Raw genomic sequence first — 56553 nt, forward strand, 5'->3', positions numbered from 1 at the left:
CCGCCGCCAGCGCGGTCAGGGCGGAACCCTGCCCGCCGTGGTGGATCAGCAACCGGCAGGTCGCCACCAGCTCCGACAACGGAATCCGGCCGGCGTGGCGGACCGCCGACGGCAGCGGCGGCAGCTCCCGGGCGGCCTCGTCGTCGATGGCGAGGACCAGTTCGGCGTCGAGGACGGCCAACTCCTCGACCAGCCCGCCGAGCAGGCCACCCATCCCGCCGCCGGTCAGCTGCGGCAGGACGGTGCCCATGGTCAGCCCGATCCGGGGCCGCGACGACGGGTCGAGCAGCCACTCCGGCACCCGGGCGGCGCCGTTGTACGGCACCGGCCGCAGCCCGAGGTGCGCCCGCGCGTGCGGCAGCCGCAGGCTGGGCGGCCACGGATCGAGCACCAGGTCGGCCCGGGGCAGCCGGGTCAACCCGAGCCGGTGCAGGTCACCCCGGAGCACCGTCTCGGCGGCGGCCCGGTACTCGACGAGTTCCGCGACCCCCCAGTGCAGCTCGACGTACGGGACGCCCTCGGCGCGGGCGGCCACCGGGCCGGCGTACTCGGAACGCTCGGCGAGCACCAGGTCCGGTCGCCAGGAGCGGACGGTGGCCAGGGTGCCGGCGAGGTTCCGCGACGCCATTGTCGCGAAGACCTCGCCGTGTCCGTAGGGGTCGTCCTCGATGCCGTGCGGCGCGTCCGGCCGCATCAGGTCACGGATGTCCATCCCCGGCCCGCTGGAGACCGCCGGCAGACCCGCCTGGGTCACCGTCGGCACGAAGTGCTCGGTGCAGGCGACCAGCACCTCGTGCCCCGCCGCCCGCAGCGCCCAGGCGAGCGGCACGAGCGGGAAGAGATGACCGTGCATCGGTGCGCTGGTGATCAGCACGCGCATCTGCGGCTCCGACGGCTATGGGCGCCGCCGGACTGCGCGGCGACGGATACCGGTACTGACTGTTACCAATAGCGGTACTGCCTATTACCAATAGATCGTGGCAGAGGCGGGGGAGGTAGACACCTCCGTGCGTGCCGTCTGGCCGTCCCGCCCGTCAGGTGGCGGGGCGGACCGTCACCACGCTCGGCAGGCCGTTGTCGGCCGCCGCCTCCAGCGGGGCGACCCGGGAGCCGGTCACCGCGATGCCGTCCATCCGGACCACCGGGGCGAACCAGGCCAGGTCGGTCAGCCGGGCCACCGCCTGCTGGAACAGCCCCGCCTGGGTGGCCGGGTCCGGCTCGGCGATCGCCCGGTCCAGCGCCTGCCGCAGCTGCGCGTCGTCCGTGGCGTACGGGTTGAACGGGTTGGCGACCGGCCGCATGAAGTCCAGTGAGGACAGGTACGTCGGCAGGTTGCCGTAGCCGAACGCGGTGACCGGGAACTTGCGGGACATCACGTGCTCCAGCCACTGCGGCACCTGGGTGTCGGTGGTCAGCTCCACGGTCACCCCGATCTTCTTCCACTGCCCGGCCACCACCTGCGCCACGGCGGCGATGCCCGGGGTGTGCGCCTCGGCCTTGACGGTGAAGCCGTTCGGGTAACCGGCCTCGGTGAGCAGCGCCTTCGCCCGGTCCGGGTCGTACGGGTAGCGGTCGTCCAGGGCCGCCTGGTAGCCGTCGAAGCCGGGGGCGGCGATCTGGCTGGTCGGGTGGGCGAACTCGCCGAAGATCGTCTTGGCGATGGTGGCCCGGTCGATGGCGTGGTTCAACGCCTGGCGTACCCGCACGTCGCGCAGCGGCGCGGCGACCGTGCCGTCGCGGTCGGCGAGCACCATGCCGAGCACCGCCACGCTGGCCGTGATGTGCTTGAGCCCGGCGGCGGCGACCGCCGGCCCGGCGTCGGCGTTGAGCGCGGCGTAGTCGATCTGGCCCGCCTGGATGGCCTGCACGGTGGCGTTCGCGTCCGGCAGCACCCGGACCACGACCTTCTTCCAGTGCTGCCCGTCCTTGTTCCAGTACCGGGGGTTGGGCAGGTAGGTGTAGTGGTCGCCGGCCACGGTGCCGGCCGGGTCGAGCTGGTAGGGGCCGGCGCCGAAGGTCCGCTGGGCGAGCTGGCCCGGGTCGGTCAGCCCGGCGGGGGAGACCACCGAACCGGAGAGGATCGCCTGGCTGAACAGCTGCCGCATCACCGGGTTCGGGCTGCTGTTGGTGACCACCACCGTGGCCGCGTCGGGCGCGGTGATGCTGGCGATGGTGGCCGCCCAGGTCTTCGCCTTCGGGCTGACCGTCCGCATGTACTCCAGCGACTTGACGACCGCCGGGGCGTCCAGCGGGGTGCCGTCGGCGAAGGTCAGCCCCGGCCGCAGCTTGAGCTGGAAGACCTTGTTTTGCCGGTCGACGTAGCCGAACGACTCGGCCAGCTCGCCGGTGAACGTCCGGTCGGCGTTCATCCGGATCAGCGGGGCGTACGCCAGCGCCACCGTCGGAATGTTGTTCAGGTCGATGTTGGCCTTGTACGGGTCGAGCGTCGGCGGGGCCGCCACCGCCATGGTCAGGACGGCGTCGTCGCCGCCGCCCCCCTCCTCGGCGGTGCCGGAACAGGCGGTCAGCGAGCCGACCGTGAGCAGCGCGGCGGCGACCAGGAGCCGTACCTGGTGGACGCTCCGGCGCGGACGATGCGCGAACATGGCCATCCTTTCCCGGCGGATGCCGGTGTCGAGGGGTTGCGGGTGCGGACGGTGCGGGATGCGGTCAGGGTGGCGGGGAGGCGCCCGCCGGGGTCGCCGGTGCGGTGCGCGCCGCCGACCCCAGGTCGGCGTGCCGCAGGCAGGCGCTCAGCACGCCGGTGGCCGTCGGCACCAGCGGCGGGCGCTGCCGGGTGCAGGCGTCGACCCGGTACGGGCAGCGGGCCGCGAACCGGCAGCCGGCGTCCCCGCCCGCTCCGGGGCCGGGCGTCGGGCCGTCCGGCTGCTGCCGGCCGACGGCGGCCAGCGCGGCGCGGGCCGGGCCGGGGTCCGGCACCGGCGCGGCGGCCAGCAGGGCCCGGGTGTACGGGTGCGCGGGCCGCCGGTACACCGTCTCGGCGGCACCGGACTCGACGACCTGCCCCCGGTAGAGCACCACGATCCGGTGCGACAGGTGCCGCACCACCGCCAGGTCGTGGGCGATGAACAGGTGCCCGAACCCGAGGTCGGCCTGGAGGTCGGCGAGCAGGTTGATGATCTGCGCCCGGACGGACAGGTCCAACGCGGACACCGGCTCGTCGGTGACCAGCAGCCGGGGGGTGCCGACCAGCGCCCGCGCCAGGGCGATGCGCTGCCGCTGCCCACCCGAGAACTGGCCCGGGTAGCGGTGCGCCGCGTCCGCCGGCAGGCCCACCCGGCGCAGCGCCTCGACGACCAGCGCCCGACGCCGGGCCGCGTCCAGACCCCGCCGGTTGAGCAGCGGCTCGACCAGGCAGTCGCCGATCCGGCGGGCCGGGTTCAGCGAGCTGTACGGGTCCTGGAACACCAACTGCACGTCGCCGCTGAGCGCCCGCCGCTGCCGCCGGCCGGCGTGCGTGACGTCCACCCCGTCGACACCGATCCGGCCGTCGGTCACCGGGGTCAGGCCCAGGATCGCGCGGGCGATCGTCGACTTGCCCGAGCCGGACTCGCCGACCAGGCCGACCGTCTCACCGGCGGCCACCGTCAGGCTCACCCCGTCCACCACCCGGGTCGCCGACCGTCGGCGTCCGAGGTCGACCACCAGGTCGTCCACCGCCAGCAACGACCGCCCGGTCATGCCGCCACCCGGCTCTCGTTCGGCCGGACGCAGCGCACGGCGTGTGCCGGGCCGGCCCGGTCCAGCGGCACCGGGGCCCGCCGGCAGGGCTCGACGGCCAGCGGGCAGCGCGGCGCGAACCGGCACCCCGTCGGCCAGTCCCCGGGCGCCGGCACCGTGCCGGCGATGGTGGGCAGCCGGCCCGACCCGGACACCCGGTGCGGATCGGCCGCCAGCAGCCCCCGGGTGTACGGGTGCCGGGGGCGGGCGAACAGCTCGGTCACCGGGCAGGACTCGACGACCTGACCGGCGTACATCACCACCGCCCGGTCGCAGAGCGCCGCCACCACCCCCAGGTCGTGGGTCACCAGCAGCACGGCGAGCCGTCGTTCCCGGCTGGTCCGGGCCAGCAGGGCCAGGATCTCGGCCTGCCGGGTGACGTCCAGCGCGGTGGTCGGTTCGTCGGCGATCAGCAGTTCCGGGTCGCCGGCCAGGGCGAAGGCGATCGCCACCCGCTGGGCCATCCCCCCGGACAACTGGTGCGGATACCGACGCGCGGTGCTATCCGGATCGGGCAGGCCGACGTCGCGCAGCAGCGCCACCACCCGCTCGCGGGCCGCCCGCCCGCCCACGCCGGTGTGCCGCCGGACCGCCTCGCCGAGTTGGGCCCCGACGCGCAGGGTCGGGTCCAGGCTGACCATCGGGTCCTGGGCGACGTACCCGATCCGCCGGCCCCGGACGGTGCGCCACTGCCGGTCGGTGGCCCGTACCAGGTCGAGGCCGGCGAAGTGGCAGCTGCCGGTGACCCGGCCGTCGCCCGGCGGCAGCCCGAGGATGCTCAGCGCGGTGACCGTCTTGCCGCAGCCCGACTCGCCGACCAGCCCGACGATCTCCCCGGGGGCGATGTCCAGGTCGACGTCGCTGACCACGGTGGTGGCGTCCGGGGTGGCCGCGCCGGGACGGCCCGGGAGCCGGACCGACAACCCGCGCACCGACAGCAGGGCGTCGGGGCGGGGCGCGCCGGGGTGGCCGTGGACGTGGCCGGCGCGGGGACCGCCCGGTGCCGGCCGGCCCACCCGGAGCGCCGTCGGCGGGCCAGCTTCGTCGTCGACCAGGCGGCGGTCGTGCCGTCGCGGGCGGCGTCGCCGAGCAGCACGAAGGAGAGCACGGTCAACGCGACCGCCAGCCCCGGCGGGACCAGGGCCCACGGGTGACGGACGATGACCATCCGCGCCTCGTCGATCATGCCGCCCCAGCTCGGCTCCGGCGGCGGCGGCCCGAACCCGAGGAACGCCAGGCTCGCCTGCATCACCAGGGCGACCGCCGCGACCAGGGACGCCTGCACGATGACCAGGCCGCGCAGCCGGGGCAGCACGTGCCGGCGCAGGATCTGCGGTGCGGAGAGCCCGGCCAGCCGGGCCGCCGCGATGAACAGCTCCTCCCGGGTGGACCGGGTGGCGGCCCGGACCACCCGGATCAGCCCGGAGGAGAGCAGCAGCCCGAAGGTCAGCATGGCGATCGTGACGTCGCCCGGGAAGACGGCCACCACCACCAGCAGGATCACGATGGCCGGCAACGAGAACAGCAGGTCGGCCAGCCGGCCCACCAGCGCGTCGACCAGCCCGCCGAGGTAGCCGGCGAGCAGGCCCAGGCCCACCCCGACCACGGTGGCCGTCAGCACCGCCACCAGCACCCCCCACAGGGTGCCCGCCGCGCCGTACGCGAGCCGGCTGAGCAGGTCCTGACCGAGCCGGTCGGTGCCCAGCGGATGCGCGGCCGACGGTCCGGTCAGGGCGGCCGGCAGGTCCTGGTCGACCGGGTCCCGACCGGTGACCAGCTCGGGGTGCAGGGCGCAGGCCAGCACCAGCAGCAGCCACAGCACGGCGAGCAGCACCAGCGGCCGACGCAGCAACCGCACCGCCACCGCCGCCGGCCGGCTCACCGGGCACCCACCCGGGGGTCCAGCCACGCCTGGGCCAGATCGGCGAGCAGCCCGATCACCACGACGATCAGGGTGTAGCAGACCACCGCCCCCTGGAGCACCGGAATGTCGTGCTGGGCGGCGGCGAGCGCGGCCCCGGAGCCCAGGCCGGGCAGTCCGAAGATGTTCTCGATCAGCACGGTCGCGCCGAGCAGGCTGGCGGAGATCACCCCGAGCAGCGCGACCACCGGCACCGCCGCGGTGCGTAACGCGTGCCGGTAGACGATCGACCGGGTGGACAGCCCGTTGGCCTGCATCACCCGGACGAAGTCGCGGCTCAGCACGTCCAGCATGGAGTCGCGGGTCTGTTTGGCCACCGCGGTGACCGCCGCCAGCGACGTCGCGGCCACCGGCAACGCCAGCGACCGCAGCCACTGCACCGGGGACTCCCCGAACGGGACGTAGCCGGTGGCCGGGAAGATCCGCCACCGCACCGCCAACCAGGTGATCAGCACCAGGGCCAACCAGAATCCGGGTACGGCGAGACCCACCACCGAGGCCACGTCGACCAGCCGCCCGAGCGGTCCACCCCGGACGGCGCTGAGCACGCCGAGGGCGGTGCCGACCACGCCGACGGTCAGCGTGGCCAGCAGGATGAGCGACAGCGTCGGGGCCAACCGGCTGGCGATCAACGGGCCGACGGCCGTGCCAGTGCTCACCGACCGGCCCAGGTCGCCGTGCACGGCGTCGGCCAGCCAGCTGAGGTACTGCACGGTCAGCGGCCGGTCCAGCCCCATCTGCCGGTGCAGGGCCTCGACCTGCTCGGGCGGGGCCAGCGGACCGAGCACCGTGCGGGCCGGGTCACCGGGCACCAACGAGATCAGCAGGAAGCACAGGACCGACACGACGAACAGCAGTGGCCCGGTCCAGGCCAGGCGGCGCAGGACTAGCCGGACCATGGCCACCGGTGGCCGTCCGCACCGACGCCCCGACGGGCGTCGATCCCCCCTGTGGTCGTACGGCCGGCCGGGTCGCCGGCGTCGTCGAGTCTGATGGCGTCACGCTCCAGCCGTCGGTGGTCAGGGACGACCCACCGACGTCCGTGATCAGCGGCGCGTCAGGGGCCGTGTCCACGCTGGCAGAGCGGAGGTACCGTTGTCTTCCGCAGACGTGCTCACCCGGTGGGTTTCCCGGCACCGCCACCGGTGTGCGATAGAACTTCCGCGACGAGCATGTCCCACGTGGCGCGGGGCGGCATCTGGTGCCCCACCCCCTGCAACGGCAACAGCCGGGCGACGGGCAGTTCGGCGGCCAACGCCTCCCCGTGCCCGTACGGGAAGAGCGGGTCCTCGGTGCCGTGCACCACCAGGGCCGGTGCGGTGATCCCGGGCAGCGCGTCGCGGTACTCCGGCCCGCCGTCGATCGACCAGTGGTTGGCCAGGCTGGCCCGGATGTCGACGGTCCGCGCCACCGCCCGCGCCACGAGTTCCCGCAGCTCCGCCCCGGCCAGCGGGACACTGCCCGTCAACGGTCGCTGGCCGGCGGCGATGTGCTCCACGATGGAGTCCGGGTCGTCCCAGTCCGGGTCGGGGCGGGACTCCCCGAAGCTCGCCATCAGCGCCCGCGACATCGGCGGCAGGTCGGGGTAGGGGCGCTTGCCGATCCGCAGGGCGGGGCTGGTCGAACTCAACGTCAGCGAGGCGACCCGGTGCGGGTGCTCCACGGCGAGCCGCTGGGCGATCGCGCCGCCCATCGAGATGCCCCAGACGTGCGCGGCCCCCAGGTCGAGCCGGTCGATCAGGGCGGCGGCATCGGTGACCAGGTCGTCGAAGTGGTAGTCGGGGGAGCCGGCCGGCCAGCCGGTGGAACGGCCGGTGTCCCGGTGGTCGTAGCGCACCACGTACCGGCCGCCGTCGGCGAGTCGCCGGCACAGCCCGTCGGCCCACCAGTCCATCGAGTTCGACGCCCCGCTGACCAGCAGCACGGCGGGGTGCCCCGGTGCGCCGAAGGTGTCGACGCAGAGCTGTACGCCGTTGGCGGGGACGTGTCGCTCCGTCCCCGCCATCAGCCCCTCGTCGCCAACGGTCCGATATGTGCTCAAGACGGTCTCCTCATGCCCTCGGACCACGCGCGGGAATTCCGCGACCACCGGCGGTCACCATGCGGGAGATTATCCGCCCCACCGTTCGAGCAAACCGCGTAAAACGCCGGCTATGCCACGAGATGTTCCAGCGAGTCGAGCAGGTCGTCGAGGTCGTCGGTGACCACCGCGCCGTCCCGCCACCGGGCCAACGGGTCCGTCCGCACCGCCGCCCGCAACCGCTCGACCCGCTGCGCCTGCGGCTGCGGGACCGTCCCGTCGTCGGCCCCCCGGGCCAGTGCCGCGTCGATCCGGTCCAGCCGCGCCCCGGCGGTCTCCCACACCGCCTCCGCCGCCGTCACCACCTCGGCGACCCCCGGAACAGCTCGTCCATCCGGGCCACCGCCCCCGCGACGGTCAACTCCACCCGGCCGTCGTCGGTGATCCGTCGCCGGGAGAGCGGCGGCGGCGGGCCGGTGACCACCACGGACGCCTGGTCGAGCAGCGCGCTGACCCGGGCCAGCTCCGCCGCCGACGGCTGCCCGGGACCGGCGAACGGCCGGACCGCCTCGTCGACCACGGCCGAGTAGGCGTGGTAGACCGTCCACAACTGGGCCAGGTCCGTCCGGGCCGCCGCCCACCGGCGGGCCGACTCCCCGGTCAGCTCGGCGGCGGCCAGCAGGTGCCGGTCCAGGTGCCGCTCCAGGTCCACCAGGTTGGCCTGGATGGCGTCCCGGTCGGTGACCGCCGCCGCCACCGCCGCCCCGGCCTGCGGGCCGGACAGCACCTCGACGGTGGCGGTGGCCAGCAGCGGGGCGCGCAGCAGCGCCGGGGGTCGCGGCGTCGGCCGTCGTCGCCGGGCCAGCAGGTCGTCCACCCGGGCGGCGAGCGGCTGCTCGACCAGCCGGTGGCTGAGCGTGGCCAGCAGCACCGCGCCGAGCAGCGTCACCGTCTCCAGCTCCCAGAACCCGGCCGTGCCGTACAGCTCGCGGATCGGGCGGACGGCGCCGCTGAACACCGCCCCCGGCTGGAGGTAGAAGTGCATCACCGCGAAGTGCCACAGGTAGACGCCGTAGGAGACCCGTCCCAGGTGGACCACCGGGCGGGCGGTCAGCACCGCGTCCACCACCCGGGTCCGGGCCGCGCCCGGGGACACCAGCGGCAGCGACGCGAACAACCCGAACAGGGCCACCATCAGGTACGTCATGAACAGCCCGCTGGTCGAGTAGATCGCGTCCATCCCGATCACGCTGAACGGGCGGGCGCAGTTGACCAGGTAGACCACGACCGCGGCGACCCAGAACAACCCCGGACGCAGCGCGGCGAACCGCAGCAGCCGGGGGGTGTCCCCGGGCGACACCTGCGCCAACGCCAGCAGCACGGCCAGCCCGAGACCGATGCCGATGGTCGGCGCGAACCCCTGCGGCCACCAGAACACCATCCGGTTGTCCCAGCCGTTGCCCTTGACGAAGAACAGCCAGCCGACACCGATGGCGATCAGCACCGGCACCGGCAGCAGCAGCCGGCGGGCCCGCGCCACCGGGGTCGCGCCCCGGGCGGCGAAGCGGTGACTCGCCCAGGCGATCAGCGGCAGCGCCAGGTACCACTGGACCATGCTCGGCACCGTCCAGCTGACCTCCATCCCGTTGATGAAGTGCGGCGCGAACGGGCTCGGCGAATAGATCTGCAACAGCAGCAACGGACGCAGCACGTACCAGGGGCCGTCGATGGCGTCCCGGTTCAACGCCACCAGCACCACCAGGTACATCAGGTAGTAGGCCGGCAGCAGCCGCATCAGCCGACGGACCATCGTCGCGCCCTGCGGCGGGCGCGGCCGGCCGGCGATGATCGCCCGGGCCAGCGGCAGGTAGAGGTAGAGCGCGGGCAGGACGAAGAACACCCCGATGAACGAGGGCAGCCCGCTGACGAAGAACCCGCCGAGGAAGTTGCTCGGCGGTCGGGGCGCACCCAGCGCCTTGGTGCCCAGCAGCCCGGAGAACATCGCCACGTGCACGGTCAGCAGCGCCAACGCCGCCAACCCGCGGATGCCGAAGATCGCCGGGTCCCGGTCACCGCCCGTGCGGCCCGTGGCGGCCGTGGCCCCGCCGCTGTCCCTGGTCGTCACGCTCACGTACTCGTCCTTTCGGTCCGGCCGGCGGTGCGCCGACCGGGAGCCGGCCGGGACCCACGGCACGCGGGATGGTGTCGCCCCTGTCCAGCGGGCCGGTGGTCAGCGCAGGACGGACCGCACGAAGCGCAGCGTCGTACGCACCTCCGGGCTCTCCGCCAGCTCCAGCGCCCGCTTCAACTCGGGCACCCGGTCGACGACCAGGTCCCGCAGCCGGCGCAGCTCGGCGGAGTTGATGCTGAAGGTCGTGGTCCCGTCCTCGTTCTCGGTCACCTGCGGCACGTGTCCGCCTCCTCGTCTCGGCCGTCCGTGCGGCGCCGGACACCGGCGTCCACACCGTCGGGGCCGCGACCGTGGCGGCACCCGTCGTACCCGGTTCGAGGATGGAACCGGCGAGGTGGGGGGTCATCTCCGAGCGTGCTCACCGCCCCGGCCGGCCCGCCCCGGCAGCTCGGGGCGACCGTCCGCATTGGGCACGTACGAGGACGTGCCGTCCCGCCGGTTCTGCTTCCATGGGCAGCACACCTGGCGAGCCGCACGCCCGGCGGTGTGCGCGGCGGGGCGCTTCCCGTCCCCGCCCCGCGTGGGCCGCCGACCGAGTTCAGGGAGGCACCGCAGATGGGCGACCACGTCGCAGCGAGCAGGACCGCGCGAAGCGGTGGGGTGACCGACCGGGTACGCGCCGCCTTCGGCGGCCGGCCGGAGGCCCCGGTGACGCCACGCATCCTGGGCGACCGGGCGGTGGTGGCCGGCGGCAGCATCGCCGGCACGCTGGCCGCCCGGGTGCTGTCCGACTGGTACCGCGAGGTCGTCGTCGTGGACCGCGACGAGGTGCTCGGGGTCACCGGCATGCGCAAGGGCGCGACGCACGCCGTGCACGCGCACGGGCTGCACGCCCGGGGCTACCTGATCCTGTCCGACCTCTTCCCCGGCCTGCTCGACGACGCCAAGGAGCTGGGCCTGCCGGTCCGCGACTTCGGGCTGATGCGCTGGTACTTCAACGCCCGCCCGATCGCCCGTACCGAGACCGGGCTGCTCTCCGTCGCCGGCAACCGGCCGGTGCTGGAGAACTACCTGCGGTCCCGGGTCGCCGGGCTGCCCAACGTGACCTACCGCCAGCACACCGACGTGCTGGGGCTGGTGGCCACCGGGGACCGGGGCCGGGTCACCGGGGTCCGCGTCCAGGAGCGCACGCCGGGCAGCCCCGAGGAGCGGCTCGACGCCGACCTGGTCGTCGACGCCACCGGCCGGGGGTCCCGGCTGCCGGTCTGGCTGGCCGAGCTGGGCTACGAACGGCCGGTCGAGGAACGGATGACGATCGGGCTGGCGTACACCACCCGCACCTACCGGCGGCGGCCCGGCACCTTCGACGGGCCGGTCGCGATCAACCCGGTGGCCTCGCCCGAGCACCCCCGGGGGGCGTTCTTCGGGCAGACCGCCACCGGCGACTTCCGGCTCAGCCTGACCGGCATCCTCGGCGACCACCCGCCGACCGACCCGGAGGGCTTCGAGGACTACGTCCGGACCCTGCCGGTGGCCGACATCCACCAGGCGGTCCGTGACGCGGACCCGACCGGCGAGGCGGTGTCGTTCACCTTCCCGGCCAGCGTCTGGCGGCACTACGAGCGGCTGTCCCGGTTCCCGGCCGGGCTGGCCGTGCTGGGCGACGCGGTGTGCAGCTTCAACCCGGTCTACGGCCAGGGCATGACCGCCGCGGCGATGCAGGTGACCGCGCTGCGCCGGTTCCTCGACCGGCAACCGGCCGCCGACGGCCGCTCCTACCTGCGGGACGTGGCCCGGCTGATGCGCCACCCGTGGCAGCTGTCCACCCGTACCGACCTGGACTTCCCCGGGGTGGGCCCGAAGTCGCTGCCGATCCGGCTGCACAACGCCTACCTGGTCCGCCTCCAGTACGCGATGACCAAGGACCCCGAGGTCACCCGGGCGTACATGCGGGTCGCCGGGCTGGTCGACCCGCCGCGCATGCTGTGGCGGCTGCCGCTGGTGCTCAGGGTGCTCCGGCTGGCCCGGGACATGCCGGCCACCTCGCCGGTCCCCGTGCCCGCCCCCATCCCCGCTCCCACCGCCGCTCCCGAGCCGGCCTCCGGGGCGGGAGACGAGCCGGCGGGCCCGGTGGACGCCGGGCAGCGCTCCGGGTCCTGATCTTCCGGGGCTGCACCCCCGCCGAACCGCTACCCCGGTCCTCGTCACCCGGCGTCGGCGGTGCCGGTGACGCGCGGCGACTGCCGCAGCCGCCGCCGACCTCGCCGGGCCGGCCCGGCGAGGTCGGCGTGCCGCTGGCGGGAGCGTCAGCGCGGAGGGTGTTATGCCCAGCAGGCATGGATATGCCTGCTGGGCATGTGGCTGCCGGAGAAACCGACCGGGTTCCGCACCGGTCCCCGTGGGGGTCAGCCGGTCGGCTCCATCGCGTCCGGGACGCCGGCCAGGGCGGGGCCGTAGCGGCGGGCCGCCGTCAGGGCCGCCCAGGCGGTGACCGTGACCAGGGCGTCGTCGTCGGGATGGTGCGCCCGGAAGTCCGCCACCACGGCGTCGGTCACCTGGTAGGAGGCGAACGCCGTGAGCAGGGCGAGCCGTCCCGCCGGCCGCTCCGCCGGAGGCAGCGCGGCGACCGCGTCGTCCACCCAGGGGCGGGCGCTGACGCCGGTCGGGCCGTCCTGCGGGTCGGCGCAGCGGGCGACGACCAGCTCCCGTACCCCGGCGGGCACCACCTGCCGGCCGGCGTCCCCGATCGCGGCGTAGCCGCGCGCCATCGCCTCGGCGAGCACCGTCGGGCCCGCCCAGGCCAGGTCGGCCGGCGGCGCGACCTCGGGCAGCAGCGCCAACGCCGCCCCCGGCGGGCGGGGTCGGCGGGCCAGCGCACCCATCACCCGGGCCGCCGTGCGGTGCACCATTCCCCGCGCCACCGGCGGGGCGGCGGGCAGCGGCGAGTCCTGGAGGAAGACGTTGACCATCCGGTTGAGGTAGTGGAAGACCACCGCCACCCCGACCAGTTCCGGCAGCTGGTCCGGCGGCGCCGGTGGCGGCCCGGCCGGCCCGTGCGGGGAGGGTCGCCGCGCCCACCGCGACAGCGGACCCCACTCGCCGTCGTCGAGCCGGTCCACCGGCGGACCGGCCCCGTCGAGGGTCGGCAGCAGCCCGACCAGGGCCGCCCCGTGCACGTCGACGCAGTACGGGCAGCGGTTCGCCACGGACACCGCCGCCGCCACCGTCTCCTTCGCCGGTCGCCCCGCCGCCCCGGTGGCCACCAGGGTCTCCCGCAGCATCGCCCAGCTCGCCGCCAGCACCTGCGGCGCGGGGGAGTGCAGCGCCACCGGTGGCGCGAGCATGCCGAAGTCCTGCTCCACCTGGGCGTACACCCGGGCGACGAGGCCGTCCGCGCGGTGCGGGGCGACCGGGCGGACGTGCCGTACGTGGGCGAGGACGGTGCGCCGGGTGGCGCGGGCCAACAGGGTCCCCACGGTCATCCCCTTCCAGGTCGGGGCGGTCCCCCGGCCGGATGCCGGGGGACCGTGGTCGGGGTCAGCGGGCCTGGAGCACGGCGCGTCGGCCGGCGGTCGCGCCGTCCGGCGCGGGAGCGCCGTAGGTGACCGCGATCCCGCGTTCCCGGGCGGCCCGGACGATGCCCGGCACGGCCCGTTCGGCCAGCGCGCTGATCGTCAGGGCCGGGTTGACGGTGAGCGCGCCGGGCACCGCCGACCCGTCGGTGACGAAGATGCCCGGGTGGCCGCGCAGCTCGTGCCGGTCGTCCAGGGCGGAGGTCGCCGGGTCGTCACCGATCCGGCACGACGCCAGCGGGTGCACGGTGTACGCGCCCACCAGGTCGTTGGTCCACGGCATCACCTTCGCCAGGCCGTCGCGTTCGACGATGTCCTTGACGTCGGCGTCGGAGAGGTTCCAGCCCCGCCAGGTGTTGGCCGTGGGCTGGTAGCGCAGCGGGCCGTGGCCCAGCATCTGCTGGGAGAACCGGTGCGCGTTGCCGGTCTCCGGCGGCGGCCCGAACACGCCCTCGTTGTCGTCCTCGGACATGGTGAAGACGGTCAGCCACGACTTGAAGTGCCGCATCAGCTCCTTCTTCTCCACCCCGAACCAGCTCGGGCCGGTCGCGTCGGGCACCTGGGCGAGGATGGTGCCCAGGCCGGGCGGGAAGTAGAGCTGCTCCAGCGAGTACCGCTCGTACTCGGGCAGGCTGGCGTCGAGCCGGTCCCAACTGGCCACCGTCGGCCCCCGGCCGATCTGGTACGCCTCGTAGGCGACGCCGTCACCCCGGTCCAGGCCCAGCACCTCGCGGACCCGGTCCTCGTCGAACACGGCCGTGTTGAGCCGTTCCCCGTTGCCGGAGAAGTAGCGGCCGACGGCCCTCGGCATCGTGCCCAGCGTCGCCTCGGACCGTTGCAGGATGACCGGGGTGGCCCCGGCGCCGGCCGCGACGATGACGATCTTCGCGTCGATGGTGCCCGTGTCGTGCAGGATGCGGTAGTCCTCGTCGTCGACGATCCGGTAGTGCACCCGGTAGCCGCCGTCGTCGGTGCGGGACAGGTGCTGCACCTCGTGCAGCGGCCGGATCGTCGCCCCGTGGGCCAACGCCGCCGGTAGGTAGTTCAGCAGCAGCGACCGCTTGGCGTCGAACCGGCAGCCGGCCATCATCCAGTTGCAGTTGGTGCACTTGTCCAGGTCGATCGCCGACGGCACCGGGTTGGCCGTCCGGCCGGCGTGGGCACACGCCGCCGCCCACAACCCACCCGGGTACGGCACCTGGTCCCAGCTCTGACTGGTGACCGGCAGCGCCTCGACCACCCGGTCGTACCACGGGTCCAGGGTGTCCCGGTTGATCGCGGCCGGCCACATCCGGCGGCCGATCGAGCCGTGCCGTTCGAAGACGAACCGGGGGGCGCGCGGCATGGTGGCGAAGTAGACGACGCTGCCGCCGCCCACGCAGTTGCCGCTGAGCACGCTCATCCCGTCCCCGACGACGAAGTCGAACGCCCGGGTGTACGACGAGCCCAGCTCGAAGTCGTGGTCGAACTCCTGGCTGGACAGCCACGGTCCGCGTTCCAGGATCACCACCTTCGCGCCACCGGCGGCCAGGTGGTAGGCGGTGATCGCGCCGCCGAAACCGCTGCCGATGATCAGGACGTCGGTGCTTTCGGTACTGCTCATGCCGGGCTCCCGGTGGGGGTCGTGTCGGGGTGCAGGGGGGCCAGGGGACGGCCGTAGGAGTAGTTCGGGTAGCGCCACAGCCCGTCGACGTCCGGCCGGTGGTAGCCGAGGTGCACCAGTCCGGGGTGCCCGTCGGCCAGCGCCGCCACGGTGGGCAGGTGCGCCGCGCTGTCGAAGGCCATGTTGCTGAACAGCGCCAGCCCGACCCACATCTGCTTCTCCGGGTGCTCCGGGTCGGTCAGCCGGCGGACCAGTTCGGTGCGGTGCTCGAACGGCAGGGCCACGAAGGCCGGCAGCGTCGGGTCGAGCGCGACGCCCTGCTCGGCGGCGTACTCCCCGGCGTGCATGTCGAGGGTGACGGCCAGCCCGTCGAGCGAGTCGGCCAGGCCGCCGGCCGGCAGCTCCAGCAGTTCCAGCGCCCCGGCGGCGACCGCGCCGCCACCGGGGGCGGCGCCCGCCACCGCCCGGTCGTCCGGGCTTCTCTTCTCGCCCGGAACAATGGTGTCGGCGAAGGCCTCGATGGTCATTGTCCGCGCTACGTCTGCGTCGGTGGTATCGGACTGCACGACGACGCCTCCTGTCCGGTGCGAAATTGTTCCGGGAGAAACTGCGGTAATGCGTTCACCGTGGATCGCGCGAATGTCCGTGCCGCCTCGTGGCGGTGGAATCCGGGCACCGTTGCCGCACGATTCCTTTGCCGCACATCGTGCACGCACCGGGCCCACCGAAACACCTTCCGAAGTGCGCTGGGCACCCCGTCGTGACCCCGGTCGCCGCCGGGCGACCGGCGGAGGTGGCCCGTCCCGGCCGGTGGCGGGCCGGCCGGTGGACGCACCTGCGCACGCCCGGAGAAGCGGGACGACCGCCGTGGCCCGGACGATGAGTGCACCCGTGACCGGCGTGCGCCCGCAGGTGCCCCGGCGGGTCCCCGACCGCTGCCCGACGGCACCGACCGTCCGGCGTTCCCCCAGGGAGATGGCCATGCCGACCACCCTCGGTTCGCTCCGCAGGCTGCTGCTCACCCCGGCCCTGGCCGAGGTGACCTTCGCCCGGCGCGGCTTCCCCGTCGTCGAGTCGGCGGCGACCCGCCGACTGGAGGCCATCCCGCAGACGGTGATCTGCGGGTTCGAGTGGGCGATCGACGCCCGCGACCAGTGGGAGGTGGAGCGACGCCTGGAACTGGTCGACGTCGAGCTGCGCGGGTTCGCCTACGAGGGGGCCACGATGGCCTTCACGGTCCGCGACGCGATGGCCGGCGGGCGTGGCCACCGGACCCGGGACCTGCTGCGCGGACGGGCCGAACGGCACACCTTCCTCACCTACATCGGGATCGGCTTCGCCATGGCCCGGCTGCCCCGTCCACTGTGGCGGCGGGTCCTGCCCGACCTGACCGGCATGCGGTACTACCCGACGATGAGCTGGCTGGCCGTCGACGGGTACGGCTTCGACCGGGCCTACTTCGACACCGACCAGTGGGTACGGCAGCAGTACCGCCCCGCGGCGTACCCCTGGCAGGGGCATCCCGACTACTTCACGCGCGCCTGCGACCAGGGCGTCGGCCGGGCGCTGTGGTTCATCCACGGCGCCCAGCCGGAGCAGGTGGCGACCGCCGTGGAGCGGTTCGACCGGTCCCGGCGTCCCGACCTGTGGAGCGGCGTCGGACTGGCGGCCACGTTCGCCGGTGGCTGCGACGCGGCCGGCCTGGCCACGCTGGCGCGGCTCAGCGGCGTCGACCGCCCGCACCTCGGCCAGGGGGCCGTGTTCGCCGCGAAGGCCCGCGACTACTCGGGTCACATCCCCGGGCACACCGGGGTGGCGTTGCACGCCCTCGCCGGAATGACGGTGGAGCACGCCTCCGTGCTGGCCGACGACGTCGCGGTGGACACCGCCGCCGGGCCGGACCTGCCGGCGTACGAGCTGTGGCGGGCCCGGGTGCGCGACCGGGTGCCGGCCGTCGACCCGGCGACCCCGGCCTGAACCGGTCGGCGGACAGCCGGCGGCCCCCGTCCCGCTCCGGGACGGGGGCCGCCGGCCGTCACGCCGCGATGGTGTCGAACTGGCCGGGTGCACGGCCGGGGCCGGCCGGACCCCGGTAGGCCTGCGCCAGGTCCAGCCAGCGGTCGGCCTCCGCGCCGACGGCGGTCAGCGCCAGGTCGGCGCGGTGCCGGCGGCGGGTGACCAGCAGGCACAGGTCGGCCGCCGGGCCGGTGATCCGCTCGGTCGCGTCCGCCGGCCCGAACTCCCAGACCTCCCCGCCGGAGGGCGCGGTGATCTCGAAGCGCAGCGCGACGTCCGGGGTGTCCAACCCCCGGGCCTGGTAGCCGAAGTCCCAGGTGCGGACGGCGAAGTCGACCAGGTGCCGCAGCCGGTCGGTGCGTTCGGGGCGGACCCCGAGCGTGTCGGCGATGTCCTGGCCGTGGCCGAACAGCTCCATCATGCCGGCGGCGGCCAGCACCGGCGCGGGCAGCGGCCGGACCAGCCAGGGCACCGTCTGCCCGGCCGGCACCGCGGCCAGGGCCTGCTCGGCGGTGGCCCGTTCCTCGCGCCACTTGGCCAGCAGCGCCGGTGGCGGCGCGGACAGGTACGGCGAGAGCGCGGTCCGGACGTTGCGGTTGAAGTCGGGCCCGAACTGCTGGGCGAGCGCGATGAACCCCGCCGGGTCCGCCGCGGCCAGGCCGGCCAGCCGGAAGGTGGCCGCCAGATGGGCGATCTGGTGGGCGATGGTCCACTCCGGCGCGGGGGTGTCCAGCGCCCACTGCGCCTCGTCGAGGCCGGCCACCATCCGGTCGACGGCGTCACCCTCCAGGGTCAGGTCGACGAAGACGTCGTTCCGTGCGCTCACGCGTCTGTCCTTCCGCTCGTCAGCAGGGGCGAGCGTGGCCCGGCGCGTCCGAGGGCGCCGGTTGCCACGCACGACGCCGATCCCGTCGCCGCCTGACGCGCGGGGCGGCCGGTGGCCGGGCCCACGTCGACGGCGTCACGTCAGCACCAGCAGCATGCGGGCCGGGCGCGGGCGCTGTCTTCTCTCGTCATGCGCTGGCGCCCCACCGCCGTCGTCGCCGCCACGACGCGCGTGGGCCCGATTGTGGGCGCCGGCCGCCGGGTGCGCATCCGCGCCCATGCGGCGGGTTGCGCACCGTGGAAGAACCACCGGCCGGGCCGACCGGCGCATGCTGACCACGATGGGCCCGGCCGTCGACGTCCGGCGAACCCCGGCAGGTACGCGGGCCCGCCAGGGGGAGAGGTCATGGTCGCCGCACGGGTCGCGTCCTCGGTGGTACGCCGGCAGGTCAGGTACGTCACGCCGGTGCCGGCCGGGACCGCCCGGGGGCTGGTGGCCGACGTCTACGCCCAGGCGGAGCGGGAGCAGAAGCTGGTGGTGCCGCCGGTGCTGCTGCACTCCCCGGCGCCGCCGGTGCTCGCCGCGTACTGGATGTTGCTGCGGGAGCCGCTCGTGGCGGGGCGGACGGTGGACCGTCGCACCAAGGAGGCCGTGGCCGCCGGGGTCTCGGTGGCGAACACCTGCCCGTACTGCGTGGACATGCACAGCATCAGCCTGTACGACCTGGCCACCGAGGACGACGCGGAGGCCGTCGCCGACGACCGGATCGTCGACCTTCGGGACCCGGTGGTACGGGCGGTGACCGGCTGGGCCCGGCAGGCCCACGCCACCGCGCCGGCCGCCCCGTTCCCGGCGGCGCACGCCCCGGAGCTGGTCGGCGTGGTGGTCGCCTTCCACTACCTGGCCCGGGTGGTCAACGTGTTCCTGCCCGACCACCTGCTGCCGGCCGGGCTGACCGGGGCGGCCCGACGCCGGTTCAAGCGGGCCGTCGGCCGGCTGCTGCGCCCCACCCTGCGCGGTGCGCCCCGGCCGGGACGGTCGCTGGCGCTGCTGCCGGCGGCGACGCTGCCCGACGACGCCGGATGGGCCGCCGCCGACCCGGTGATCGCCGGTGCGGTGGCCCGTGCCTACCGGGCGTTCGACCGGGCCGGCGAGGAGGCGGTGCCGGCCCCGGTCCGGGCGCTGCTGCGCGAGCGGCTCGACCGGTGGGACGGCTCGTCACCCGGCCCCGGCCGGGGCTGGTACGACGACGCCTGCGCCGGGCTGCCCGAGCCGGACCGGGCGGCGGGCCGGCTGGCGTTGCTGACCGCGTTCGCCTCCTACCGGGTCGACGACGAGGTGGTCGGGGCGTTCCGGCGGACCGCGCCGACCGACCGGGCGCTGGTGCAGGCGGTCGCCTGGGCGGCGTACGCGGCGGCCCGGGAGGTCGGCCGGCGCTGCCTGCGCCCGGCCGCCCGGTGAACCCGCCGGTCAATTACCGGGCCCGCTGGGTAATGCGCCGGTGGCGCACCTTAGAAGTAGACGATCTGTTTCGCCGCTGAAAACATAACTTCAGGAGGCATCCCTCCTGACGTGCGAGAAGATAGGGGGACGCCCGGTGTCGAATCTATTCCTGAGACTGCGGCGACGCATTATCACGCCATCGTCCTCGGCGACCAAACTCGACGTTCGCGGTTTCCACCGAAAGAATCCGGCGGCCGTCGAACTGTTGGAAACCGTCGGCGAATCATTTCTGACCGGGTACGCCGCGGCCGCCGAGGCCCGCACCCCCGCCGACGCCGAGCCGGCGCTGGAGGCGGTGCGTCCGCAGTTCCGGGGCTTCGCCTACGAGGGGGCCGCGATGGCCCTCGCCGTGCTGGACGCCCTGCCCGGCGGCCGGTCGGACCGGGTGCAGACGTTCCTGGCCGGCCGGGGCGCCGACCACGTCTACATGGCCTACGTGGGGGTCGGCTGGGCGATGGCCCGGGTGCCCCGGTTCCGCTGGTCGAAGCTGCACGCCCCGGACCCGCTGCTGCGCTGGCTGGCCCTCGACGGCTACGGCTTCCACCAGGCGTACTTCCACACCCGCCGGTACGTGCACGAGCAGTACCAGGAGCCGGACTTCCCGTGGCCGGCCGACGGCCCCCGCTGGTACGCCCGCCGCGCCATCGACCAGGGCATCGGCCGGGCGATGTGGTTCGTCGGCGGCACCGACGCCGGGGTGGTCGCCGACCTGATCGACAGGTTCCCCGCCGAGCGTCGCAGCGACCTGTACGGCGGCGCGGGCCTGGCGGCCACGTACGCCGGGGGCGCCGACGCCGACGAACTGCGCCTCTTCCTCGACCGGGCCGGCAAGCACCGCGCCGACGTCGCCCAGGGCAGCGCGTTCGCGGCGACCGCCCGGCTCACCGCCGGTCTGGAGACCCCGCACACCGCCCGGGCCACGTCGGTGCTGGCCGGCACCACCCCGGCCGAGGCCGTCCGGATCTGCGACGAGCAGCGGCCGACCGGCGGCGACAGCCCGCTGGAGCCCGCCTACGAGATCTGGCGTCAGGCCATCGCCGACGAACTCCGGGTACGCGGAAGGCACTGACCGGGGACGTCCCCGTCCCCCGTCCCCGTCCCGCCCCGCGCCGGTGGTCCCGGCGCAGCCTCCCTCCCCACACCTGCCCACGCCTCGGCAGGCGCCTCGCCACGCCCGTGGCGACCCGAACGGTAAGGAGATCGTGCCCGCATGACCAGGATCGCCATCGTTGGCATGGCGTGCCGATACCCGGACGCCACCTCGCCCCGAGAACTGTGGGAGAACGCCCTCGCCGGTCGCCGGGCCTTCCGCGCGCTGCCCGACGTCCGCATGCGGTTGGCGGACTACTGGGACGCGGAGCCGAGCGCCCCGGACCGGTTCTACGCCCGCACCGCCGCCGTGATCGAGGGGTACGAGTTCGACCGGCTCGCCTACAAGATCGCCGGCAGCACGTACCGCTCCACCGACCTGACCCACTGGCTCGCCCTGGACATGGCCGCCAAGGCGTTGGGCGACGCCGGCTTCCCGGCGGGGGAGGGGCTGCCGCGCGACCGCACCGGTGTGGTCGTGGGCAACACCCTCACCGGTGAGTTCGCCCGCGCCAACGTGCTGCGGCTGCGCTGGCCGTTCGTCCGCCGTACGGTCGCCACCGCGCTGCAACAGCAGGGCTGGGAGGACGACCGGCTGGCGACCTTCCTCGACGAGCTGGAGGACCGCTACAAGGCGCCCTTCCCGGAGATCGACGAGGACACCCTCGCCGGGGGCCTGTCCAACACCATCGCCGGCCGGATCTGCAACTACTTCGACCTCAACGGCGGCGGATACACCGTCGACGGCGCCTGCTCGTCGTCGTTGCTGTCGGTCGCCACCGCCTGCCGGGCCCTGCTCGACGGCGACCTCGACGTCGCGGTGGCCGGCGGGGTGGACCTGTCCATCGACCCGTTCGAGATCGTCGGCTTCGCCAAGACCGGCGCGCTGGCCCGCGACGAGATGCGGGTCTACGACCGGCACTCCAACGGCTTCTGGCCGGGGGAGGGGTGCGGGATGGTGGTGCTGATGCGCGAGGCCGACGCGCTCGCCGCCGGCCACCGCAGCTACGCCACCATCGCCGGCTGGGGCATCTCCTCCGACGGCAAGGGCGGCATCACCCGTCCCGAGGTCAACGGCTACCAGCTCGCCCTGCGCCGGGCGTACGAGCGGGCCGGGTTCGGCATCGAGTCGGTGCCGCTGTTCGAGGGGCACGGCACCGGCACCGCGGTCGGGGACGCGACCGAGCTGACCGCCCTGTCGCAGGCCCGCCGGGAGGCCGACCCGACCGCCCCGCCCGCCGTGATCAGCTCCATCAAGGGCATGATCGGGCACACCAAGGCGGCGGCCGGGGTGGCCGGCCTGATCAAGGCGGCGCTGGCCGTGCACCACCAGGTGCTGCCGCCCGCGCTCGGCTGCGTCGACCCGCACGAGCTGCTCACCCGCGACGACGCGACGCTGCGGGTGCTGCGGACGGCCGAACCGTGGCCGGACGACCAGCCGGTACGCGCCGGCATCACCGCGATGGGCTTCGGCGGCATCAACACCCACGTGGTGCTGGACCGGGCCGGCACCGCCCGCCGGGTCGCCTTCGACACCCGGACCGCCCGGCTCGCCACCTCCGTGCAGGACGCGGAGCTGTTCCTGGTCGACGGCGCGTCCCGCGACGAGGTGCGCCAGCGGCTCCAGGAACTGCTCGACTACGTGCCGACCCTGGCCCAGGGGCAGCTCGCCGACGTGGCGGCCACCCTGCACGACCAGCTCGCCGACCGGCCGTACCGGGCGGCGGTGGTGGTGTCCTCGCCGACCGACGCGCAGCAGCGGCTGCGGCGGCTCTGCGAGCTGCTCGACGCCGGTGAGACCCGGCTGGTCGACGGCGACGGCCGCAGCTTCCTCGGCCACGTCGGCGGCGTCGGCCGGATCGGCTACCTCTTCCCCGGCCAGGGCGCCGGCCGGGGCACCAGCGGCGGGGCGCTGCGCCGCCGGCTCTCCGAGGTCGACCAGGTGTTCCGCCGGGCCGACCTGCCCGTCACCGGCGACATGGTGGCCACCGCGCTGGCCCAGCCGCGCATCGTCACCGGCTCCCGGGCCGGCCTGGCCGCCCTGGACCTGCTGGGGCTGGACGCGACCGTCGCGGTCGGGCACAGCCTCGGCGAGCTGTCCGCCCTGCACTGGGCCGGCGCGATGGACGACGAGACGCTGCTGCGGGTGACCCGGGCGCGCGGCCGGACGATGACCGAACACAGCTCCTCCGGGGTGATGGCGAGCGTCAACGCCGGACCGGAGCGGGTCTCCGCGCTGGTGGCCGGCGTACCCGTGGTGATCGCCGGCTACAACGGGCCGGAACAGACGGTGGTGGCCGGCACCGAGGAGGCGGTCCGGGCCGCGCTCGACCTGGCCGCCGGGGCGGGCCTCGGCGCGTCCCTGCTGCGGGTCTCGCACGCCTTCCACTCCCCGCTGGTGGCGCCCGCGGCGGACGCGTTCGCCGGGACCCTGACCCGGGAGTCCTTCGGCACGGTCCGACGGCGGGTGGTCTCCACCGTGACCGGCGAGACCCTGCCCGCCGAGACCGACCTGCGGGCGCTGCTGCACCGCCAGATCACCGACCCGGTGCTGTTCGCGCAGGCGGTGGCGTTGGCCGCCAAGGACATCGACCTCTTCGTGGAGGTCGGACCGGGCCGCATCCTCAGCGGCCTGGCCGGGGCGATCACCGACGTGCCGGCGGTGGCCCTGGACACCGACGACGAGTCGCTGCGCGGGCTGTTGCGGGTGGCCGCCGCCGCGTTCGTGGTGGGTGCCGCGCACGACTACCCGGCGCTGTTCGACGACCGGCTGCGCCGGCCGCTGCACATCGGGGCCGAGCAGCACTTCTTCGCCAGCCCCTGCGAGCAGGCCCCGCTGGTGGACCTGCCGGAGACGGCCCGCGCCGACCGGCCCGCCCCGACCGACGGCGACGGCCCGGTCGACGGCGAGTCCACGGTGGAGATGCTGCGCCGGCTGGCCGCCGAGCGGGCCGAACTGCCGCTGACCATGGTGCACGGCGAGAGCCGCCTCCTGGACGACCTGCACCTCAGCTCGATCACCGTCGGGCAGATCATCAACGAGGCGTCCCGGCTGGTGAACGTGCCACCGGCGCAGGCCCCGACGAACTTCGCCACCGCCACCGTCGCGGAACTGGCCGTGGCGCTCGACGAGCTCTCCGCCACCGGCCAGGCCGGCGACCACGACCGGACGCCCGCCGTCACGGGCGCGGCGGCCTGGACCCGTGCCTTCGCCGTCGACGGCGAGCCCGCCGGGCCGCCGGTCCCGACCGGCGGTGGCGTCCCCGGCCGGTGGCAGGTCTTCGCCCCCGACGGGCACCCGCTGGCCGCGCCGCTGCGGCACGCCCTGGACCGGGCCGCCGTCGACTCCGGCGTGCTGGTGTGCCTGCCGTCCGAGTGCGCCGAGGAACACCTCGAACTGGCCCTGGCCGGCGCGAAGGAGGCCCTCGCCGGGCCGGCAGGCACCCGGTTCGTGCTGGTCCAGCGGGGCCGGGGCGCGACCGGGGTGGCCAAGACCCTGCGCCTGGAGGCCCCGCAGCTGCGGGTGACGGTGGTGGACACCCCGGCGGGGCCCGGGGCCGTCGACCGGGTGGTCGCCGAGGTGGGCGCGACCACCGGATACCAGGAGAGCCACTACGACGACGCCGGGGCCCGGCGGCTGCCGGTGCTGCGGGCGCTGCCGGTACGCGCGGCGCAGACCCGCCCGGCCCTGGACGACACCGACGTGCTGCTGGTCACCGGGGGCGGCAAGGGCATCACCGCCGAGTGCGCCCTGGCCGTGGCGCAGCGGACCGGGGCCGCGCTGGGACTGCTCGGGCGTTCCGACCCCGCCGAGGACACCGAACTGGCGGACAACCTGCGCCGGATGACCGCCCACGGGGTACGCGTGCACTACGCCCGCGCCGACGTCACCGACGCCGCTCAGGTCGCCGACGCGGTCGCCGCGGTCCGGGCGGCGCTGGGCCCGGTGACCGCGGTGCTGCACGGCGCGGGCCGCAACGAGCCGGCCGCGCTGACCGCCCTGGACGCGGCGGCGGTCCGCCGCACCTTCGCCCCGAAGCTGGACGGCCTGCGGGCGGTGCTCGCCGCGGTCGACCCCGGGCAGCTGCGTCTGCTGGTCACCTTCGGCAGCATCATCGGCCGGGCCGGCCTGCGCGGCGAGGCGCACTACGCCACCGCCAACGACTGGCTGGCCGGGCTCACCGAGGAGACCGGCCGCCGGTTCCCGAACTGCCGGGCGCTCTGCCTGGAGTGGTCCGTCTGGTCCGGGGTGGGGATGGGCGAACGGCTGTCGGTGGTGGAGTCGCTGAGCCGGGAGGGGGTCGTCCCGATCAGCCCCGACCAGGGCGTCGAGGTGCTGCTGCGGCTGCTCGACGACCCGGACGTGCCGCCGGTGGTGGTGGTCAGCGGCCGGGCCGAGGGGATGGACACCCTGCGCTACGACCGGCCGCCGCTGCCGCTGCTGCGCTTCGTGGACAAGCCGCTGGCGTACTACCCGGGGGTGGAGCTGGTCTGCGAGGTCGAGCTGACCGCCGGCGCCGACCGGTACCTCGCCGACCATCTGCTCGACGGCAACCTGCTCTTCCCGGCGGTGTTCGGGATGGAGGCGATGACGCAGGTCGCGGTCGCGGTCACCGGCCGCTCCACGGTGCCGGTGGTCGAGCAGGTGGAGTTCCCCCGGCCGATCGTGGTGCCGCCCGACGGCAGCACCGTCATCCGGGTGGCGGCCACCGTCACCGACGACGCCGTCGTCCAGGTGGCGATCCGCAGCGCCGAGACCGGGTACGCCACCGACCACTTCCGGGCCCGGCTGCGGTTCACCGACACCGCCGTCCCCGACGGCCCGCCCGGACGCACCGACCCGGGCCTGCCGCAGGTGCCGCTGGCACCCGAGCGGGACCTGTACGGCGAGTGGCTGTTCCAGGGCGGCCGGTTCCAGCGGCTGCGCCGGTTCCACCGGGCCGCCGCCCGTGACGTCGACGCCGAGGTGGCCGTCGGCGGCGGCGACGCCTGGTTCGCCGGCTTCCTCCCCGCCGACCTGCTGCTCGGCGACCCGGGCACCCGGGACGCGTTCATGCACGGCAACCAGGTCTGCGTACCGGACGCCACCCTGCTGCCGGTGGGCGTGGAGCGGATCTGGCCGGCCGGGGCGCGGATGTCCGGCACCGGCGCGGTGCGCTGCTGCGCCACCGAACGCAGCCGCGACGGCGACACCTACGTCTACGACATCGCGGTCCGCGATGAGTCCGGTGCGGTCGTCGAACGCTGGGAGGGCCTGCGGTTGCAGGCGGTCCGGCACCGGGGCGGGCGCGGCCCGTGGCTGCCGGTGCTGCTCGGCTCGCACCTGGAGCGGGGGCTCGGCGACGTGCTCGGCGCGCGGGTCGCGGTCGCCGTGGAACCCGACGCCGGGCCGGACGTGCCCCGCCGGGAGCGGACCGCCGTCGCCGTCGGCCGCGCCCTCGGGGCCCGGCACGAGGTGCGTTACCGCCCGGACGGCCGGCCGGAGGTCGACGGCGACCGGGCCGTCTCGGCGGCGCACGGCGCGGGGGTGACCCTGGCCGTCGCGGCCACCGGGACGGTCGGCTGCGACGTCGAGCCGGTGGCCGAGCGTTCCCCGGCGGACTGGGCGGGCCTGCTGGGCGTCCACGCCGGGCTGGCCGCGCTGATCGCCGCAGACCGCGACGAGAGCGCGCACACCGCGTCGACCCGGGTGTGGGGCGCGGTGGAGTGCCTGCGCAAGGTCGGCCTGCCGGCGGACTCGCCGCTGACCCTGACGCCCGGCGGCCCCGACGGCTGGGTGGTCCTGGCCTCGGGTCCGCTGCGCGTCGCCACGTTCGCCACGAGCCTGGTGGACATCCCGCAACCGGTGGTGTTCACCGTGCTCACCGACGGGTGGAGTTGAGCATGGACAAGTACTTCGAGTACCCGCACACGGTCGGTTTCGAGGAGACCAACATCGTCGGCAACGTCTACTACGTCAACTACCTGCGCTGGCAGGGACGGTGCCGGGAGATGTTCCTCAAGCAGCACGCCCCGGACGTGCTGGCCGACCTCCAGGACGACCTGAAGCTGTTCACCCTGAAGGTCGACTGCGAGTTCTTCGCCGAGATCACCGCGTTCGACGAGTTGTCGATCCGGATGCGCCTGGTCGACCTGGTGCAGACCCAGCTGGAGTTCAGCTTCGACTACGTACGCCTCGACCCGGGCGGCGGCGAGACGTTGGTCGCCCGGGGGCGGCAGCGGGTGGCCTGCATGCGCGGGCCGAACAACCGGACCGCGCCGACCCGGGTGCCGGAGGCGCTGACCCGGGCGCTGGCGCCCTACACGGCCACCGTCCGGGCCCAGTGACGGCGAGGAGACCACCATGGACATGCCCCTTGGCGACGACGACCCGGCGGTCGACCCGGCGGCGCTGCGGCGGGCCTTCGCCGCCTTCGCCACCGGCGTCACCGTGGTCACCGTCGGGGGTCGCTCCCCGCACGGGATGACCGCGAACGCCTTCACCTCGGTGTCGCTGGACCCGCCGCTGCTGCTGGTCTGCGTGGACCGGGAGGCGGTCATGCACCGGCACCTGGTGGCCGCCGGCAGCTTCGCGGTGTCGGTGCTCGCCGCCGACCAGGAGCACGTGGCGCGGCACTTCGCCGACCGCCGCCGGCCGCTCGGCGCCGCCCAGTTCGACGTCGTCGACTGGCGGCCCGGCCGGTTGACCGGAGCGCCGCTGATCACCGGGGCGCTGGCCTCCTTCGAGTGCGCCCTGTGGCGCGACTACGAGGGCGGCGACCACACCATCTTCGTCGGCCGGCTGCTGTCGGCCGAGAAACGTCACGAGGAGGACGCGGTGCTGTTCCTGCACGGGCGGTTCCGGCAGATCACCCCGATGCCGAGCGGAGTGGTCCGATGACCACCGTCGCGCCCCGGGTCGTCCCCCGGGGGCCGACCGGGGTGGCGATGCTCGGCACCCTGTGGAAGCTCGGCCGGGACCGGCTCGGGCTGATGCGTTCCGCCGCCGACACGTACGGCGACGCGGTGCGCCTCGGCCCGGGGCGGGGGCTGCACTTCTTCAACCACCCGGACCACGCCAAGCACGTGCTGGCCGACAACAGTCAGAACTACCACAAGGGCATCGGGCTGATGCACGCCCGGCGGGCCCTCGGCGACGGGCTGCTGACCAGCGAGGGCGAGCTGTGGCGGGAGCAGCGCCGGGTGATCCAGCCGGTGTTCCAGGCCCGCCGCATCGCCCAGCAGGCCGGGATCGTCGCCGAGGAGGCCGGCCGGCTGGTCGACCGGCTGGAGACGTACGCCGGAGGCGAGCCGGTCGACATCCTGCGGGAGATGACCGGGCTCACCCTGGGGGTGCTCGGGCGGACCCTGCTCGACGCCGACCTGAGCGGCTTCCGGTCCCTCGGGGTGGCCTTCGAGTCCATGCAGGACCAGGCGATGTTCGAGATGGCGTCGATGAACCTGGTGCCGATGTGGGTGCCGCTGCCGCAGCAGATGCGGTTCCGGCGGGCCCGCCGGGAGCTGGAGGGGATCGTCGACGAGCTGGCCGCGCGACGGCGGTCCCGGCCCGGCCACGAGGACCACGACGACGCGCTGTCGCGGTTGCTGGAGTCGACCCGCCGGGAGACCGACCCCGCGGTGGGCCGGCGGCGGCTGCGCGACGAGCTGACCACCCTGCTGCTGGCCGGGCACGAGACCACCGCCAGCACCCTCGGCTGGACCTTCCACCTGCTCGACCGGCACCCGGAGGTCTGGGACCGGGTGCGGGCCGAGGCGGTGGAGGTGCTCGGCGACCGGTCACCGACCTACGAGGACCTGCCCCGGTTGACGTACACCTCGATGGTGCTCAGCGAGGCGATGCGCCTCTACCCTCCGGTGTGGATGCTGTCCCGGCGGGCGCAGGAGGCCGACGAGGTCGGCGGCTACGCCGTGCCGGCCGGCACCGATGTGCTGATCTGCCCGTACACCCTGCACCGGCACCGGGCGTACTGGCCGGACCCGGACCGGTTCGACCCGGAGCGGTTCTCGCCGTCGGCGTCGGCCGACCGGCCGCGCTACGCGTACGTGCCGTTCGGCGCCGGGCCGCGGTTCTGCGTCGGCAACCACCTCGGGCTGATGGAGGCGGTCTTCGTGGTGGCCATGGTGAGCCGCCGGCTGCGGCTGCACACCCCGGCCGGGCAGCGGGTGGTGCCCGAACCCATGCTGTCGCTGCGCATCCGGGGCGGCCTGCCGATGACGGTTCGGGCCCTGACGTGACCCCTGGACCCCGGGCACGAAGCGCGGTTCAGCAACATCGAATAACCTGCGCGCAGGCCGCACTGGTTACTATTGCGCTGAGCAACTCTCAGGTTGCTCATCGTGCTGGGGGAGGTGCGATGAGTCCCGGATGCGCGGCGACCACCCCGGCCGGTACGGCCCGAGGTGCCCGCCCTGCCCATGGAGCCGCCGTCGTGCCGACGGGCGGTTCCGCCGCCGTCATCGCGGATGCGCCGACGGCCTTCACCCGCCGTGCTGCCCGGCGTCCGCTGTCCACGGCGGTGCCACCGCCGTTACGTTCGGGCCGGCCGCTGCCGGGCGGCGGAGCCCCGCCGCGCACGGCGTCCGGCGGTGGCCACCGGGACCCTGGGGGGACGGATGCGCATCTCAGATCTGGCCAGGATCAGTGGTGTTCCACTTCCGACGATCAAGTTCTACATCCGGGAGCGACTGCTGCCGCCGGGCCGTCCCACCGCACGTAACCAGGCGGAGTACGGCGAGGAGCACCTCGCCCGGCTCCAACTGATCCGGGTGCTGGCCGGCATCGGGCGACTGAGCCTGTCCTCGGTGCGCCGGGTGCTGGCCGCCCTCGACGACAAGGGGCTGGCCCTGGGCGCGCAGTGCCGGGCCACCATCTGGGCGCTCTTCCCCGACCAGCCCGAGGACGACGACGCGCCGGACGTCGGGCCGGCCCGGGTCCAGGTCGACGCGTTCATCGACCGGCTCGGCTGGGAGGTCGACGTCGCCTCGCCGGGCCGCGACACCCTCGCCCACGTGCTGACCGCGTTGCAGCGGTTGGACGCCGACTGCGACATCGACGTGTTCAGCGAGCACGCCGAGAGCGCGGAGCGGATCGTGACGCACGAGTTCCAGCACGAGTCGGCGCACTCCGCCACCGCCATGGCGGTCTGGAACGTGCTGTCCGAAGTGGCCTTCGAGGCGATGCGCCGGATGGCCCAGGAGAGCCACCTGGCGCGTTGCTGCGCCACTCCCGCCGAGCGTCCGGCCGGGGCCTGAGCGTCCCACCACAGTAGATATTCGGCACGCTCGAAGACGACAACCGCCACGACGGGTTCCAGCCTGGAGGGACGGCGTGCTGCCGTCCCCCGGCCCGCTGCGGTGCCGGTGTCCGTCGACCGATGGGGGAGACCACCCGACATGTCGAACCAAGCCACACCCCGCCAGTCCCGATCGGGCCCGCTCGGCCTGCTCAACGGTCCCTACCACCGGATGGCGCTGAACCTGTACATGCTCGTGGTGCTGGCACACTGGGCCGAGCACCTCGCCCAGGCGTTCCAGATCTGGGTGCTGGGCTGGCCGGTCCCGCAGTCGCGCGGGGTGCTGGGGATGGCCGTGCCGTGGCTGGTCACCTCCGAGTGGCTGCACTACGGGTACGCCATCGTGATGCTCATCGGGCTGGCGCTGCTGCGTCCCGGCTTCGTCGGCCGGGCCCGCACCTGGTGGACGGTGGCCCTGGTGATCCAGTTCTGGCACCACATCGAGCACCTGCTGCTGCTGCTCCAGGCGCAGACCGGGAACTTCCTGTTCGACCGTCCGGCGCCGACCAGCATTCTCCAGCTGCTCGTGCCCCGGGTGGAGCTGCACCTGTTCTACAACACGATCGTCTTCCTGCCGATGGTGGTCGCGATGTACCTGCACCTGAGACCGAACGCCGCCGAGCGGGCCACGATGGCCTGCACCTGCGCTCCCCGGCCGGTCAGGGCGCTCACGCCGGCATGACCACCGCCGGACAGGACGGCCGCCGTCGTGGCTTCTTCGGGCCACGTACGGCGGCCGTCGCCGTGGTGCTGGTGACCGTGGCGACCGCGCTGTGGCTGCGTTCGCCGGGCACGCCCGGGCCGGCCGAGACGGTCGACGCCGTGGTGGTGCCCGCGGACGGCAGCCGACTGGCCACCGGGCCGACCGAGGTGCGGCTGCGGCTGCCGGGGACGCCGGACCCGAACGAGGCGCACGTGTCGTTGACCCCGGCGCAGGGCCCGCAGGTGGCCACCGGCGCCTCCCGGCGCGACGGCACCGAGCTGGTGGTGTCCGTGCCCGCCCTGCCGCAGGGCAGCTACACGGTCGCCTACCACGTGTGGCTCACCGACGGGCGGCAGAGCACCGGGCGCAGCGTCTTCGCCGTCGGCGCCGCGCCGCTGCTGCCGCCGGCGGATGTCGCGCCCGACACCGGGCACCAGCACGTCGGCACCGACCCCCTGGACGGTCTGCTGCTGGTGCTGGACCTGGGGCTGCTGATCGCGCTGTCGGTGATCCTGCTGCGCCGGCCCCGGGTCGCCTCCGACCCGGAGGAGCCGCCGGAACACTGACCCGTCCGGACGCGTCCGGCAGCACCGGCCCGTCCCGCCGGCCGGTTCCGTCCCGATCTCCCGGGGCGGGGCCGGCCGGCTCCGTCCGGTGGGTCATCCTTTCCGTCGCCCGTCGCCCGGGCCGGCACCGCCCGGTGGTCCTGCGGGCCGCCCGACCGACCCGGTCGGGCGGCGGGCACGGCGGACGGCGGCGTATCCCACCCGCTGGTGGGATACGCCGCCGTCCGCCGTCTGGTGTGGGCCGGGGTCAGGCCGCCTCGACCCGGTAGCCGACCTGGTCGAGCGCCATCCGGCGGATGTCGAGCAGCGCGAGCAGCACCGGCGGGTCGATGGAGCGGGCCGGCTTGAGGTGCATCTCGATCGGGGGGACCGCCTGGTCGCGGCGGACGATGATCGGCCCGTGCGAGCCGACGAAGATGTGGTCGGGGTCCAGGTCGTGGGCGTCGGTCGGTGAACCGTCGGGGCGTACCGACTGAACGAGCAGGTACCAGTGGCCCTCCGGCACCGTCTCCAGCTCGAACGCGCCGGCGCCGTTGAGCACCGCGCACCGGACGGGACGCCCCTCCGGCAGCGGGTCGGGGAAGAGCCCGACGAAGACGAAACCGAGATCCTCCTGGTCGGGGCCGGCCACGGTGCCCTGGATGGTCGAGGTGCGCCCCCCCGAGGCACCCCGGGTCTCGTCCTGCGGAATGCGCGTGCTGAACCCCCGGTAGCGCCGGTAGGCGGTGGGGGACATGCCGACGCTGCGGGTGAACCGTGAGCTGAACGTGCCGACGCTGTTGTAGCCGACGCGGAGGCTGATGTCGGCGACGTTCAGGGTGGTGGAGACGAGCAGGTGCTTGGCCTCCTGGAGGCGGATGGCGGACAGGAAGCGACCGGGCGAGACGCCGGTGACCCGGCGGAAGATCCTTGAGAAGTGGAACTTGCTGAACATCGCGGCGCGGGCCATGTCGTCGATGGTGATCGGCTCGGCGATGTTGTCCCGCATCGTGACGATGGCTCGCTCCACCGCCCGTTCAATGACGTCTTCCACGGTCTCCCCCAGGGTGCTCGATTCGTCGGCCGTTGGCATCCCCCGGGCACGGCTGTGGCGACTGCGTGCGTACGGTGTCTATGCCGGCTGATTGATGGAGCCTTTAGTCTCGATCAATGCATAAACGCGGATGCGGCCGTCGAAATTGCCTCTGGCCGTTGTGGCCGAGTCGATGCTAGCGCGACCAAAGATAGGCGGCAATGAGCCGTGGGGCCGGCGACATGGATAGTCGTGCTATCGATCCCGCCTGTATTTGCCAGCGGAGATCCTCGCTATCCGTCGGGTGGCCCTCGGCCTCATCGGTGCAGCGTGCGGCCATTTTTCGGGCCAGGTGACGGTTAGTGACCGGGGTGGTGCGCGGGGATTCGTCCGATCTGGTGGGTGGGCCGGGCGTGCCCGACTCTGCGGGGAAGAAAGCCGGCAAAGGTTATTAAGCGGTAGCTATCACCACGGTCCCTGCCCGGATGAGTGAGGGTTCAGGAGAGCAAAGTCAGAGAACTTTGACGCATCGCGACCGCTGCCGGACGCGCTGTGACGGTGTGATCAATGTGTCGGCGGCCGCCCCGAGGTGGGGGGAGAGCAAGCTATGAGAAGACTCCATTCGGCTTCTGGCTGACGATGTTCGTGGCCCCTGAAAGGGCTGCAGTCATCTGATCGGTGGCTTATCAGTTGGTTATTCGCCCCGCCGCGGAGGGTGGTAATCATCAGTATCTCCGCCCCGTTCGGTGGCACTTCCGAGTGACCAGTCAACGGGCCAACGACGCGCCCACGAAAACGTAGGGGGACTGTTGCCGTCTCAATCTGCCGGCTTCCTTCGCCGCGCAACTCCCGCAGCCTTTGTGCTCGTTCTGCTGAGCATTCTCTTCGTCGTGGCACAGCGCCCGGAGGCGTCCGCGGCCGAGCGGTCGGAGCTGGCCGCACGGTTCCAGTTCGCCGAACGGCCCATCGCGCTGCCACCCGCCCCCGTCGCCCGTGAGGTCCGCGAGGTCAACCCGGAGTACGAGCACATCAAGTCCTGGGTCTCCTCCGTCGGCGCGGCGATCGCCCTCAACGACCTGGACGGCAACGGCGTGGCCGACGACCTGTGCCTCGTCGACACCCGCAGCGACACCGCCGTGGTGACCCCGGCGCCCGACAGCGGTGCCCGCTACCAGCCGTTCGTCCTCGATCCCCGGCCGCTGCCCACCGACACCACCATGGCGCCGATGGGCTGCGTCCCCGGCGACTACAACCTCGACGGCCGCACCGACCTGCTGGTCTACTACTGGGGCCGGACCCCGGTGCTGTTCCTGCACCGGGCCAGCGCCACCGACCTGCGGCTGGGCAGCTACGCGCCGACCGAGCTGATTCCCACCCAACCCGGTCCGGGCAACCGCTACCAGGGCGCGCTGTGGAACACCAACGCGGTGGCGGTCGCCGACTTCGACGGCGACGGCCGCCCGGACATCGGCGTGTTCAACTACTTCCCCGACACCCAGGTGCTCGACCCGGACGGGCAGCCGAACGTCCAGATGAACGCGTCCATGTCGCACGCGCGCAACTCCGGTGGGGCGCACGTGCTGCGGTGGGACGCGGCCACCGGCGGTGACCAGCCCTCGATCCGGTACGTCGAGCAGAAGGCGGTCCCGGGTCGGGTCTCCACCGGCTGGACCCTCGGTGCGGCCTCCGCCGACATCGACGGCGACCTGCTGCCCGAGCTGTACCTGGCCAACGACTTCGGCCACGACCACCTGCTGCACAACGTCTCGACCCCGGGCCGGATCAGGTTCGCCGAGGCGCAGGGCCGCCGGGGCGCGTTCACCCCGAAGTCGATGGTGCTCGGCAACGACTCGTTCAAGGGCATGTCGATCGACTTCGGTGACCTCGACAACCGGGGCGTGTTCGACATGTTCGTCAGCAACATCACCAGCTCCTGGGGCCTGGAGGAGAGCAACTTCGTCTGGATGAACAACACCGGCACCCCGCAGGAGGCGCGCGCCAAGCTGACCCGTGGCGTGGCCCCGTACGACAACAAGGCGTCGTCGTTGAACATGGCCTGGACCGGCTGGGGCTGGGACGCCAAGATGGCCGACTTCGACAACAACGGCTCGTTGGAGGTCGTGCAGGCCGACGGGTTCATCAAGGGCACCACCAGCCGGTGGGCCTGGCTCCAGGAGCTGGCGATGTCCAACGACCTGATGCTGCGCAACCCGGCGATGTGGCCGAAGGCGGAGCCGGGCGACGACATCGCCGGTAACGACAAACTGGCGTTCTGGGTGCGGCAGGGCAAGACGTTCGTCAACCTCAACACCGAACTCGGCCTCGACGTGCCCATCCCGACCCGGGGTGTCGCGGTGGCCGACACCAACGCCGACGGCATGCAGGACTTCGCCGTCGCCCGGCAGTGGGGACCGCCGGCCTTCTACCGCAACACCGCCTCGTCCCCCGGCGGCTTCCTCGGGCTGCGCCTGCACCGGCCGACGGTGGGCGGCGCGGCGGACGCCCGGACGCCGGCCTACGGCGCCCAGGTCAAGATCCGTACCGCCGACGGGCTCACCCAGGTCGCCCAGCTCGACGGCGGCGGCGGCCACTCCGGCAAGCGCAGCTTCGACGTCTTCTTCGGGCTGGGCTCCGCCGGGGACCGCCCGGTCTCGGCCGAGGTGTGCTGGCGTGACCTGACCGGCGCGACCCACAAACAGACCCTCTCGCTCACCTCCGGTTGGCACGACCTGATGCTGACCACCGACGCCCAGGAGATCACCCGATGACCGACGTCAGACAGGAAGACGCGACCGACGCCGCGGTGCGTACGGTCCCGGGCGGGGTCCGGCCCGTCGACCCGGCGGCCCCGCCCACGGCCCGACCGGCGGTGCCCCGGGTGGACGCGAAGGACCCGCGCTACCTGGCGCTGCGCAACTTCGCGATGTCGATGTCGATCTTCAACATCATCGGTTACACGCTGCTCGGGTTCGAGCAGCCGTGGACCTGGCCGTTCTTCGCCCTGCTGGTGGGCTACACCGCCGAGATCGGCATCGAGATGGTGTCGGCGTGGGCCGGCAAGCGGCGACCCGCGTTCGCCGGCAACGGGGTCTGGGGGATGTACACCTTCCTGCTGCCCACCCACATCACCGCGCTGGCGGCGAACATGCTCCTCTACGCCAACGACCGGTTCTGGCCGGTGGCGTTCGCCGTGGTCGTCGCGATCGGGGCCAAGACCGCCCTGCGGGCGCCGGTCAACGGCCGGATGCGGCACTTCATGAACCCCTCGAACTTCGGGATCACGGTGACGCTGTTGGCCTTCTCCTGGGTCAACATCGCGCCGCCCTACCAGTTCACCGAGAACGTGCCGGACGCGATCAGCATCATGGTGCCGCTGGTCATCATCACCGCCGGCACGGTGCTCAACGCCATGCTCACCCGCAAGGTGCTGCTGATCGTCGGCTGGCTCGGCGGGTTCGTCATCCAGGCGGTGGTCCGGGCGTTGGTGCTGGACGTGGCGATCTGGGCGGCGTTGGTGCCGATGACCGGGGTGGCGTTCGTCCTGTTCACCAACTACATGATCACCGACCCGGGCACGACGCCGTCCCGGGGCCGCAACCAGTTCATGTTCGGCTCCGCCGTGGCCGCCGTCTACGGGGTGCTGGTCGCGTTCAACGTGGTCTACACCCTGTTCTTCGCGGTCACCATCGTCTGTGCCGTCCGCGGCCTGATGTGGTGGGGCATCTGGTGGCGCGACCGCAGCCGTGAGCGTCGTCGGGGGTCGGTGCCGGTCAGTCCGGCGGCACCGGCAATGGCTCGCTGATCCGGTCCGCGACCACGTGGGGCCGTCCCGTCGGGGGCGGCCCCACGTCCGTGTCCGACGGGGTGTCGTGGACCGCCCCGGCCCCGGCCGGCCTCCGGCGCGCCGGCACCGGGCCCGGCGTCGTCGCCGGTCAGCCGGTGCGCAGCAGCGACGGCAGGCCGGCGGCGTGCACCACGGGCGGATCGAAGGTGCGCATGGGGCGCAGGGTGAGGTCGGCCCGGACCGACCGGGAGGGGACACCGACCGTCACCGGGCCGTGGTGCCCGACCAGCAGCGGGCGGGTGCCGGTGGCCGACCGGCGGCGGTGCACCGCGTGGGCCAGGACGAACCAGGTGCCCGGCGGCACCGGCCCCAGCAGGTACGGCCCGGGGCCGGGCAGCACCGTGGAGCTGACCGGTCTGCCCTGCTGGATGCGTTCCGGGAACAGCCCCACGAAGATCCAGTCGGGCGTCTCGCCGGGAAGCGCCCGGATCTGCCCGCGCACCGTCGGCCCGGTGGTGTCGGCCGGGTCGGGCCTGATCGGGCAGGGCGGCCGGTGCGGGTCCTCCCGCCCGGGGCTGCGGCCGAGCCGGCGGAAGGTGGAGGGGGAGAGGCCGACGCTACTGCTGAACCGGGCGCTGAACGTGCCGACACTGGTATAGCCGACGTGGTGACTGATGTCGGTGACGCTCCACGAGGTGGCCAGCAACAGGTGCTTGGCGCGTTGGAATCGGATGGCCGAGAGAAAGCGTCCCGGTGACACTCCGGTCACCCTGTGGAACACCCGGCAGAAGTGGTACTTGCTCAGCAGGGCGGTTCGCGCCATTTCGTCCACGCTGAATTGCTTCCCCAGATTCTGGTGCATTTCGGCGATGACCCGCCGGACCGCCCTGCTGCTGTGGTCTTCCATCGTGCCCCCGGCGAGCGTAATGGTGGGTGCTGGTCTCCTACGACGTGAATCGCCTGTCTGAGCTGCGACGATGCAGCGTCGTTCCGGCTCCGCGACGTCCCCCGGGGCGGCACCGGCAACTGGTGGTTTGATGGCAGGAAAAGGTCTTTGTCGGTTTTGTCGAATCAGCTGACCTCAATGCTAGGGCACCCTCAATGCATGGTCAACGGCGCGCATTCCGAATGGCGCTAACAGATGCCTTTTCCGGATGCGTACCCCTCGTCTAACCGGTGATGATTGCGGCCATGGCCCGATGCGCCCGGGTCGGGGATTGATGTCGGAAAAGCGATGCCCGGCGGTTCACCCGTCGCCGGACGTCGATTCGACCGTTGACCTGGGCAACGAGGAAGGTGCGCCCGGCCCGCCGCCGGGGTCACGATGGGAGACGTCCCGGAATGGGGAACACGATGACCGACGACGCCGACGACGACGAGGCCCGCCCCGGGCCCGGTCGCCCCTGTACCACCCGGCCGGCCGGCGCTGACCGGCCGCCCTCCGCCCTGGACGCCTGGGGGCGGGCGAACCGGCGCGGGCAGTGCGACTGGTCCGAGCCGGACACCGAGCCGCACCTCATCCGCGGCCTCGACTGAACCGGCCCGACCGGCGCGGCGGCGTCGACGGCCGGAGGAGGGAAGGACCCGTGAAGGGAATCGTCCTGGCGGGAGGGTCGGGCACCCGGCTGTACCCGATGACCGTGCCGGTGTCCAAGCAGCTCCTGCCCGTCGGCGACAAACCCATGATCTACTACCCGTTGTCGGTGCTCATGCTGGCCGGCATCCGTGACATCCTGGTCATCGCCAAGCCGGCCGACCTGCCGCAGTTCCGGCTGCTGCTCGGCGACGGCTCCCGGCTCGGCCTGGCCGTCTCCTACGCCGCGCAACCCGAGCCGCGCGGCATCGCCGAGGCGTTCCTGATCGGCGCGGACCACGTCGGCGGCCATCCCAGCGCGCTGATCCTGGGCGACAACATCTTCCACGGCACCGCGTTCTCCCGGCTGCTGCGCGAGGAAACCGCCGCGGTCAGCGGCTGCACCCTGTTCGGCTACCCGGTCCACGACCCGCAGCGCTACGGCGTCGGCGTCACCGGCCCCGACGGCACCCTGCTCGACATCCAGGAGAAGCCGTCCCAGCCGCACTCCAACCGCGCCATCACCGGCCTCTACCTCTACGACCACGAGGTCGTCGACATCGTCAAGAACATCCGGCCGTCCCGCCGGGGCGAACTGGAGATCACCGACGTCAACCGGGTGTACGTCGACCGGGGCCGGGCCCGCCTGGTCGACCTCGGGCGCGGGTTCGCCTGGCTGGACGCCGGCACCCCGGAGTCGCTGCTCCAGGCCAGCGTCTACGTGCAGACCATGCAGGAGCGGCAGGGCGTCCGGATCGCCTGCCTGGAGGAGACGGCGCTGCGGATGGGCTACATCGACGCGGCGGCCTGCCACCGGCTCGGCGCCGCGATGGCCGGCTCCGACTACGGCCGCTACGTGATGGACATCGCCGAGGAGTTCGGCGCCTGACCCGCCAGCCGCCGGCCCACCAGCCGCCTGACCCGCGCGGTGCCGGCCCGCGACGTGCCGGCCCGCGCGGCCCGACCGCTCCGCCGCAGGTCCGCCGCGAGACGCCGTCAGCCGGTAGCCATCGGCAGCCGGACGACGAACCGGCAGCCCTCGGCGACGTTGTGCACGTCCACCCGGCCGCCGTGCGCCTCGACCAGCCCGCGCACGATGGCCAGCCCCAACCCGCCGGACCCGGCCAGCGCCCCGTTGCCCGCGTGCGGGGTGCGCGCCGGCTCGCCCCGGAACGCCACGTCGAACAGCCGGGGCAGGTCGGCCTCCGGGATGCCGCCGCAGGTGTCGGCGACGGCCAGCCAGGCGACGTCGCCGTCCCGCCCGGCGTTGACCCGTACCGTGCCGTCGGCCGGCGTGTACCGCACCGCGTTGAGCAGCAGGTTGCCCACCACCCGGCTCAACTCGCGCTCGCTGGCGGCCACCGTCGGCCAGCCCGAGGCGGCGGAGACCAGCCGGATGCGGCGGGCGGCGGCCAGCGGCGCGGTGCCGGCCAGCGCGTCGGAGACCACGTCACCCAGCGGCACCGCCGACAGCGACAGCCGCAGCGCCCCGGCGTTGATCCGGGACAGTTCGAACAGGTCGTCGACCAGCCGGGTCATCCGGTCGGTCTCCACCCGGATGCGGCGGTGGTACTCGTCGACCGTGTCCGGGTCGGCGACCACCCGGTCCTCCAGCGCCTCCGCCATCGCCCGCAGCCCGGCCAGCGGGGTCCGCAGGTCGTGCGAGACCCAGGCGACCAGGTCCCGCCGCCCCTTCTCGATCCGCCGTTCCCGGGCCCGCGCCTGGTCGGCCCAGACCGCCGCCGAGGCGAGCCGCCGGGCGAACAGCCAGCCGACCGCGAGGCTGACCAGGGCCGCCGCCGAGACGGTGATCAACACCACCTCCAGGTCGTGCGGGGAGAGGAACATCGCCTCGGCGATCACCGCCACCCCGGCCACCACCGCGCCCACCGTCATCGCCAGCAGCACCGTGACGTGCACGGTGATGGACCGGCCGCGCAGCAGCCGCAGCACCCCGGCACCGAGCAGCCCCACCCCGCCCGCCGCGGCCAACGCCGCCCCGAAGATCAGCGCCAGGTCAGTCATCGACCGGCTCGTACCGGTAGCCGACACCCCAGACCGTGACGATGCGGCGCGGGTTGGCCGGGTCGTCCTCAATCTTCTCCCGCAGCCGGCGCACGTGCACGGTCACCGTGGACTGGTCGCCGAACCGCCAACCCCAGACCCGTTCCAGCAGCTCGGCCCGGGACAGCGCCCGGGTGGGATGCTGCATGAGGTGGGCGAGCAGGTCGAACTCGCGCAGGGTCAGGGCCAGCTCCCGCCCGTGCAGCCGGGCCACCCGGGGGCCGGTCGACACGGTCAACCCGCCGTCGTCGAGCACCCGCGCCGCCGCCGTGACCGGCTCACCGCCGGCCCGGCGCAGCACCGAACGGACCCGCAGCACCAGCTCCCGGGGGGAGAACGGCTTGCTCAGGTAGTCGTCCGCGCCCAGTTGCAGGCCGAGGATCCGGTCCGCCTCGTCACCCCGGGCGGTCAACATCACGATGGGTACGCCGTCCGGCCGCTGCCGCAGCCGCCGGCACACCTCCAACCCGTCGAGCACCGGCAGCATCACGTCCAGGACCACCAGCTGCGGCGGCGCGGCGGCCACGGCGGCCAGCGCGGCGGCCCCGTCCCCGACGTGGTCCACCTGGTAGCCGGCGTGCTCCAGATAGCGGCACACCACGTCGCTGACCGTCCGGTCGTCGTCGACCACCAGCACCCGCTGCGCCACCGGCACCTCCCTGTCGTGCCGGTCAGCGTAGCCCCGCGCACCCCGCCGCGACCCGCCGGAAACCTTGCCAGAGGCTTACGGCCGGCGCGGCTCAGGCCGCCCGGCGGTCCCGGGCCTGCGCACCGTACGGCTGCGCCGCCACCGGGCGGGCCTCGTCGAGGTCGTCGAGCCGCAACCGCCACCGGGACCGGCCGGTGCGCCGCCCCTGCGGCGGGTCGGCCGGACGCGGACCGAGCCGGTACAACAGCACCGTGATCAGGTAGCCACCGACCAGGAACCCGTGACTGACCAGCCGGGGCACCGCCACCTGCGCGGTGACCAGGTCGTTGACCGACAGCAGGACCAGGGTGGCGACGAAGGCGCTGAGCATCGGCAGCAACCCGGCCGGCGGGGTACGCCGCAGCGCGACGAAGAGGAAACCGGCGCCCACCGCCACGTTCCACGCCGCCGACTCGTGCCACAGGTGCTGCCCCGCCGGGTGCAGGTGCTCGGCGTTGACACCCTGACCCACCTGGGCCAACCCGAGGGCGAGCTGGACCGCGCCGAGCAGGCCCAGCGCCACCCGCAACCCGGTGACCAGCCCACCGGGCCACCGCACGACACGCCGGGGGGCCGGTGGCGGCACGGCGGCGAGGATCGCCCCGGCCAGGTCGGGTGCCGCCGCCGTCACCACCCGGGTCCGGGCCCGTCGGGTCACCATCGCGGCGACCTCGTGCCAGGCGCGGCAGTCCGCGCAGCCGTCGAGGTGCGCCTGCACCGCCACCCGCTCCTCGCCGGTCTCCTCCCCGTCGAGCTGGGCCGACAGGATCTCCCGCCACGATGCGCACCGCATCCGGCGATTGTCGCTCATGCCGGCACCCCGTCGGCGCAGCGCTCCGACAGGGCGTACCGCATCAGCACCACGTCGCCGATCTGGCGTACCTCGGCGAGCCGGGCCCGCCGGCCGGGATGCCACGGGAACGCGCCGTCACCGACGAACCGGGGCGCCCGCCGGTCGCCGACGAAGAACGGGGCGACCACCAGGTGCAGCTCGTCGGCGAGGCCGGCGGTGAGGAACTGGGCGTGCACCGACGCGCCGCCCTCCACCATCAACCGCTGCACCCCCCGGCCGGCCAGGTCCGCCAGCACCCGGGCCGGGTCCAACGGGTCACCCGCGTCGACCACGGTGGCCAGCCCGGCCAGCAGCTCGGTGGCCCTGTCCACCGCCGGCCCGGCGCAGTAGACCACCTTCTCGGCGTCCCCGACGGTGAAGAACCGGGCCTGCGGGTCCAGCAGCCCCCGGGCGGTCATCGTCACCTTCACCGGCGACGGCGGCAACCCGGCGGCCTGCCGGGCGGCCCGCAGCCGCGCCGAACGGACCACCAGCCGGGGGTCGTCGGCCCGGATCGTGCCCGCGCCGACCAGGATCGCGTCACAACCGGCCCGGACGGCGTCGATGCGCTCCATGTCCTCGGCGTTGGACAGCAGCAGCCGCTCCTGCGTGGCGTCGTCGATGTAGCCGTCGATCGACGTGGCGCAGCTCAGCAGCACGTACGGCCGTCCGGTCGACGCCGGCACGGCGGTGGCCGTCGTCCCGGCCGGTACGACACCCATCTCAGTTCAACGACGGCAGGTCGACGGCCCGGGCGGCGGCCCGGCTGGCCTTCGCCGCCAGGTAGTCGGCGTTGGCGGGGGAGAGGAACACCCCGGTCGGCACCACCTCGGCCACCGCCACCCCCAACCGGGTCAACTGCTCGGCCTTGTCCGGGTTGCTGCTCAGCAGCACCAGCTCCGGCACCCCGAGCACCGTCAGCATCTGCGCGGCGGCCCGGTAGTCCCGTTCGTCCTCGTCGTGCCCGAGCGCCACGTTCGCCTCGTAGGTGTCCAACCCGGCGTCCTGCAGGGCGTACGCGTCCAGCTTCGGGTAGAGGCCGATGCCGCGTCCCTCCTGCCGCAGGTAGAGCAGGAAACCACCGGCGTCGGAGATCCGCTGCACCGCCTCGCGCAGTTGCGGGCCGCAGTCGCAGCGCTGACTGCCGAAGACGTCCCCGGTCAGGCACTCGCTGTGCGGACGGACCAGCGGCGCCGCCCCGCCCGCCGCGTGCCGGCGCAGCGCGCCCGCCCAGTCGCCCAACCCGAACGCCAGGTGCTCCCGCCCGTCCACCAGCCCGTCGAAGGAGAAGACCCGGGCCGTGGTGGCGTACCCGTCGGGGAACCGCAGCGGGACCGTGACCTGTGTCCGGACCGTCGCGGCCGGCAGTGCGTCGTACATGTGTCTCCTCTGTCAGGCGCTGCCGGCCAGCCCGGCAGCGGGTACCGGTGAGGAACCACCCTGGCTTCCCACCGTACGGTCACCCGGTCGTCCGCGCAGCGCGGACGGGCGACCCCGCAGCACCAGCACGGCGGCGCCCGGCAGGGCCGCCACCAGCACCAGCGCCCCGTACACCAGGGCGGTCGCCACCCCCTCGGCGGCACCCAGGCCGGCTGCCCCGAACGCCCAGGCGGCGACGCCCTCGCGCGGACCGAAACCCGCCATGTTGGCGGGCAGGCCCATCGCCAACAATGCCAGCAGGGTCAGCGGCACCAGCACCGCCAGCGGCGCGGTGACCCCGGCCACCCGGGCCGCGAGCACGAACGTCGCCAGGTGGCAGCCGACCACCACCGTCGAGGTCAGCAGCACCCCCGGCCCCGTTCGCCGGCCCAGCAGCCCGGCCCGCACGTCTTCGACGGCGGCGCGCACCGCGCGGGCCTGCCGCGACGGCCCCGACCGGGGCAGCGCCCGCACCAGCACCACCAGCGCCAGGCCGACCGCCACCGCCACCGCCGTCACCGTCGGCAGGTACGGCCGCACCGGCGAGGGCAGTGCCAGCAGCAGCGCCACCGCCAGCACCACCTGGACCAGCTGCCCGGCGGTCCGCTCCCAGACCACCGCGCGGACGGCCCGGCCCAGGTCACCGGCCTCTCGGCCGTGCCGCACCGCCCGGTGCACGTCCCCGAGCACCCCGCCGGGCAGCGTCGCGTTGAGGAACACCGCCCGGTAGCAGTCGGCCACCGCCGCGCCCAGCGGCAGGCGGACGCCGAGCGCCTCGGCGACCAGCCGCCACCGCCACGCGCAGCCGACCGCGGCCAGCGCGCCCAGGGCCAGCGCGCCCAGCACCGTCGGGGCGTCGATCCGGCGTAGCCCGGCCAGGGCCGGACCGGTGCCCAGCCACCACAGCAGCGCGCCGACCAGGGCCACCCCGCCCAGGTTGCTCACCCAGGCCCAGGCCGTACGGGCGCGGGCGGGTGACGTGCCGGTGGCGTCGGATGACACGCGGTTCCTCCTCCGGAGATCCTGTCCCTTCTCACGTAGCGGCCGGCGAACCGGTTCATTCCACCCCGGCGAGCAGGTCGTCGTGGCCGACAGTGACGGTGAGCCGACCGGCCGCCGCCTCGGCCCGCCGCCACCGGGCGTACCCGGCCGTCCGGTCGGCCAGGTCGGGGCGCTGCTCGACGGCCGCCTCCAGCCAGCCGTCGAACCACTCCACGATCAGTTCCGCCCGCTGCGGCCCCAGCCGCCACGGGGTCTCCCGCACGGTCACCGGCATCCCGTGCCGGGCGAACTGGGCGACGGCCACCCCGGCGGCGTCCGGGCCGAGCAGGGCCCGGCCGTCGACGGTACGCCGCTGGTGGGCGTCGAAGGCGGCGGCGATCTCGGCGTCCAGCGGGTCGGCGGGGTCGAACCGCACCCGACCGACCACCGAGAGCACGAACAGGCTCGGGCAGCCGACGCCCGCGCAGGCGGCCACGATCCGGGTGATCTCGTCGGCGGTGAGCATGTCCAGCAGCGCCGACGCGGTGACCAGGTCCGCGTCGGCCAGGTCGGCGGGGGTCAGCCGGGTGATGTCGCCCTGCCGGGTGAGCACCCGCACCGGGCTGCCGTCGGCGGCCACCGGCACCGCCGCGCCGGCCCGGTCGAGCAGCCCCGGGTCCCGGTCGTGCAGCACCCAGCGCTGCGGGCCGGGCAGCAGCGGGGCCAGCCAGCGCAGCATCGACCCGGTGCCGCTGCCCAGGTCGTGCACCACCCACGGCCGGTCCCCGCGCAGCGACGTGACCGAGCCGACGCCGGTCACCAGCATCCCGGGCCCGCCCTCACCGGCCGGCGACAGGCCCGACGCACCGGCGTCTGCGGCCGGCCCGCCGACCCCACCGGCGTCGGCGGCCGGCCCGGTGCCGGTGAGCCGGGCGCGGAGCAGGTCGACCAGGTCCCCGCTGCGGGCGTCGGCGTCGGCGGGTTCCCGCAGCCGCAGCCAGTCGGCGAACGGTTCGGTGGCGTACGCGGTCATGTCCTCACTCCGTCCAGCACCTGGGAGACGATCGTCACGGTGGCCGGCCACCCGGGCAGGTCGGCCCGCCGGCCCCGGGCCGCGTGGCGCAGCCGGTCCCGCAGGTCGGCCGAGTGCAGCCAGCGGCGCAGGGCGCCGGCCAGCGCCACCGGGTCGCCCGGCGGCACCAGCACCCCGGGCGCGGCACCGTCGCCGGCCCGGCCCAGCGCCTCCGGCACCCCGCCGACCGTGCTGCCGAGCACCGGAATCCCCCGGGCCAGGGCCTCGACCACCACCATCCCGTAGGTCTCGGCCCGCGACGGCAGGACCAGCAGATCCGCCCCCGCGTACGCCGCGTCCAACGCCGGCCCGGTCACCGGCCCGTGCCAGCGCACCCGCCCGGCCGTCCCGTCCCGCCCGGCCCGCCGCCGCAGCCCGGCCACGAAGGCCGGATCGCGGTCCAGCGCGCCCACGCAGTCCAACGTCCACGGCCGGTCGACCAGCCCGGTCAGCGCGTCGAGCAGCACGTCGTGCCCCTTGACCGGGGTGACCGCCGCGACGCAGAGCAGCATGGTGCCGGCGGCCGTGCCGGGGGCGACGTCGGCCGGGTCGACCCCCGGGGTGGCCACCGTCACCCGGGCCGGGTCGATCCGGTGCCGGGCCAGCAGCAGCTCCCGGGTCCAGCCGCTGGTGGTGACGAGCGCGTCGGCGAGCGGCAGGGCGCGCGCCTCGGCGTCGTCGCCGAGCGGCATGTGCACCAGCACCACCTGGCGCAGCCGGCCGGCCTGCGCCGCCAGCAACTCCGGCACGGTCGAGGCGACCAGCCCGTCGTAGAGCACCGGCACGCCGTCCGGCAGGGCCGCGAGCAGCCCGGCCAGCCGCGCCCGCGCCGCCCCGTCGGGGTGCGGCCAGTCCCCGGGTACGCCGTGTTCGCGCACCGTCCAGCCGGCCGCCGCCAGCCCGGCGCAGACCCGCCGGTCGTACGCGTTGCCGCCGCTGGGGGTGGCCGGGTCGTCGATGTCGCCGGGCAGGACGACGTGCACCGCCCGCACGGGCTACAACGACCGCTCGTAGCTGGCCCAGGCGATGTGCGACTCGTGCAGGGTGACCGTGATCCCGGCCAGCTCCCGGGCGCCCGCGCCCAGCCCACCGGCGTGCACCCGGTCGGCGAGCCGGTCGGCGATGGCCCGGCACAGCACCTCGGTGGTGGTGTTCTGCCCGGCGAACGCCGGCTCGTCGTCCAGGTTCCGGTACGTCAGGTCGGCCAGCACCGCCTTCAGCTCGTCGGTCGCCCGGCCGATGTCCACCACGATGCCGTCGTCGTCCAGCTCGGTGCGGCGGAAGGTGGCGTCGACGACGAAGGTCGCCCCGTGCAGCTTCTGCGCCGGCCCGAACACCTCCCCCCGGAAGCTGTGGGCGATCATGATGTGGTCCCGTACGGTCACGCTGAACACGGCGTCTCCTCGTCGTAGGTGATCAGATGGCACAGCGCGGGAAGTTCCCCCGAGGCCAGCCGGGCGAGCACGGCGGGCAGCTCCGCGAAGCGGGACCGCCCGGTCAGCAGCGCGTCGAACACCGGGTCGGCGAGCAGCTCCAGGGCCAGCGTCAGCCGGTCGGCGAAGTCCCGCCGGGACGCCCGCGCCGGGGAGACCGTGCCGACCTGGCTGCTGCGGACCGTCAACCGGCCGGCGTGGAACGCCCCGCCCAGCGACAGCTCCACCGGCCGGTCGCCGTACCAGCTCAGCTCGACCACGGTGCCCTCCGGGGCGAGCAGGTCCAGGCTGCGCTGCAATCCGGCGGCGGTGGCGCTGGCGTGCACCACCAGGTCCCGGCCCCCGGTCGCCGCCTCGGGCACGGCGAAGTCGACGCCCAGCGCCGTGGCGACCGCCGCCCGCGCCGGATCGGCGTCGACCAGCTCCACCCGCACCCCGGGGAAGCGGGCCAGCAGGGCCGCCACGCTGCACCCCACCATCCCGCCGCCGACCACGCTGACCCGGTCGCCGACCAGCGGGGCGGCGTCCCACAGCGCGTTGACCGCCGTCTCCACCGTGCCGGCGAGCACCGCGCGGGCCGCCGGCACGTCGTCCGGCACCGGGGTCACCGCCGACGCCGGCACCACGTACGCGCTCTGGTGCGGGTGCAGGCAGAACACCGTCCGGCCGCGCAGCGCCGCCGGGCCGGCCTCGACCACCCCGACGCTGAGGTAGCCGTACTTGACCGGGGCGGGGAAGTCGCCCTCCTGGAACGGGGCGCGCATCGCCGTGTACTGGCCCGGTGGCACACTGCCGGTGAAGACCAGCGTCTCGGTGCCGCGACTCACCCCGGAGTAGAGGCTGCGGACCAGCACCTCGTCGGGGCCCGGCGTGGGCAGGGTCACCGTCCTGAGCTCGCCGACGCCGGGGGAGCAGAGCCAGAAGGCCCGGGCATCGTGGATCACGCGGGTTTTCTCCTCTTCTGCCGGCGGAACCGAACGAAACGGCCGCGTCCTGCGTACCCACTGCCGAGGTCGTCGATCATAAACACGGAGGCAGGGTGTCCAGGGTTCGAACCGGTCCGGTGCTCGGCCTGACCGCACAGACCGTCCTGCTGGCCGGGCTGGCCGCGACCGTCGGGCTCGACGTCGCCGGCTGGCTGGCCGGCCTCGCGTACGGCGTGGTCACCTGCGTCGCGTTGCAGCGCGGCCTGCGCCGCCGGGGCGTCGACCGGCTCGGGCCGGCCGACCGGGTGACGCTGACCCGGGGGGTGCTGGTCGGCGGGGTGACCGCCCTGGTCGTCACCGGTTTCTCCGGCCCGGCCCCGCTGGCGGTGCTGGTGCCGATGACGGCGGTGGCGCTGGCCCTGGACGCGGTGGACGGCTGGGTGGCCCGGCGCACCGGCACGGCCAGCACGCTCGGCGCGCGCTTCGACATGGAGGTCGACGCGTTCCTCATCCTGGTGCTCAGCGTCCAGGTGACACCGGCGGTGGGGCCGTGGGTGCTCGCCATCGGTGGCCTGCGCTACGCCTTCGTCGTCGCCGGCTGGCTGCTGCCCTGGATGCGGGGGACGCTGCCGCCCCGCTTCTGGCGCAAGGTGGTCGCCGCCACCCAGGGGGTGCTGCTGCTCGTCGTCGCCGCCGACATGCTGGCCCGGCCGGTGACCGCCGTGCTGGCGGCGGTGGCGTTGGCGCTGCTGGTCGAGTCGTTCGGCCACGACGTCGGCTGGCTGTGGTGGCACCGGTCGAGCCGGCCCGCCCGGGTCACCGCGCCGACGCCCGTCGCGGCGCTGCCGGTGCCGGCCGTCGCGGCGCTGCCGTCCGTACCATCGGTGCGGCCCCGGGTGGACACGATCACCGACCGGCCGTTCGTCGCCCACCAGCCGGTCTGACCCGGCCCGCCGACCCGGCCGCGCGCCGGGACCCTCCCCAGGAAGGACCATCCGGAGTGTCGTTGTTGTCACGCCTGCGCCGCCCGAGCACGGCAGCCGAGCCCGCCGGGGACGCCGGGCCTTCCGGGGATGCCGCGCCCGCCGGGCTCTCCGGGGCCGACGGGCCGGACGTCGCCGCCGATCCGACGCCGCCGGACATCGCCGGGGCGGGCCGGGGACGGTGGCGTACGGTCGCCGGACGGGTGACCACCGTGCTGGCCGGGCTGCTGGTCCTGGCGGTGCTGACCGCGCCGGGCCGGTTCGACCAGCTCACCCCGGTGGCGTTCCTGCGGGTGCCGGTCGAGGCGCTGGTCGCCGCCGCCCTGCTGCTGGCGCTGCCCGGCCGGGCCCGGCGGCCGGCCGCGGTGGCGGTCGGGGTGGCGCTGGGGCTGGTCGCCGTCGTCAAGGTCCTCGACCTGGGCATGTCGGCCAGCTTCGCCCGCCCGTTCGACCTGGTCCTCGACTGGGTGCTGCTCGACGACGGCTACGCCTTCGTCACCGACTCGGTGGGCACCGGCGGCGCGGTCGCCGCCGCCGTCGCTCTGGTCGCCCTGGTGGTCGCCCTGCTGGTGCTCACCACCCGGTCGGTGCTGCGGCTGACCCGGCTGACGACCGGGCACCGCCGGACCGCCGTCCGGGTGGTGGCCGGCCTGACCGCCGTCTGGGTGGCCGCGGCGACGCTCGGCGTGCCGGTCGCCGACTCCAACACGGCGACCCTGGTCGGGCAGCACGTCGGCCAGGCCGGTGCGGGCCTGCGCGACCGGCGGGAGTTCGCCGACCAGGTGGCCCGGGACGCCTACCGGGACACCCCGGGCGACCAGCTGCTCACCGCGCTGCGCGGCAAGGACGTGCTGCTGGCCTTCGTGGAGAGCTACGGCCGGGACGCCGTCGAGGACCCGGAGTTCTCCGGTGGGGTCGGCGCGGTGCTCGACGGGGGCACGAAGCGACTGGCCGCCGCCGGGTTCACCGCCCGCAGCGGCTTCCTGACCTCGCCCACCTCCGGCGGGGGAAGCTGGCTGGCCCACGACACGCTGCTGTCCGGGCTGTGGATCGACAACCAGCAGCGGCACGACAGCCTGCTGGCCAGCGACCGGCTGACCCTCAACAAGGCGTTCCGGAAGGCCGGCTGGCAGACCGTCGGGGTGATGCCGGCGGCCACCTCACCCTGGCCGGAGGGGGCGTTCTTCGGCTACGACCGCTACCACGACGCGGCGGGGCTGGACTACCGGGGCCCGCAGTTCAGCTACGCCCCGATGCCCGACCAGTACACCCTGGCCACCTTCCAGCGCCGGGAGCGGACCCCCGGCCACGCCCCGATCATGGCGCAGATCCCGCTGATCTCCAGCCACTCCCCGTGGGCGGCGATCCCCCGGATGCTCGACTGGGACCACGTCGGGGACGGCTCGATCTACCGCCGGCCGACGTCGGTGGCGTTCAACCCGAAGGACGTGGTGGGGCGCAGCACCACCGAGGTGCGCACCGGTTACCGCCGGGCCATCGAGTACTCGCTGAACAGCCTGATCTCCTACGTCGAGACCTACGGCGACGACGACACGGTGCTGGTCTTCCTCGGTGACCACCAGCCGTCCCCGCTGGTCACCGGCCCGAACGCGAGCCGGGACGTGCCGGTCACCGTGCTCGCCCGCGACCCGGCGGTGCTGGACCGGGTGTCCGGCTGGGGCTGGCAGGAGGGGCTGCGTCCCGGGCCGGACGCACCGGTGTGGCCGATGGACACCTTCCGCGACCGGTTCCTCGCCGCCTTCGGCCCGCAACCGCCCGCCCACGTCGCCGCGCCGCGCTGAGGTCCCGCGCCGACCGTCCGGCGTCCCCGACGCCGGGCGGTCAGCGTTTCGCGGCCAACCTGACCGCGTTGCACACGTCGACCACGCCGGGCACCTGCCAGGCGACCTGGCCGGCGAGCTGCCGGGCGTCGACGTCGGGGACGACCCCACCGAGGATCGCCACCCGGTTCTGCACGGTGACGGTGATCCGCCGGGCCCGCAGGCCGACCCCGCCGACGATCCGGTACGCCACCTCGGCGGCCAGCCGGACGTCCTCCCCGGGCGGGCCCGGCGGGTCGGGCTGCGGACGGAACCAGCTGTCGTCGGGCAGCGGCCACGGCATCACCATGCCGTGCTCCGCTCCCGGGGCCGCTCGGTCGCGGCGGACCGGGACCAGTCCACCGCCGCCCGGCGGGTGTCGAAGACCGGGAACACCCGGTCCAGCCGCATGGTGTGCAGCACGGTGCGGACGAACCGGGACGGCCCGGCGAGGCTGAGCCGCCGGCCGCGCTGCCGGGCGTCCTGCCGGGCCCGCACCAGCTCACCGAGCGCGGTGGAGTCGATCAGGTGCACCCGGACCAGGTCGACCACCACGTGCCGGTCGGCCCCGACGGCCTCCGTCAGCGCGCCGTGCAGGGCGTCGCCGGTGGCGAGGTCCAGGTCACCGGCGGCGGTGACGACCGCGACCTCGTCCAGGTGCTCGACGCCGAGCACACCGAGCGGGTCGGCGCGGCGCGGGACGCGCGCCGGCACCGGGCCCGGTTCGTGGGTCAGCTCGCAGCGGGGGCAGCGGTGCGGTCCGGTGGCGAACGGCGATCCGGTCCAGCCCTGCTCGGCGACGAACGTCCAGACCACCTCGGCGTCGGGCAGGACGCAGGCCGGGCCGCTCGCCACCGCCCCGCAGCTGTCACAGATCAGCGTCATCAGCGGTTCGTCCGGTACGACGGTCATCGGATCTCCTCCTCGAGGATGGCCGTGGCGGTCCGGTGGTCGCGGTCCGGCGCGCGGTGGTCGACCGGAGACCCCGCGCGCCGGACCACGACCGGTTCCGGTGGGTCAGGGCTCGGTCCGGCCGCCGGCGGTGCCGACGACCAGCGCCACGGCGACCCCGGCCAGGCCGACCTGCACGATCAGCTGCCGCAGGGTGTAGCCGTCGCTGTCGATGCCGACGAGCCGGCTGACGATGGTGCCGAGCAGCGCGGCGACCAGGCCGACGGCGAGGGTGAGCCAGAGCGGGACCTGCGTACGGCCTCCGACGACGAGCCGTCCCAGCGTGCCGATGACGAGCCCGACGACGACGGCGGCGACGATCCCGGGCACGCTCATCGGCTGTGCTCCCGGACCCGGCCCACGGCGGGCTGCCGGTGGGCGGCGGACGGGACCTGCCCGCCGTCCACCCGCAGGGCCCGTGGGGTGGTGACCATCGGCAGCACCCGGGACACCCGGGCGGCGCTCAGCACGCGCAACGCCCGGGCGCTGGGGTCCCGCAGGGTCAGCACGCCGCCGTGGCGGGCCAGTTCGCGGTGTACGTCGAGCAGCAGGCCGATGCCGGCCGCGTCGAGATGCCGGCATTCGGACAGGTCCACCACCACGTGGGTCGGGCGCAGCGCGACGAGCCGGTCGAAGACCTGCCGGGACCGGGCCAGCGCGGCCAGGTCCAGGTCGTCGGTGACGCACACCTCCACCAGCGGTACGGTGCACTCCGGGCGGGACGCTCCCACGACTCGGCCTCCTTCCACGCTCGCTGTCCGGCCCCAGCCTCCGGGGCGAGGTTGGCGACCGCCGCGCGGACGTATGTCAGTTGCGTGACAAATCCCGCGTTCGCCGTGCCCGGTTCGTCATCGTCGGCGGGTACCGGGCACCATTTCCCGATGGCGGGCGTACTGGTGATCGAGGACGACGACCGGATCCGTCTGGCGCTGCTGCTGGCCCTGGAGGACGAGGGCTACCTGGCGCGCGGGGCGGCCACGGCCGAGGAGGGGTTGCGGGCGCAGCGGCAGGACACCGCCGACTACGTCCTGGTCGACCTGATGCTGCCCGGCCTGGACGGGTTCGAGTGCATCAGGCAGTTGCGCCGCGACGACGACGTGCCGATCGTGGTGGTCAGCGCCCGCGACGACACCCACGACATCGTCGCCGCGTTGGAGGCGGGCGCGGACGACTACCTGGTCAAGCCGGTCGCCATCAAGGAACTCTCGGCCCGGTTGCGGGCGCTGCGCCGGCGGGGCCGGACCGCCGTCGCGCCGTCGGCGGCGGTGCCGGTGCTGGTCTTCGGCCCGTTGGAGATCAGCCCGGAGGCCGGTGAGGTGCGCCGGTCGGGGCGGCCGGTGCCGGTGACCCGCACCGAGTTCCGGTTGCTCTGCGAGCTGGCCGAGCACGCCGGGCGGGTGCTGTCCCGCCAGCAGCTGCTCAGCCGGGTGTGGGGCTACGAGACCGGCGACGAGCGGCTGGTCGACGTGCACGTGGGCCGGCTGCGGCAGAAGATCGAGGCCGATCCGGCGAACCCCCGGCACCTGGTCACCCTGCGGGGCCTCGGCTACAAGCTGCAACGATGAGGCGGCTCGGCCTGCGGGCCCGGGTCACCGCCGCGTTCGCGATCGGGGCGTTGCTGCTGTCGGCGCTGATGGCGTTGATCTCGTACGAGCTGGTGCGCCGTTCGCTGCTCGACGAGCGGGAGCGCACGGCGCTGCGGGCGGCGTACTTCGACGCGGCGGTGGTCCGCGCCGGCCTGGACACCGACACCCCGGACGTCTACGAGGTGCTGCGCACCCTGGACACCGGGGGCAGCCGCCGGGCCCTGGTGCACCGGGACGGCCGCTGGTACGCCCGCACCGCCGACGAGGGTCCGTCCGGCGCGGTGCCGGCCGGGCTGATGGCGATGGTCGCCGACGGCGAGCCGGCGGTGCAGCGGGTCCGCGTCGACGGGCAGCCGGCGCTGCTGGTCGGGGTGCCGCTGGCCGACTCGACCGGCTATTACGAGATCACCTCGCTGCGGGAGCTGGAGCAGACCTTCCAGGTGCTGGCGTTGGCGTTGACCGTGGTGGCGGTCACCATCGCCGGCTCCGGCGCGGCGCTGGGCTGGTACGCCACCCGGCACGGGCTGCGGCCGTTGACGGCGGTGGCCGACGCGGCCGAGAAGATCGCGGCGGGGGACGTGACGGCCCGGCTCGCCCCCGGCACCGACCCGGACCTGGCCCGGCTCTCCACCTCGTTCAACCGGATGGCCGACCAGGTCGCGGTCCGCATCGAGCGGGACCGGCGGTTCGCCGCCGACGTCGCCCACGAGCTGCGCTCGCCGTTGCAGACGCTGTCGGCGGCGGCGAGCGTGCTGGCCCGGCGGCGGGACCGGTTGGACGACCGGACGGCCACCGCCGCCGGCCTGGTCAGCGAGGAGATCACCCGGTTCCAGCAGTTGGTCAACGACCTGATCGAGCTGGCCCGCAGCGACCGGCCGGCGCAGCGCGAGGAGGTCGACGTGGTGGCGCTGGCCCACCAGGTGTGCCGGGGGCGGGGCCTGCCCGGGTCGCTGGTGGACGCCGGGCCGCCCGCGCCGGGACGCTGGTCGGTCGACCCCCGCCGGCTGGAGCAGCTGCTGGTCAACCTGCTGGACAACGCGGTCCGCTACGGCGGCGGCCCGGTCGCGGTGCGGCTGTGGCTCTCCGACGGCACGGGAGTGGTCGAGGTCGATGACGCCGGCCCGGGGGTGCCGGTGGCCGACCGGGAGGTGGTCTTCGACCGGTTCGTCCGGGGCCGGGCCGCGCACGACCGGGCCGGCGGCGACGGGACCGGCCTGGGCCTGGCGCTGGTCGCCCAGCACGCGGCCGCCCACGGTGGACGGGCCGGCGTGTCCGACCGGCCCGGCGGCGGCGCCCGGTTCCGGGTGGAGCTGCCGGGGAGCCGGCCGTGACCCGCCGGCTGGCGTCGACGCTGGTGGCGGTGCTGCTGCTCGCCGGCTGCGGGGTGCCGGCCGACGAGCGGCCCCGGGCGGTCGAACCGCCGTTCGGTCCGCCCGCCGCCCCGGCCGCGAGCAGCGCCCCGGGCCGGGTGGAGCAGGCGTTCTGCCTGGTCCGCGGCGGTCAACTGGTGCGTACGGTCCGGCAGGTCGACGCGGCCGGCGGGGTGGACGGGCACCTGCGCCGCCTGCTGACCGGCCCCACCCGGGCCGAACGGGCGGTCGGCTTCGGCACCGCCCTGCCCGGCGCGGTGCACGTGCTCGGCGCCCGGCTGGTCGACGGGCGGGCCCAGGTGGAGGTGGAGCCGCCGGGGGAGGAGTCCGGCCGCAGCGACGAGGTGCTCGCCTACGGGCAGATCGTCTGCACCCTGGACAGCCGTTCCGACGTCGCCGGGGTGTCGTTCCTGCTGCGCGGCCGGCCGCTGGAGGTGCCCCGCGCCGACGGCTCGCTGTCGGCCGGTCCGCTGACCGCCGCCGACTACCCGGCGCTCACCGGCCCGGACTGACGCCCGCGCCGGGCCCGGGGCACGACCATCGGGGTGCCCGTCTCCGGGTCCTCGAGGATCCGGCAGGGCAGCCCGAACACCTCCTCGACGAGGGCGGCGGTGACCACCTCGCGCGGGTCGCCCTGGGCCACCACCCGACCGTCGCGCATGGCGATCAGGTGGGTGGCCCAGCGGGCGGCGTGGTGCAGGTCGTGCAGCACCGCGACCAGGGTGCGGCCCTGCTCCTCGTGCAGCCGGGCGCACAGGTCGAGCACCTCGATCTGGTGTGCGACGTCCAGGTAGGTGGTGGGTTCGTCGAGCAGCAGCAGGGAGGTCTGCTGGGCCAGCGCCATCGCGATCCAGACCCGCTGCCGCTGCCCGCCGGAGAGTTCGTCGACGGGCCGTGCGGCCAGCTCGGTGACGCCGGTGGCGGCCATCGACTCGGCCACCACCCGTTCGTCCTCGGTCGACCACTGCCGCAGCAGCCCCTGGTGCGGGTAGCGGCCCCGGGTGACCAGGTCGGCCACGGTGATGCCCTCCGGCGCGACCGACGACTGCGGCAGCAGGCCGAGGGTGCGGGCCACCTCCCGGGACCGCATCGTGTGGATGTCCCGGCCGTCGAGCAGCACGGTGCCGGCGGTCGGCCGCAGCGTCCGCGCCAGGGCCCGCAGCAGGGTGGACTTGCCGCAGGCGTTGGGGCCGATCACCACCGTGAACGACCGGTCCGGCACGGCCACCGTCAGGTCCCGGGCCACCACCCGCCGTTCGTAGGCCAGGGTCATCCCGACCCCGCCGAGTCGACTCGTCACCGCGTCCTCCTCAGATCCGTGCCGCGCGACGGCGCGCGGCGAGCAGCCACACCAGGTAGGCCCCGCCGATCAACCCGGTGACCACCCCGACGGGAAGTTGGTGGCCCTCGATGGTCCGCTGGGCGGCCAGGTCGGCGGCGAGCAGCAGCACCGCCCCGGTGCCGGCGGCGGCGGCCAGGTTCGGCCCGGGTGCCCGGGTGAGCCGGCGGGCCAGGTGCGGCGCGACCAGGGCCACGAAGGACACCGGTCCGGCGGCGGCCGCCGCCCCGGCGGCGAGCAGCACCGCCGCGCCGAGCAGCAGTTGCCGTACCAGCGACACCGGCACGCCGAGCGCGGTGGCGGTGTCGTCGCCCAGTTCGATCAGGGACAGCGCGCGGGCGGTGCCGACCACCACCGGCGTCAGCAGCGCCAGCAGGCCGAGCAGCGGGACGGCCTGCGCCCAGTCCCGCCCGTCGAGGCTGCCGGTGAGCCAGAGCACGGCGCGGGCCGCGTCCATCAGCGGGGCCCGGGTGAGCAGCCACCCGTTGACGCCGGTGAGGATCGCCGTGGTGCCGATGCCGACCAGCACCAGCCGGTAGCCGTGCACGCCGTGCCGGCCGGCGACCGTCCACAGCAGCAGGCCGGTGGCGAGGCCGCCGAGCAGCGCCGCGCCGGACAGCAGCAGGGTGCCGCCACCGGCCACCACCACGATCAGCGCGCCGGTCGACGCGCCCTGGGTGACACCGAGCACGTCGGGGCTGCCCAGCGGGTTGCGGACCAGCGACTGGAGGATCGCCCCGGACAGCGCCAGGGCCGCGCCGACGCCGAGCGCGGTCACCAGCCGGGGCAGTCGCAGCTCGCCGACGATGAAGTTCTCGGCGACGCTGCCGCCGCCGGTCAGCGTGCGCAGCACGTCGGCGGTGCTCATCGGATAGTCGCCGCCACCGATCGCGAGCACCCCGAGGACGACGGCCAGGGCGACGGCGACCAGCCCGACGGTCATGCTACGGCCGCGCCAGCGGACCGAGCGGGTGCCGATCCGGATCGCCCGGGCCAGCGGCCGGGCCGGTGGGACGGCGGGACGGGTGCGGTTCACCGGCGGGCCACCAGACGCAGGAACAGCGGGCCGCCGAGTACGGCGGTGACCAGGCCGACCTGGAGTTCCCCGGGCCGGCCGAGGACCCGGCCGAGCACGTCCGCGCCGAGCAGCAGCACCGGGGCGAGCACCGCCGCGTAGGGCAGCAGCCAGCGCAGGTCCGGGCCGGTCAGCGCGCGGACCAGGTGGGGGACGAGCAGGCCGACGAAGACGATCGGGCCGCAGGCGGCGGTGGCCGCGCCGCAGAGCAGGGTGACCGCGGTGACCGTGCCGGCCCGGATCAGGGCGGGGCGGGCGCCCAGCGCACGGGCCGCGTCGTCGCCGAGGGCCAGGGCGTTGAGCGGGCGGGCCCCGGCCAGCCCGACCAGCAGGCCGGCCAGGATGAACGGGGCCACCGTGGCGACGGTGGTGAAGTCGGCGGTGGCCAGCGAGCCGACCGTCCAGAACCGCAGCCGGTCCAGCGAGGCCGCGTCGAGCAGCATCACGGCGCTGACGAACGAGTAGAGCACCGCGTTGAAGGCGGCCCCGGCCAACGCGAGCCGTTCCGGGGTGGCCTGTCGGCCGCCGCCGACGGCGTGCACCGCCACCGTGACGATCACCGCTCCGAGCAGGGCGAACCAGATCCAGCCCCGGACCGTGGCGACGCCGAGCAGGGCGGTGGCGGTGGCCACGGCGGCGGACGCGCCGGCGTTGATGCCGA

Annotated in this window: 53 protein-coding genes (2 of these 53 running past the window's edge); 20 read left to right on the plus strand and 33 right to left on the minus strand. The window is 74.6% G+C overall.

Going from position 1 to position 56553, the window contains the following annotated elements; genetic code table 11:
- From FJK98_RS15560 to FJK98_RS15605, 10 genes are all read right to left on the minus strand, one after another.
- Positions 1 to 880, minus strand: partial view of a nucleotide disphospho-sugar-binding domain-containing protein gene (locus FJK98_RS15560; RefSeq protein WP_145919663.1) — the 5' portion only. The gene continues 299 nt to the left of window position 1, outside the view; 880 of the gene's 1179 nt are visible here — the first part of the coding sequence; the start codon lies at positions 878 to 880; the stop codon falls past the left edge of the window.
- Between the two features lie 154 nt (positions 881 to 1034).
- The gene (locus tag FJK98_RS34675; RefSeq protein WP_168222481.1) at positions 1035 to 2606 is read right to left on the minus strand and encodes an ABC transporter substrate-binding protein; all 1572 of its coding nucleotides are present in this window, start codon (positions 2604 to 2606) and stop codon (positions 1035 to 1037) included.
- A 64-nt stretch (positions 2607 to 2670) separates the two neighbouring features.
- Positions 2671 to 3702, minus strand: coding sequence for an oligopeptide/dipeptide ABC transporter ATP-binding protein (locus tag FJK98_RS15570; protein WP_145919665.1), 1032 nt, complete (start codon positions 3700 to 3702; stop codon positions 2671 to 2673).
- Positions 3699 to 4610 (minus strand): ABC transporter ATP-binding protein, encoded by a 912-nt coding sequence (locus FJK98_RS15575; RefSeq protein WP_145922784.1) that lies wholly within the window; start codon positions 4608 to 4610, stop codon positions 3699 to 3701. The genes FJK98_RS15570 and FJK98_RS15575 overlap by 4 nt, the downstream gene beginning before the upstream one ends.
- Entirely contained in the window at positions 4520 to 5623 is a 1104-nt protein-coding gene (locus FJK98_RS34070) for an ABC transporter permease (RefSeq protein ID WP_168222482.1), read from the minus strand. Before FJK98_RS34070 ends, FJK98_RS15575 begins: the two co-directional genes overlap by 91 nt.
- Positions 5620 to 6561, minus strand: a complete 942-nt coding sequence (locus FJK98_RS15585; protein WP_145919666.1) for an ABC transporter permease — start codon at positions 6559 to 6561, stop codon at positions 5620 to 5622. The genes FJK98_RS34070 and FJK98_RS15585 overlap by 4 nt, the downstream gene beginning before the upstream one ends.
- Before the next feature lie 215 nt (positions 6562 to 6776).
- Positions 6777 to 7703 carry an alpha/beta fold hydrolase gene (locus FJK98_RS15590; protein ID WP_205789463.1) on the minus strand — a complete coding sequence of 309 codons (927 nt, stop codon included), beginning with the start codon at positions 7701 to 7703 and terminating at the stop codon, positions 6777 to 6779.
- A gap of 110 nt (positions 7704 to 7813) precedes the next feature.
- A complete protein-coding gene (locus FJK98_RS15595; protein WP_145919667.1) occupies positions 7814 to 8047 on the minus strand; it encodes a hypothetical protein in 234 nt (77 codons plus the stop codon).
- Entirely contained in the window at positions 8041 to 9813 is a 1773-nt protein-coding gene (locus FJK98_RS15600) for an acyltransferase (RefSeq protein WP_168222483.1), read from the minus strand. The genes FJK98_RS15595 and FJK98_RS15600 overlap by 7 nt, the downstream gene beginning before the upstream one ends.
- A gap of 99 nt (positions 9814 to 9912) precedes the next feature.
- On the minus strand, positions 9913 to 10092 hold the full coding sequence (locus FJK98_RS15605; protein ID WP_145919669.1) for a hypothetical protein: 180 nt from the start codon (positions 10090 to 10092) through the stop codon (positions 9913 to 9915).
- Positions 10093 to 10428: 336 nt separating this feature from the next.
- On the opposite strand from FJK98_RS15605, the gene FJK98_RS15610 reads away from it, so the two are divergent.
- Positions 10429 to 11973 (plus strand): NAD(P)/FAD-dependent oxidoreductase, encoded by a 1545-nt coding sequence (locus FJK98_RS15610; protein ID WP_240762880.1) that lies wholly within the window; start codon positions 10429 to 10431, stop codon positions 11971 to 11973.
- Positions 11974 to 12218: 245 nt separating this feature from the next.
- On the opposite strand, the gene FJK98_RS15615 is transcribed toward FJK98_RS15610, so the two are convergent.
- The 3 genes from FJK98_RS15615 to FJK98_RS15625 form a co-directional block, all read right to left on the minus strand.
- The gene (locus FJK98_RS15615; protein ID WP_240762882.1) at positions 12219 to 13289 is read right to left on the minus strand and encodes a carboxymuconolactone decarboxylase family protein; all 1071 of its coding nucleotides are present in this window, start codon (positions 13287 to 13289) and stop codon (positions 12219 to 12221) included.
- Positions 13290 to 13350: 61 nt separating this feature from the next.
- Positions 13351 to 14988 (minus strand): FAD-dependent oxidoreductase, encoded by a 1638-nt coding sequence (locus FJK98_RS15620; RefSeq protein WP_145919671.1) that lies wholly within the window; start codon positions 14986 to 14988, stop codon positions 13351 to 13353.
- A complete protein-coding gene (locus tag FJK98_RS15625) occupies positions 14985 to 15554 on the minus strand; it encodes a DUF5987 family protein (protein WP_194822147.1) in 570 nt (189 codons plus the stop codon). The genes FJK98_RS15620 and FJK98_RS15625 overlap by 4 nt, the downstream gene beginning before the upstream one ends.
- Positions 15555 to 15969: 415 nt before the next feature.
- Here FJK98_RS15625 and FJK98_RS15630 point away from each other — a divergent pair, with 415 nt between their 5' ends.
- Positions 15970 to 16965, plus strand: a complete 996-nt coding sequence (locus FJK98_RS15630; protein WP_145919673.1) for a DUF1702 family protein — start codon at positions 15970 to 15972, stop codon at positions 16963 to 16965.
- 58 nt (positions 16966 to 17023) lie between these two features.
- Here FJK98_RS15630 and FJK98_RS15635 read toward each other — a convergent pair whose 3' ends face one another.
- Positions 17024 to 17770 carry a TIGR03084 family metal-binding protein gene (locus FJK98_RS15635; protein ID WP_240762988.1) on the minus strand — a complete coding sequence of 249 codons (747 nt, stop codon included), beginning with the start codon at positions 17768 to 17770 and terminating at the stop codon, positions 17024 to 17026.
- A gap of 465 nt (positions 17771 to 18235) precedes the next feature.
- Between FJK98_RS15635 and FJK98_RS15640 the strand changes: the two genes are divergently transcribed.
- From FJK98_RS15640 to FJK98_RS15680, 9 genes are all read left to right on the plus strand, one after another.
- Complete coding sequence (locus FJK98_RS15640; RefSeq protein ID WP_145919675.1) at positions 18236 to 19291, plus strand: carboxymuconolactone decarboxylase family protein; 1056 nt, start codon at positions 18236 to 18238, stop codon at positions 19289 to 19291.
- Positions 19292 to 19427: 136 nt separating this feature from the next.
- Positions 19428 to 20402 (plus strand): DUF1702 family protein, encoded by a 975-nt coding sequence (locus FJK98_RS15645; protein WP_145919676.1) that lies wholly within the window; start codon positions 19428 to 19430, stop codon positions 20400 to 20402.
- Between the two features lie 141 nt (positions 20403 to 20543).
- Positions 20544 to 26303, plus strand: a complete 5760-nt coding sequence (locus FJK98_RS15650) for an SDR family NAD(P)-dependent oxidoreductase (protein ID WP_145919677.1) — start codon at positions 20544 to 20546, stop codon at positions 26301 to 26303.
- Between the two features lie 2 nt (positions 26304 to 26305).
- Positions 26306 to 26749, plus strand: coding sequence for a thioesterase family protein (locus FJK98_RS15655; RefSeq protein ID WP_091242950.1), 444 nt, complete (start codon positions 26306 to 26308; stop codon positions 26747 to 26749).
- 22 nt (positions 26750 to 26771) lie between these two features.
- The gene (locus FJK98_RS15660) at positions 26772 to 27302 is read left to right on the plus strand and encodes a flavin reductase family protein (RefSeq protein ID WP_205789518.1); all 531 of its coding nucleotides are present in this window, start codon (positions 26772 to 26774) and stop codon (positions 27300 to 27302) included.
- Entirely contained in the window at positions 27299 to 28657 is a 1359-nt protein-coding gene (locus tag FJK98_RS15665; RefSeq protein WP_145919679.1) for a cytochrome P450, read from the plus strand. The genes FJK98_RS15660 and FJK98_RS15665 overlap by 4 nt, the downstream gene beginning before the upstream one ends.
- A gap of 378 nt (positions 28658 to 29035) precedes the next feature.
- Positions 29036 to 29674 (plus strand): MerR family transcriptional regulator, encoded by a 639-nt coding sequence (locus tag FJK98_RS15670; RefSeq protein WP_168222484.1) that lies wholly within the window; start codon positions 29036 to 29038, stop codon positions 29672 to 29674.
- Between the two features lie 141 nt (positions 29675 to 29815).
- Positions 29816 to 30397, plus strand: coding sequence for a hypothetical protein (locus tag FJK98_RS15675; RefSeq protein ID WP_145919681.1), 582 nt, complete (start codon positions 29816 to 29818; stop codon positions 30395 to 30397).
- A complete protein-coding gene (locus tag FJK98_RS15680) occupies positions 30394 to 30984 on the plus strand; it encodes a copper resistance CopC family protein (protein ID WP_145919682.1) in 591 nt (196 codons plus the stop codon). Before FJK98_RS15675 ends, FJK98_RS15680 begins: the two co-directional genes overlap by 4 nt.
- A 247-nt stretch (positions 30985 to 31231) precedes the next feature.
- On the opposite strand, the gene FJK98_RS15685 is transcribed toward FJK98_RS15680, so the two are convergent.
- Complete coding sequence (locus FJK98_RS15685; protein WP_145919683.1) at positions 31232 to 32017, minus strand: helix-turn-helix domain-containing protein; 786 nt, start codon at positions 32015 to 32017, stop codon at positions 31232 to 31234.
- An 839-nt stretch (positions 32018 to 32856) separates the two neighbouring features.
- Here FJK98_RS15685 and FJK98_RS15690 point away from each other — a divergent pair.
- Together FJK98_RS15690 and FJK98_RS15695 are read left to right on the plus strand one after the other, a co-directional pair.
- Complete coding sequence (locus FJK98_RS15690; protein ID WP_145919684.1) at positions 32857 to 34764, plus strand: CRTAC1 family protein; 1908 nt, start codon at positions 32857 to 32859, stop codon at positions 34762 to 34764.
- Complete coding sequence (locus tag FJK98_RS15695; RefSeq protein WP_145919685.1) at positions 34761 to 35798, plus strand: enediyne biosynthesis protein; 1038 nt, start codon at positions 34761 to 34763, stop codon at positions 35796 to 35798. The genes FJK98_RS15690 and FJK98_RS15695 overlap by 4 nt, the downstream gene beginning before the upstream one ends.
- Positions 35799 to 35928: 130 nt before the next feature.
- Here FJK98_RS15695 and FJK98_RS15700 read toward each other — a convergent pair whose 3' ends face one another.
- Positions 35929 to 36603 (minus strand): helix-turn-helix transcriptional regulator, encoded by a 675-nt coding sequence (locus FJK98_RS15700; protein ID WP_240762884.1) that lies wholly within the window; start codon positions 36601 to 36603, stop codon positions 35929 to 35931.
- A gap of 530 nt (positions 36604 to 37133) precedes the next feature.
- Between FJK98_RS15700 and FJK98_RS15705 the strand changes: the two genes are divergently transcribed.
- Both FJK98_RS15705 and rfbA read left to right on the plus strand, forming a co-directional pair.
- Positions 37134 to 37316 (plus strand): hypothetical protein, encoded by a 183-nt coding sequence (locus FJK98_RS15705; RefSeq protein WP_145919687.1) that lies wholly within the window; start codon positions 37134 to 37136, stop codon positions 37314 to 37316.
- A gap of 50 nt (positions 37317 to 37366) precedes the next feature.
- Entirely contained in the window at positions 37367 to 38242 is an 876-nt protein-coding gene (rfbA, locus tag FJK98_RS15710; RefSeq protein WP_145919688.1) for a glucose-1-phosphate thymidylyltransferase RfbA, read from the plus strand.
- 107 nt (positions 38243 to 38349) lie between these two features.
- Here rfbA and FJK98_RS15715 read toward each other — a convergent pair whose 3' ends face one another.
- The 10 genes from FJK98_RS15715 to FJK98_RS15765 form a co-directional block, all read right to left on the minus strand.
- Positions 38350 to 39378: a sensor histidine kinase KdpD gene (locus FJK98_RS15715; RefSeq protein ID WP_145919689.1), complete on the minus strand. Its 1029-nt coding sequence runs from the start codon at positions 39376 to 39378 to the stop codon at positions 38350 to 38352.
- Positions 39371 to 40066, minus strand: coding sequence for a response regulator transcription factor (locus FJK98_RS15720; protein WP_145919690.1), 696 nt, complete (start codon positions 40064 to 40066; stop codon positions 39371 to 39373). Before FJK98_RS15720 ends, FJK98_RS15715 begins: the two co-directional genes overlap by 8 nt.
- 91 nt (positions 40067 to 40157) lie before the next feature.
- Complete coding sequence (locus FJK98_RS15725) at positions 40158 to 40898, minus strand: zf-HC2 domain-containing protein (protein ID WP_145922787.1); 741 nt, start codon at positions 40896 to 40898, stop codon at positions 40158 to 40160.
- Positions 40899 to 40912: 14 nt separating this feature from the next.
- A complete protein-coding gene (locus FJK98_RS15730) occupies positions 40913 to 41659 on the minus strand; it encodes a dihydrofolate reductase family protein (protein WP_145919691.1) in 747 nt (248 codons plus the stop codon).
- Between the two features lies 1 nt (position 41660).
- Complete coding sequence (gene ribA / locus FJK98_RS15735; RefSeq protein WP_145919692.1) at positions 41661 to 42317, minus strand: GTP cyclohydrolase II; 657 nt, start codon at positions 42315 to 42317, stop codon at positions 41661 to 41663.
- A gap of 12 nt (positions 42318 to 42329) precedes the next feature.
- A complete protein-coding gene (locus FJK98_RS15740; protein ID WP_145919693.1) occupies positions 42330 to 43358 on the minus strand; it encodes a lysylphosphatidylglycerol synthase domain-containing protein in 1029 nt (342 codons plus the stop codon).
- 55 nt (positions 43359 to 43413) lie between these two features.
- Complete coding sequence (locus FJK98_RS15745; protein WP_228543580.1) at positions 43414 to 44370, minus strand: class I SAM-dependent methyltransferase; 957 nt, start codon at positions 44368 to 44370, stop codon at positions 43414 to 43416.
- Entirely contained in the window at positions 44367 to 45401 is a 1035-nt protein-coding gene (locus FJK98_RS15755) for a glycosyltransferase family 4 protein (RefSeq protein WP_145919694.1), read from the minus strand. Before FJK98_RS15755 ends, FJK98_RS15745 begins: the two co-directional genes overlap by 4 nt.
- A 3-nt stretch (positions 45402 to 45404) precedes the next feature.
- The gene (locus FJK98_RS15760) at positions 45405 to 45803 is read right to left on the minus strand and encodes a 6-carboxytetrahydropterin synthase (protein WP_145919695.1); all 399 of its coding nucleotides are present in this window, start codon (positions 45801 to 45803) and stop codon (positions 45405 to 45407) included.
- A complete protein-coding gene (locus tag FJK98_RS15765) occupies positions 45791 to 46786 on the minus strand; it encodes a zinc-binding alcohol dehydrogenase (RefSeq protein ID WP_145919696.1) in 996 nt (331 codons plus the stop codon). Before FJK98_RS15765 ends, FJK98_RS15760 begins: the two co-directional genes overlap by 13 nt.
- A 95-nt stretch (positions 46787 to 46881) precedes the next feature.
- Between FJK98_RS15765 and FJK98_RS15770 the strand changes: the two genes are divergently transcribed.
- Together FJK98_RS15770 and FJK98_RS15775 are read left to right on the plus strand one after the other, a co-directional pair.
- Entirely contained in the window at positions 46882 to 47712 is an 831-nt protein-coding gene (locus FJK98_RS15770; RefSeq protein ID WP_145919697.1) for a CDP-alcohol phosphatidyltransferase family protein, read from the plus strand.
- Positions 47713 to 47768: 56 nt separating this feature from the next.
- Positions 47769 to 49553 carry a sulfatase-like hydrolase/transferase gene (locus tag FJK98_RS15775; RefSeq protein WP_168222352.1) on the plus strand — a complete coding sequence of 595 codons (1785 nt, stop codon included), beginning with the start codon at positions 47769 to 47771 and terminating at the stop codon, positions 49551 to 49553.
- Positions 49554 to 49593: 40 nt separating this feature from the next.
- Here FJK98_RS15775 and FJK98_RS15780 read toward each other — a convergent pair whose 3' ends face one another.
- The 4 genes from FJK98_RS15780 to FJK98_RS15795 form a co-directional block, all read right to left on the minus strand.
- Positions 49594 to 49881 (minus strand): BON domain-containing protein, encoded by a 288-nt coding sequence (locus tag FJK98_RS15780; protein ID WP_145919698.1) that lies wholly within the window; start codon positions 49879 to 49881, stop codon positions 49594 to 49596.
- On the minus strand, positions 49875 to 50483 hold the full coding sequence (locus FJK98_RS15785) for an STAS domain-containing protein (RefSeq protein WP_145919699.1): 609 nt from the start codon (positions 50481 to 50483) through the stop codon (positions 49875 to 49877). Before FJK98_RS15785 ends, FJK98_RS15780 begins: the two co-directional genes overlap by 7 nt.
- A gap of 105 nt (positions 50484 to 50588) precedes the next feature.
- On the minus strand, positions 50589 to 50858 hold the full coding sequence (locus FJK98_RS15790) for a GlsB/YeaQ/YmgE family stress response membrane protein (protein ID WP_145919700.1): 270 nt from the start codon (positions 50856 to 50858) through the stop codon (positions 50589 to 50591).
- A complete protein-coding gene (locus FJK98_RS15795) occupies positions 50855 to 51253 on the minus strand; it encodes an STAS domain-containing protein (protein ID WP_145919701.1) in 399 nt (132 codons plus the stop codon). Before FJK98_RS15795 ends, FJK98_RS15790 begins: the two co-directional genes overlap by 4 nt.
- A 150-nt stretch (positions 51254 to 51403) precedes the next feature.
- Here FJK98_RS15795 and FJK98_RS15800 point away from each other — a divergent pair, with 150 nt between their 5' ends.
- Genes FJK98_RS15800 through FJK98_RS15810 form a run of 3 tightly spaced genes read left to right on the plus strand, consistent with a single transcriptional unit; the run spans position 51404 to position 53990 of the window.
- Positions 51404 to 52087 (plus strand): response regulator transcription factor, encoded by a 684-nt coding sequence (locus FJK98_RS15800; RefSeq protein ID WP_145919702.1) that lies wholly within the window; start codon positions 51404 to 51406, stop codon positions 52085 to 52087.
- A complete protein-coding gene (locus tag FJK98_RS15805) occupies positions 52084 to 53439 on the plus strand; it encodes a cell wall metabolism sensor histidine kinase WalK (RefSeq protein ID WP_145919703.1) in 1356 nt (451 codons plus the stop codon). Before FJK98_RS15800 ends, FJK98_RS15805 begins: the two co-directional genes overlap by 4 nt.
- Positions 53436 to 53990: a GerMN domain-containing protein gene (locus tag FJK98_RS15810; RefSeq protein ID WP_145919704.1), complete on the plus strand. Its 555-nt coding sequence runs from the start codon at positions 53436 to 53438 to the stop codon at positions 53988 to 53990. Before FJK98_RS15805 ends, FJK98_RS15810 begins: the two co-directional genes overlap by 4 nt.
- Here FJK98_RS15810 and FJK98_RS15815 read toward each other — a convergent pair.
- From FJK98_RS15815 to FJK98_RS15825, 3 genes are all read right to left on the minus strand, one after another.
- Entirely contained in the window at positions 53963 to 54751 is a 789-nt protein-coding gene (locus FJK98_RS15815) for an ABC transporter ATP-binding protein (protein ID WP_205789519.1), read from the minus strand. The genes FJK98_RS15810 and FJK98_RS15815 overlap by 28 nt on opposite strands.
- Positions 54752 to 54788: 37 nt before the next feature.
- Positions 54789 to 55760, minus strand: a complete 972-nt coding sequence (locus tag FJK98_RS15820; protein WP_145922790.1) for an iron chelate uptake ABC transporter family permease subunit — start codon at positions 55758 to 55760, stop codon at positions 54789 to 54791.
- Positions 55761 to 55849: 89 nt separating this feature from the next.
- A protein-coding gene (locus FJK98_RS15825; RefSeq protein WP_145919706.1) for an iron ABC transporter permease crosses the window boundary here: on the minus strand, positions 55850 to 56553 show its 3' portion. It continues 373 nt past the right edge of the window; the window shows 704 of its 1077 coding nt (coding positions 374–1077); the start codon falls outside the window, past its right edge; the stop codon is at positions 55850 to 55852.

This window comes from Micromonospora sp. HM134 (assembly GCF_007833915.1).
Classification (GTDB): domain Bacteria; phylum Actinomycetota; class Actinomycetes; order Mycobacteriales; family Micromonosporaceae; genus Micromonospora; species Micromonospora wenchangensis.

What these genes read in the sequence shown, in the direction of transcription:
- FJK98_RS34675 (WP_168222481.1), bottom strand. Translation starts at nt 2,606, where the DNA reads ATGTTCGCGCATCGTCCGCGCCGGAGCGTCCACCAGGTACGGCTCCTG.
- FJK98_RS15570 (WP_145919665.1), bottom strand. Translation starts at nt 3,702, where the DNA reads ATGACCGGGCGGTCGTTGCTGGCGGTGGACGACCTGGTGGTCGACCTC.
- FJK98_RS15585 (WP_145919666.1), bottom strand. Translation starts at nt 6,561, where the DNA reads ATGGTCCGGCTAGTCCTGCGCCGCCTGGCCTGGACCGGGCCACTGCTG.
- FJK98_RS15610 (WP_240762880.1), top strand. Translation starts at nt 10,429, where the DNA reads ATGGGCGACCACGTCGCAGCGAGCAGGACCGCGCGAAGCGGTGGGGTG.
- FJK98_RS15620 (WP_145919671.1), bottom strand. Translation starts at nt 14,988, where the DNA reads ATGAGCAGTACCGAAAGCACCGACGTCCTGATCATCGGCAGCGGTTTC.
- FJK98_RS15630 (WP_145919673.1), top strand. Translation starts at nt 15,970, where the DNA reads ATGCCGACCACCCTCGGTTCGCTCCGCAGGCTGCTGCTCACCCCGGCC.
- FJK98_RS15635 (WP_240762988.1), bottom strand. Translation starts at nt 17,770, where the DNA reads ATGGTGGCCGGCCTCGACGAGGCGCAGTGGGCGCTGGACACCCCCGCG.
- FJK98_RS15640 (WP_145919675.1), top strand. Translation starts at nt 18,236, where the DNA reads ATGGTCGCCGCACGGGTCGCGTCCTCGGTGGTACGCCGGCAGGTCAGG.
- FJK98_RS15650 (WP_145919677.1), top strand. Translation starts at nt 20,544, where the DNA reads ATGACCAGGATCGCCATCGTTGGCATGGCGTGCCGATACCCGGACGCC.
- FJK98_RS15655 (WP_091242950.1), top strand. Translation starts at nt 26,306, where the DNA reads ATGGACAAGTACTTCGAGTACCCGCACACGGTCGGTTTCGAGGAGACC.
- FJK98_RS15660 (WP_205789518.1), top strand. Translation starts at nt 26,772, where the DNA reads ATGCCCCTTGGCGACGACGACCCGGCGGTCGACCCGGCGGCGCTGCGG.
- FJK98_RS15665 (WP_145919679.1), top strand. Translation starts at nt 27,299, where the DNA reads ATGACCACCGTCGCGCCCCGGGTCGTCCCCCGGGGGCCGACCGGGGTG.
- FJK98_RS15670 (WP_168222484.1), top strand. Translation starts at nt 29,036, where the DNA reads ATGCGCATCTCAGATCTGGCCAGGATCAGTGGTGTTCCACTTCCGACG.
- FJK98_RS15675 (WP_145919681.1), top strand. Translation starts at nt 29,816, where the DNA reads ATGTCGAACCAAGCCACACCCCGCCAGTCCCGATCGGGCCCGCTCGGC.
- FJK98_RS15680 (WP_145919682.1), top strand. Translation starts at nt 30,394, where the DNA reads ATGACCACCGCCGGACAGGACGGCCGCCGTCGTGGCTTCTTCGGGCCA.
- FJK98_RS15695 (WP_145919685.1), top strand. Translation starts at nt 34,761, where the DNA reads ATGACCGACGTCAGACAGGAAGACGCGACCGACGCCGCGGTGCGTACG.
- FJK98_RS15700 (WP_240762884.1), bottom strand. Translation starts at nt 36,603, where the DNA reads ATGGCGCGAACCGCCCTGCTGAGCAAGTACCACTTCTGCCGGGTGTTC.
- FJK98_RS15705 (WP_145919687.1), top strand. Translation starts at nt 37,134, where the DNA reads ATGACCGACGACGCCGACGACGACGAGGCCCGCCCCGGGCCCGGTCGC.
- FJK98_RS15715 (WP_145919689.1), bottom strand. Translation starts at nt 39,378, where the DNA reads ATGACTGACCTGGCGCTGATCTTCGGGGCGGCGTTGGCCGCGGCGGGC.
- FJK98_RS15725 (WP_145922787.1), bottom strand. Translation starts at nt 40,898, where the DNA reads ATGCGGTGCGCATCGTGGCGGGAGATCCTGTCGGCCCAGCTCGACGGG.
- FJK98_RS15730 (WP_145919691.1), bottom strand. Translation starts at nt 41,659, where the DNA reads ATGGGTGTCGTACCGGCCGGGACGACGGCCACCGCCGTGCCGGCGTCG.
- ribA (WP_145919692.1), bottom strand. Translation starts at nt 42,317, where the DNA reads ATGTACGACGCACTGCCGGCCGCGACGGTCCGGACACAGGTCACGGTC.
- FJK98_RS15745 (WP_228543580.1), bottom strand. Translation starts at nt 44,370, where the DNA reads ATGACCGCGTACGCCACCGAACCGTTCGCCGACTGGCTGCGGCTGCGG.
- FJK98_RS15780 (WP_145919698.1), bottom strand. Translation starts at nt 49,881, where the DNA reads ATGGTGATGCCGTGGCCGCTGCCCGACGACAGCTGGTTCCGTCCGCAG.
- FJK98_RS15785 (WP_145919699.1), bottom strand. Translation starts at nt 50,483, where the DNA reads ATGACCGTCGTACCGGACGAACCGCTGATGACGCTGATCTGTGACAGC.
- FJK98_RS15790 (WP_145919700.1), bottom strand. Translation starts at nt 50,858, where the DNA reads ATGAGCGTGCCCGGGATCGTCGCCGCCGTCGTCGTCGGGCTCGTCATC.
- FJK98_RS15800 (WP_145919702.1), top strand. Translation starts at nt 51,404, where the DNA reads ATGGCGGGCGTACTGGTGATCGAGGACGACGACCGGATCCGTCTGGCG.
- FJK98_RS15805 (WP_145919703.1), top strand. Translation starts at nt 52,084, where the DNA reads ATGAGGCGGCTCGGCCTGCGGGCCCGGGTCACCGCCGCGTTCGCGATC.
- FJK98_RS15815 (WP_205789519.1), bottom strand. Translation starts at nt 54,751, where the DNA reads ATGACCCTGGCCTACGAACGGCGGGTGGTGGCCCGGGACCTGACGGTG.
- FJK98_RS15820 (WP_145922790.1), bottom strand. Translation starts at nt 55,760, where the DNA reads ATGACCGTCGGGCTGGTCGCCGTCGCCCTGGCCGTCGTCCTCGGGGTG.